This is a genomic window from Streptomyces sp. NPDC056479 (assembly GCF_042795335.1).
Taxonomy (GTDB): Bacteria; Actinomycetota; Actinomycetes; order Streptomycetales; family Streptomycetaceae; genus Streptomyces.
The window spans coordinates 421,867-476,644 of the sequence record NZ_JBHTRZ010000004.1; the positions used below are offsets into that span (position 1 = coordinate 421,867).

At 69.6% G+C, this 54,778-nt stretch carries 57 protein-coding genes (1 of these 57 cut by a window edge); 25 read left to right on the top strand and 32 right to left on the bottom strand.

Annotated elements, in window-relative coordinates; translation table 11 throughout:
* The first annotated feature begins 84 nt into the window (after positions 1-84).
* Both ACFQ6S_RS18440 and ACFQ6S_RS18445 read left to right on the top strand, forming a co-directional pair.
* Complete coding sequence (locus ACFQ6S_RS18440) at positions 85-1,179, top strand: alkaline phosphatase PhoX (protein WP_383410310.1); 1,095 nt, start codon at positions 85-87, stop codon at positions 1,177-1,179.
* 85 nt (positions 1,180-1,264) lie between these two features.
* The gene (locus tag ACFQ6S_RS18445; protein WP_383410313.1) at positions 1,265-1,744 is read left to right on the top strand and encodes an excalibur calcium-binding domain-containing protein; all 480 of its coding nucleotides are present in this window, start codon (positions 1,265-1,267) and stop codon (positions 1,742-1,744) included.
* A 10-nt stretch (positions 1,745-1,754) separates the two neighbouring features.
* Here the strand turns inward: ACFQ6S_RS18445 and ACFQ6S_RS18450 are convergent, their stop codons facing one another.
* The 4 genes from ACFQ6S_RS18450 to ACFQ6S_RS18465 form a co-directional block, all read right to left on the bottom strand.
* Complete coding sequence (locus tag ACFQ6S_RS18450) at positions 1,755-2,003, bottom strand: hypothetical protein (protein ID WP_383410316.1); 249 nt, start codon at positions 2,001-2,003, stop codon at positions 1,755-1,757.
* A complete protein-coding gene (locus ACFQ6S_RS18455; RefSeq protein ID WP_383410319.1) occupies positions 2,000-3,319 on the bottom strand; it encodes a S8 family serine peptidase in 1,320 nt (439 codons plus the stop codon). Before ACFQ6S_RS18455 ends, ACFQ6S_RS18450 begins: the two co-directional genes overlap by 4 nt.
* A 321-nt stretch (positions 3,320-3,640) precedes the next feature.
* Positions 3,641-4,429: a hypothetical protein gene (locus ACFQ6S_RS18460; RefSeq protein ID WP_383410321.1), complete on the bottom strand. Its 789-nt coding sequence runs from the start codon at positions 4,427-4,429 to the stop codon at positions 3,641-3,643.
* Between the two features lie 540 nt (positions 4,430-4,969).
* Positions 4,970-5,251 (bottom strand): transposase, encoded by a 282-nt coding sequence (locus tag ACFQ6S_RS18465; RefSeq protein ID WP_383410323.1) that lies wholly within the window; start codon positions 5,249-5,251, stop codon positions 4,970-4,972.
* Positions 5,252-5,375: 124 nt separating this feature from the next.
* Between ACFQ6S_RS18465 and ACFQ6S_RS18470 the strand changes: the two genes are divergently transcribed.
* On the top strand, positions 5,376-5,756 hold the full coding sequence (locus tag ACFQ6S_RS18470; RefSeq protein ID WP_383410326.1) for a hypothetical protein: 381 nt from the start codon (positions 5,376-5,378) through the stop codon (positions 5,754-5,756).
* A gap of 126 nt (positions 5,757-5,882) precedes the next feature.
* Here the strand turns inward: ACFQ6S_RS18470 and ACFQ6S_RS18475 are convergent, their stop codons facing one another.
* Positions 5,883-7,631: a right-handed parallel beta-helix repeat-containing protein gene (locus tag ACFQ6S_RS18475; RefSeq protein WP_383410328.1), complete on the bottom strand. Its 1,749-nt coding sequence runs from the start codon at positions 7,629-7,631 to the stop codon at positions 5,883-5,885.
* A 277-nt stretch (positions 7,632-7,908) separates the two neighbouring features.
* On the opposite strand from ACFQ6S_RS18475, the gene ACFQ6S_RS18480 reads away from it, so the two are divergent.
* Positions 7,909-8,106: a hypothetical protein gene (locus ACFQ6S_RS18480; protein ID WP_383410331.1), complete on the top strand. Its 198-nt coding sequence runs from the start codon at positions 7,909-7,911 to the stop codon at positions 8,104-8,106.
* A 250-nt stretch (positions 8,107-8,356) separates the two neighbouring features.
* Here the strand turns inward: ACFQ6S_RS18480 and ppdK are convergent, their stop codons facing one another.
* A complete protein-coding gene (ppdK, locus tag ACFQ6S_RS18485) occupies positions 8,357-11,077 on the bottom strand; it encodes a pyruvate, phosphate dikinase (RefSeq protein ID WP_383410334.1) in 2,721 nt (906 codons plus the stop codon).
* Between the two features lie 407 nt (positions 11,078-11,484).
* The gene (locus tag ACFQ6S_RS18490) at positions 11,485-12,681 is read right to left on the bottom strand and encodes an ROK family protein (protein ID WP_383410337.1); all 1,197 of its coding nucleotides are present in this window, start codon (positions 12,679-12,681) and stop codon (positions 11,485-11,487) included.
* A 121-nt stretch (positions 12,682-12,802) separates the two neighbouring features.
* Between ACFQ6S_RS18490 and ACFQ6S_RS18495 the strand changes: the two genes are divergently transcribed.
* From ACFQ6S_RS18495 to ACFQ6S_RS18505, 3 genes are all read left to right on the top strand, one after another.
* Positions 12,803-14,200 carry a trehalase family glycosidase gene (locus tag ACFQ6S_RS18495; RefSeq protein WP_383410340.1) on the top strand — a complete coding sequence of 466 codons (1,398 nt, stop codon included), beginning with the start codon at positions 12,803-12,805 and terminating at the stop codon, positions 14,198-14,200.
* Positions 14,197-16,134, top strand: coding sequence for a glycogen debranching N-terminal domain-containing protein (locus tag ACFQ6S_RS18500; RefSeq protein WP_383410343.1), 1,938 nt, complete (start codon positions 14,197-14,199; stop codon positions 16,132-16,134). The genes ACFQ6S_RS18495 and ACFQ6S_RS18500 overlap by 4 nt, the downstream gene beginning before the upstream one ends.
* Positions 16,135-16,321: 187 nt before the next feature.
* On the top strand, positions 16,322-18,136 hold the full coding sequence (locus tag ACFQ6S_RS18505) for a CDP-alcohol phosphatidyltransferase (RefSeq protein ID WP_383410346.1): 1,815 nt from the start codon (positions 16,322-16,324) through the stop codon (positions 18,134-18,136).
* 3 nt (positions 18,137-18,139) lie between these two features.
* On the opposite strand, the gene dusB is transcribed toward ACFQ6S_RS18505, so the two are convergent.
* Positions 18,140-19,294 carry a tRNA dihydrouridine synthase DusB gene (dusB, locus tag ACFQ6S_RS18510; RefSeq protein WP_383410348.1) on the bottom strand — a complete coding sequence of 385 codons (1,155 nt, stop codon included), beginning with the start codon at positions 19,292-19,294 and terminating at the stop codon, positions 18,140-18,142.
* 64 nt (positions 19,295-19,358) lie between these two features.
* On the opposite strand from dusB, the gene ACFQ6S_RS18515 reads away from it, so the two are divergent.
* On the top strand, positions 19,359-20,804 hold the full coding sequence (locus ACFQ6S_RS18515) for an MFS transporter (protein WP_383410351.1): 1,446 nt from the start codon (positions 19,359-19,361) through the stop codon (positions 20,802-20,804).
* Between the two features lie 57 nt (positions 20,805-20,861).
* On the opposite strand, the gene ACFQ6S_RS18520 is transcribed toward ACFQ6S_RS18515, so the two are convergent.
* On the bottom strand, positions 20,862-21,755 hold the full coding sequence (locus tag ACFQ6S_RS18520) for a helix-turn-helix transcriptional regulator (RefSeq protein ID WP_383410355.1): 894 nt from the start codon (positions 21,753-21,755) through the stop codon (positions 20,862-20,864).
* Between the two features lie 101 nt (positions 21,756-21,856).
* Here ACFQ6S_RS18520 and ACFQ6S_RS18525 point away from each other — a divergent pair, with 101 nt between their 5' ends.
* From ACFQ6S_RS18525 to ACFQ6S_RS18535, 3 genes are all read left to right on the top strand, one after another.
* Positions 21,857-23,284 carry an MFS transporter gene (locus tag ACFQ6S_RS18525; protein WP_383410358.1) on the top strand — a complete coding sequence of 476 codons (1,428 nt, stop codon included), beginning with the start codon at positions 21,857-21,859 and terminating at the stop codon, positions 23,282-23,284.
* 135 nt (positions 23,285-23,419) lie between these two features.
* A complete protein-coding gene (locus ACFQ6S_RS18530) occupies positions 23,420-23,638 on the top strand; it encodes a hypothetical protein (protein ID WP_383411279.1) in 219 nt (72 codons plus the stop codon).
* 10 nt (positions 23,639-23,648) lie between these two features.
* Entirely contained in the window at positions 23,649-24,272 is a 624-nt protein-coding gene (locus tag ACFQ6S_RS18535) for a GNAT family N-acetyltransferase (RefSeq protein WP_383410361.1), read from the top strand.
* Between the two features lie 4 nt (positions 24,273-24,276).
* Here the strand turns inward: ACFQ6S_RS18535 and ACFQ6S_RS18540 are convergent, their stop codons facing one another.
* Both ACFQ6S_RS18540 and ACFQ6S_RS18545 read right to left on the bottom strand, forming a co-directional pair.
* Positions 24,277-24,876, bottom strand: a complete 600-nt coding sequence (locus ACFQ6S_RS18540) for a TetR family transcriptional regulator (protein WP_383410364.1) — start codon at positions 24,874-24,876, stop codon at positions 24,277-24,279.
* Positions 24,877-24,905: 29 nt separating this feature from the next.
* On the bottom strand, positions 24,906-25,913 hold the full coding sequence (locus ACFQ6S_RS18545) for an aldo/keto reductase (protein WP_383410367.1): 1,008 nt from the start codon (positions 25,911-25,913) through the stop codon (positions 24,906-24,908).
* Positions 25,914-26,060: 147 nt separating this feature from the next.
* On the opposite strand from ACFQ6S_RS18545, the gene ACFQ6S_RS18550 reads away from it, so the two are divergent.
* Complete coding sequence (locus tag ACFQ6S_RS18550) at positions 26,061-27,107, top strand: chitinase (protein WP_383410370.1); 1,047 nt, start codon at positions 26,061-26,063, stop codon at positions 27,105-27,107.
* On the opposite strand, the gene ACFQ6S_RS18555 is transcribed toward ACFQ6S_RS18550, so the two are convergent.
* The 3 genes from ACFQ6S_RS18555 to ACFQ6S_RS18565 are packed head-to-tail and all read right to left on the bottom strand — an operon-like array spanning position 27,085 to position 28,985.
* The gene (locus tag ACFQ6S_RS18555; RefSeq protein ID WP_383410373.1) at positions 27,085-27,630 is read right to left on the bottom strand and encodes a GNAT family N-acetyltransferase; all 546 of its coding nucleotides are present in this window, start codon (positions 27,628-27,630) and stop codon (positions 27,085-27,087) included. The two genes, ACFQ6S_RS18550 and ACFQ6S_RS18555, sit on opposite strands and share 23 nt — an antisense overlap.
* A 17-nt stretch (positions 27,631-27,647) precedes the next feature.
* On the bottom strand, positions 27,648-28,313 hold the full coding sequence (locus tag ACFQ6S_RS18560) for a 1,4-alpha-glucan branching protein (RefSeq protein WP_383410376.1): 666 nt from the start codon (positions 28,311-28,313) through the stop codon (positions 27,648-27,650).
* A gap of 60 nt (positions 28,314-28,373) precedes the next feature.
* Positions 28,374-28,985, bottom strand: a complete 612-nt coding sequence (locus ACFQ6S_RS18565) for a LysE family translocator (RefSeq protein ID WP_383410379.1) — start codon at positions 28,983-28,985, stop codon at positions 28,374-28,376.
* 186 nt (positions 28,986-29,171) lie between these two features.
* Between ACFQ6S_RS18565 and ACFQ6S_RS18570 the strand changes: the two genes are divergently transcribed.
* Entirely contained in the window at positions 29,172-30,281 is a 1,110-nt protein-coding gene (locus ACFQ6S_RS18570; protein ID WP_383410382.1) for an endonuclease/exonuclease/phosphatase family protein, read from the top strand.
* Positions 30,282-30,291: 10 nt separating this feature from the next.
* On the opposite strand, the gene ACFQ6S_RS18575 is transcribed toward ACFQ6S_RS18570, so the two are convergent.
* Both ACFQ6S_RS18575 and ACFQ6S_RS18580 read right to left on the bottom strand, forming a co-directional pair.
* Positions 30,292-31,212 carry a DUF4394 domain-containing protein gene (locus ACFQ6S_RS18575; RefSeq protein ID WP_383410385.1) on the bottom strand — a complete coding sequence of 307 codons (921 nt, stop codon included), beginning with the start codon at positions 31,210-31,212 and terminating at the stop codon, positions 30,292-30,294.
* Positions 31,213-31,365: 153 nt separating this feature from the next.
* Positions 31,366-32,748, bottom strand: coding sequence for a glycine--tRNA ligase (locus ACFQ6S_RS18580; protein ID WP_383410388.1), 1,383 nt, complete (start codon positions 32,746-32,748; stop codon positions 31,366-31,368).
* A gap of 162 nt (positions 32,749-32,910) precedes the next feature.
* On the opposite strand from ACFQ6S_RS18580, the gene ACFQ6S_RS18585 reads away from it, so the two are divergent.
* From ACFQ6S_RS18585 to ACFQ6S_RS18605, 5 genes are all read left to right on the top strand, one after another.
* Positions 32,911-33,867 carry a metal ABC transporter substrate-binding protein gene (locus ACFQ6S_RS18585; RefSeq protein WP_383410391.1) on the top strand — a complete coding sequence of 319 codons (957 nt, stop codon included), beginning with the start codon at positions 32,911-32,913 and terminating at the stop codon, positions 33,865-33,867.
* Positions 33,864-34,655, top strand: a complete 792-nt coding sequence (locus tag ACFQ6S_RS18590) for a metal ABC transporter ATP-binding protein (protein WP_383410394.1) — start codon at positions 33,864-33,866, stop codon at positions 34,653-34,655. The genes ACFQ6S_RS18585 and ACFQ6S_RS18590 overlap by 4 nt, the downstream gene beginning before the upstream one ends.
* Positions 34,655-35,557 (top strand): metal ABC transporter permease, encoded by a 903-nt coding sequence (locus tag ACFQ6S_RS18595; protein ID WP_383410398.1) that lies wholly within the window; start codon positions 34,655-34,657, stop codon positions 35,555-35,557. Before ACFQ6S_RS18590 ends, ACFQ6S_RS18595 begins: the two co-directional genes overlap by 1 nt.
* Before the next feature lie 60 nt (positions 35,558-35,617).
* Positions 35,618-36,034: a Fur family transcriptional regulator gene (locus tag ACFQ6S_RS18600; RefSeq protein WP_107906654.1), complete on the top strand. Its 417-nt coding sequence runs from the start codon at positions 35,618-35,620 to the stop codon at positions 36,032-36,034.
* A gap of 135 nt (positions 36,035-36,169) precedes the next feature.
* On the top strand, positions 36,170-36,562 hold the full coding sequence (locus tag ACFQ6S_RS18605) for a hypothetical protein (RefSeq protein WP_383410400.1): 393 nt from the start codon (positions 36,170-36,172) through the stop codon (positions 36,560-36,562).
* 75 nt (positions 36,563-36,637) lie between these two features.
* On the opposite strand, the gene ACFQ6S_RS18610 is transcribed toward ACFQ6S_RS18605, so the two are convergent.
* From ACFQ6S_RS18610 to ACFQ6S_RS18635, 6 genes are read right to left on the bottom strand one after another with little or no spacing between them, the layout of a single operon-like run.
* Complete coding sequence (locus ACFQ6S_RS18610) at positions 36,638-37,477, bottom strand: isoprenyl transferase (RefSeq protein WP_383410403.1); 840 nt, start codon at positions 37,475-37,477, stop codon at positions 36,638-36,640.
* A 16-nt stretch (positions 37,478-37,493) separates the two neighbouring features.
* Positions 37,494-38,240 (bottom strand): DNA repair protein RecO, encoded by a 747-nt coding sequence (gene recO, locus ACFQ6S_RS18615; protein ID WP_383410405.1) that lies wholly within the window; start codon positions 38,238-38,240, stop codon positions 37,494-37,496.
* Positions 38,237-38,368 (bottom strand): hypothetical protein, encoded by a 132-nt coding sequence (locus ACFQ6S_RS18620; protein WP_383410407.1) that lies wholly within the window; start codon positions 38,366-38,368, stop codon positions 38,237-38,239. Before ACFQ6S_RS18620 ends, recO begins: the two co-directional genes overlap by 4 nt.
* Positions 38,365-39,015 carry a DUF1266 domain-containing protein gene (locus tag ACFQ6S_RS18625; RefSeq protein WP_383410410.1) on the bottom strand — a complete coding sequence of 217 codons (651 nt, stop codon included), beginning with the start codon at positions 39,013-39,015 and terminating at the stop codon, positions 38,365-38,367. The genes ACFQ6S_RS18620 and ACFQ6S_RS18625 overlap by 4 nt, the downstream gene beginning before the upstream one ends.
* A 30-nt stretch (positions 39,016-39,045) precedes the next feature.
* Entirely contained in the window at positions 39,046-39,261 is a 216-nt protein-coding gene (locus ACFQ6S_RS18630; protein WP_383410412.1) for a hypothetical protein, read from the bottom strand.
* Positions 39,258-39,491, bottom strand: coding sequence for a hypothetical protein (locus tag ACFQ6S_RS18635; RefSeq protein WP_383410415.1), 234 nt, complete (start codon positions 39,489-39,491; stop codon positions 39,258-39,260). The genes ACFQ6S_RS18630 and ACFQ6S_RS18635 overlap by 4 nt, the downstream gene beginning before the upstream one ends.
* A gap of 86 nt (positions 39,492-39,577) precedes the next feature.
* Here ACFQ6S_RS18635 and ACFQ6S_RS18640 point away from each other — a divergent pair, with 86 nt between their 5' ends.
* Both ACFQ6S_RS18640 and ACFQ6S_RS18645 read left to right on the top strand, forming a co-directional pair.
* Positions 39,578-40,411: a helix-turn-helix domain-containing protein gene (locus ACFQ6S_RS18640; RefSeq protein WP_383410418.1), complete on the top strand. Its 834-nt coding sequence runs from the start codon at positions 39,578-39,580 to the stop codon at positions 40,409-40,411.
* Positions 40,393-40,665 carry a DUF397 domain-containing protein gene (locus ACFQ6S_RS18645; protein ID WP_383410421.1) on the top strand — a complete coding sequence of 91 codons (273 nt, stop codon included), beginning with the start codon at positions 40,393-40,395 and terminating at the stop codon, positions 40,663-40,665. Before ACFQ6S_RS18640 ends, ACFQ6S_RS18645 begins: the two co-directional genes overlap by 19 nt.
* Here the strand turns inward: ACFQ6S_RS18645 and ACFQ6S_RS18650 are convergent.
* The 6 genes from ACFQ6S_RS18650 to ACFQ6S_RS18675 form a co-directional block, all read right to left on the bottom strand.
* Entirely contained in the window at positions 40,649-41,512 is an 864-nt protein-coding gene (locus ACFQ6S_RS18650; RefSeq protein WP_383410424.1) for a DUF6879 family protein, read from the bottom strand. The two genes, ACFQ6S_RS18645 and ACFQ6S_RS18650, sit on opposite strands and share 17 nt — an antisense overlap.
* A gap of 114 nt (positions 41,513-41,626) precedes the next feature.
* Positions 41,627-42,598 (bottom strand): SCO2521 family protein, encoded by a 972-nt coding sequence (locus tag ACFQ6S_RS18655; protein WP_383410427.1) that lies wholly within the window; start codon positions 42,596-42,598, stop codon positions 41,627-41,629.
* Between the two features lies 1 nt (position 42,599).
* The gene (locus tag ACFQ6S_RS18660; protein ID WP_383410430.1) at positions 42,600-43,580 is read right to left on the bottom strand and encodes an SCO2522 family protein; all 981 of its coding nucleotides are present in this window, start codon (positions 43,578-43,580) and stop codon (positions 42,600-42,602) included.
* Positions 43,577-44,494, bottom strand: coding sequence for an SCO2523 family variant P-loop protein (locus tag ACFQ6S_RS18665; RefSeq protein WP_383410433.1), 918 nt, complete (start codon positions 44,492-44,494; stop codon positions 43,577-43,579). The genes ACFQ6S_RS18660 and ACFQ6S_RS18665 overlap by 4 nt, the downstream gene beginning before the upstream one ends.
* Positions 44,495-44,497: 3 nt before the next feature.
* A complete protein-coding gene (locus tag ACFQ6S_RS18670; RefSeq protein ID WP_383410435.1) occupies positions 44,498-46,348 on the bottom strand; it encodes an SCO2524 family protein in 1,851 nt (616 codons plus the stop codon).
* Between the two features lie 86 nt (positions 46,349-46,434).
* The gene (locus ACFQ6S_RS18675; RefSeq protein ID WP_383410438.1) at positions 46,435-47,229 is read right to left on the bottom strand and encodes an SCO2525 family SAM-dependent methyltransferase; all 795 of its coding nucleotides are present in this window, start codon (positions 47,227-47,229) and stop codon (positions 46,435-46,437) included.
* Positions 47,230-47,409: 180 nt separating this feature from the next.
* On the opposite strand from ACFQ6S_RS18675, the gene ACFQ6S_RS18680 reads away from it, so the two are divergent.
* Both ACFQ6S_RS18680 and ACFQ6S_RS18685 read left to right on the top strand, forming a co-directional pair.
* Positions 47,410-47,937 (top strand): GNAT family N-acetyltransferase, encoded by a 528-nt coding sequence (locus tag ACFQ6S_RS18680; RefSeq protein WP_383410441.1) that lies wholly within the window; start codon positions 47,410-47,412, stop codon positions 47,935-47,937.
* A gap of 107 nt (positions 47,938-48,044) precedes the next feature.
* Complete coding sequence (locus tag ACFQ6S_RS18685; protein ID WP_383410445.1) at positions 48,045-49,526, top strand: alpha/beta hydrolase; 1,482 nt, start codon at positions 48,045-48,047, stop codon at positions 49,524-49,526.
* On the opposite strand, the gene ACFQ6S_RS18690 is transcribed toward ACFQ6S_RS18685, so the two are convergent.
* Positions 49,527-49,958 (bottom strand): VOC family protein, encoded by a 432-nt coding sequence (locus tag ACFQ6S_RS18690; protein ID WP_383410448.1) that lies wholly within the window; start codon positions 49,956-49,958, stop codon positions 49,527-49,529. It lies immediately after the preceding gene.
* 12 nt (positions 49,959-49,970) lie between these two features.
* Complete coding sequence (locus ACFQ6S_RS18695; RefSeq protein ID WP_383410451.1) at positions 49,971-51,131, bottom strand: abortive phage infection protein; 1,161 nt, start codon at positions 51,129-51,131, stop codon at positions 49,971-49,973.
* Positions 51,132-51,292: 161 nt separating this feature from the next.
* On the opposite strand from ACFQ6S_RS18695, the gene bla reads away from it, so the two are divergent.
* The 3 genes from bla to ACFQ6S_RS18710 are packed head-to-tail and all read left to right on the top strand — an operon-like array spanning position 51,293 to position 53,686.
* Positions 51,293-52,162 (top strand): class A beta-lactamase, encoded by an 870-nt coding sequence (bla, locus tag ACFQ6S_RS18700; RefSeq protein WP_383411281.1) that lies wholly within the window; start codon positions 51,293-51,295, stop codon positions 52,160-52,162.
* A gap of 58 nt (positions 52,163-52,220) precedes the next feature.
* Positions 52,221-52,745: a SigE family RNA polymerase sigma factor gene (locus ACFQ6S_RS18705; RefSeq protein WP_383410454.1), complete on the top strand. Its 525-nt coding sequence runs from the start codon at positions 52,221-52,223 to the stop codon at positions 52,743-52,745.
* On the top strand, positions 52,742-53,686 hold the full coding sequence (locus ACFQ6S_RS18710) for a hypothetical protein (protein WP_383410457.1): 945 nt from the start codon (positions 52,742-52,744) through the stop codon (positions 53,684-53,686). The genes ACFQ6S_RS18705 and ACFQ6S_RS18710 overlap by 4 nt, the downstream gene beginning before the upstream one ends.
* A 38-nt stretch (positions 53,687-53,724) precedes the next feature.
* Here ACFQ6S_RS18710 and ACFQ6S_RS18715 read toward each other — a convergent pair whose 3' ends face one another.
* Positions 53,725-54,126, bottom strand: a complete 402-nt coding sequence (locus ACFQ6S_RS18715; RefSeq protein WP_383411284.1) for a helix-turn-helix transcriptional regulator — start codon at positions 54,124-54,126, stop codon at positions 53,725-53,727.
* A 123-nt stretch (positions 54,127-54,249) separates the two neighbouring features.
* Positions 54,250-54,778, bottom strand: the 3' portion of a protein-coding gene (locus ACFQ6S_RS18720; RefSeq protein WP_383410460.1) for an ATP-binding cassette domain-containing protein. 1,835 nt of this gene lie beyond the right edge of the window; only the last 529 of its 2,364 coding nucleotides appear in the window; the start codon falls outside the window, past its right edge; it ends in the stop codon at positions 54,250-54,252.

Genomic DNA, 54,778 nt, shown 5'->3' on the forward strand with positions numbered 1-54,778 from the left:
GGGGGGGGGGGGGGAGAGAAGGGGGGCCGCCCTTTTTGTGGTGTTTTCTTCTTGGGTTTCCCTCCCGTTGTTTGGGGGGACTTTGTGTGGGGGGTCCCCCCCCCCCCCCCCCCGGCCCAGCCCGGCACCGGCCCCTACGGGGCGCTGGGCTCGCCCGACGCCAACGGCATCAGACTGCCGAGCGGCTTCACCAGCCGCGTCATCGCCCGCTCCGGCCAGACCGTCTCCGGCACGTCGTACACCTGGCACAACGCCCCCGACGGCGGCGCCTGTTACGCGGACGGCTCGGGCTGGATCTATGTCTCCAACTCCGAGATCAACCCCTCCGGCGGCGCGAGCGCGGTGAAGTTCTCGGCGACGGGCGCGGTCACGGGCGCGTACCGCATCCTCTCGGGCACCCGGCAGAACTGCGCCGGCGGCAGGACGCCGTGGAACACCTGGCTGTCCTGCGAGGAGGTGTCCCTCGGATACGTCTACGAGACCGACCCCTGGGGCACGAACGCGGCGGTACGCCGGGCCGCGATGGGCCGCTTCAAGCACGAGGCGGCCGCCGCCGACCCGGTGCGCAAGGTGGTCTACCTGACCGAGGACGAGACCAACGGCCGCTTCTACCGCTTCGTCCCGACGACGTGGGGCGACCTGTCCGCCGGCACGCTCCAGGTCATGGTCGCGGGCAGCAGCACGTCCGGCTCCTTCACCTGGGCGAACGTCCCCGACCCGGACGGCTCACCGACCGCCACCCGCTCCCAGGTCTCCGGCTCCAAGTCCTTCAACGGCGGCGAGGGTTGCCACTACGCCGACGACACGGTGTGGTTCACGACCAAGGGCGACAACCGCGTCTGGCAGGTCAACCTCACGTCGAACACCTACGAGTTGGCGTACGACGACTCCCTCGTCACCTCCGGCACGGCCCCCCTCACCGGGGTCGACAACATCACCGGCTCCTCGTCGGGCGACCTGTTCGTCGCGGAGGACGGCGGCAACATGGAGATCTGCGTGATCACCCCGAACGACGTCATCGCCCCGTTCCTGCGGATCGACGGCCAGTCGGGCTCGGAGATCACGGGCCCGGCGTTCTCCCCGGACGGAAAGCGCCTCTACTTCTCCAGCCAGCGCGGCACCAGCGGCAGTTCGTCGGGCGGGATCACGTATGAGGTGACGGGACCCTTCCGCACATAGCGATTACGAAACAGACACATCTCCTCCACATTAGGTCACCGGGCATTACGGTCATCCCCTCACGCAGCACCAGTGGGGGGATGACATGACCCATCCGTACACCTCGGCACCCTTGCCGCAACCGGCCTCGCGCCCGGCCCCCAAGTGGGCCCGGAAACGCTATGTGCTCCCCGCGCTGGCCTTCGCCTTCTTCGTGGGCATCGGCGCGGGCGGCGCATCCGGCGACGACTCGAAGAACACCGAGGCCAAGCCCAAGGCGGCTTCACCACAGCCCACGGTCACCGTCACCGCGACCACGACGGCACCGGCCGAGGAACCCGAACCGGCGCCGACGGTGACCGCCACGAAGACGATCAGAGCCACCACGACGGTCACGGCGGCGGCTCCCGCCGCGGACAGCGGCACCGTCGCCGACGACGACAGCGACGGCGGCTCCTCCGGCGGCGATGTCTACTACGGCAACTGCAGCGCCGCCCGGGCCGCCGGGGCCGCGCCGGTGTACGCGGGCGACCCCGGCTACGGCCGTCACCTCGACCGGGACGGGGACGGCGTGGGCTGCGAGTGATGTCTCCCGGTCACTGGGTCGGAGAGTCGGGCGGCGGGAGACGGTAGGTGAGCTCCAGGTCGACGGAATCGACGCCGTCGACCGCCTCCAGAGCGGGTATCCGGTCCTGGGCGACGGTGCCGGAGAGCGTGCCGAGGATCGGCTGCTCGCCCGTGACCGTCAAGCCGGCCTGCCGCAGGGCTTCGACGACTTCCACGAACCGGTCGGGGTCGACCGCGAGGACGACCCCGACCGGCCCGGACCGGGACGACTCGGTCACGGGGCCTGGAGCAGGCCGGCGCCGACGTCCCTGAGAGGCTGCATCAGCGGGAACGCGCCGGACTTCATGGTGGCCATGAGATCGGCCGCGGAGGCGTTGGGGTTCGCCTCGACCAGCAGCGCGAGGACACCCGCGACATGCGGTGTGGCCATGCTCGTGCCGCTCAGGCTCTGGTGGCCGCCGCCGGGGGCGGCCGAGTGCACGTCCCGGCCCGGCGCGGCGATGTTGACCTCGCCGCCCTGGCCGTTGATGCCGCCGTTGGAGAAGAAGGACGGGGTGATGGACTTGTCGAGCGCCGCCACCGCGAGGATGGAGGGGCAGTTGGCGGGTCGGCTGACCGGCTCGATACGCGGGGGCCTGCGGCTGTCGTTGCCCGCGGCGGCGACGATCACCGTCCCGCGTTCGAGTGCGCGCTTGGCCAGGATCTCGTAGGTCTGCGGGAACAGCTCACCCGGCCGGACGAAGGCACCGAGCGACATGGAGATCACCCGCGCACCGCGGGAGACCGCCCAGGCCATGCCGGCGAGGATCTGGCCGTCGGTGCCGCTGCCCGCGTTGCTGAGCACCTTCCCCGCGAGGATCCGCGCGTCGCACGCCACGCCGTAGCGGGGCCCCTGCTGGGGGTGGGCCGGACCGGCGACGGTGCCGATGCAGTGCGTGCCGTGGCCGTTGCCGTCCTCCACGGTCTCGCCGAGCACGAAGGACATCGTCTCCTCGAGACAGCCGACCAGGTCGGGGTGGTCGGTGTCCACGCCGGTGTCGAGGACGGCGACCTTCGCACCGCGTCCGGTCAGATGGGACAGGTTGGACCGGATGGCCTGCAGACCCCACGTCCAGGCCTGCTCGTCCCAGGCGGGGCCCTGTGCGGCGGCCATTTCGGCCCTGGAGTGACGGACCACCACGTCCTCGTCGCTGCGGTACGCCGGGAAGAACTCGGTCGGCGCCTGCGTGGGGGCGGTGATCGGCATGGCGTACACCATGCGCTCCGGCTCCGCCGCGATGATCGTCGGTTCGGCCTCGGCCGTGGTCACCAGCGCGTGGCGCTGCTCGGGCCGCACCTCGACCACGGCGGCGCCGAGTTCCTCGAACTGCACCGAGACATCGGGGTTCTCCAGCAGTGCGGAGACGTTCCCGACTTCGGATCCGCGGACACGTTCGACGTTCGCTATGCCTGCGGAGGAGCGCAGCGCGTTCAGTCCGCTCTCCTGGTTGCTCTGGTCGAGCAGGACCACGTACCGGCCGGTGTACTCCGTGCCCTGGCCGGAAGCGTGGCCGTTGGGCCGGTCGGGCTGTCCGCCGAAGGCGCGCCTGTCCATGGGGCCGTTCGCCATTGAATTTCCCGCTTTCTGTGTGCTCCCCCGTTGTTTGGACGCACGCCGATGCACGGAGCGGCAGGTAGCCGGGAATGGTGGAGTGTGGTTCGGGTTCGGTCCTGATCGACGCGAATCGTGATCGACGCGAAGTGCCGTGGCCCACGAGGACGTCCCTTGCCGGACCCTCGGCACGACCCCCTCGAACACGGTCGCACCGGATACCCCGGCTCGCAACATCACCCCTGGCCGGGGCCGGTCCGCCGGCCCCGATGACCGCCCGCCGCGATGCCGCTTGCGGCGGACGGTCTCTTCACCGGTGCCGGCTCACTTCACATCGACGAAATCGGCCGAGCCGGTCGTGCCCACGGTGAGGCTCGTGCCCGCGAAGTCGTAGCGGTACGTGCCGTCCGCGGTCGCCTTCACGGTGGTCGTGGCCCAGCCGTTGCGGTCGGTCTTGATCTTCTTCAGCGTCACGAAGGCGCCGGTCGTGCCCTTGCGGTACTGGAGCAGCACCTGGTGCCCGATGAGGGGCACGTTCTTGCGCGTCTCCCAACTGGCGACGGTCATCCGGGCCTTGACCGTGAGGTTCTTGCCCTTCGTCACCTGCTGCGGGGTGGCGACGGTCTGGGACATGTAGGTCTGGCGCTTGATGCGTGCGAGGTAGGCGCCGTCCCCGCGGGTGACGTTGCCGGCGCCGTCGGTGGCCACGGGCGTGATGGTCCAGACACCGGCGAGGGCGTTGCTGCGGAGGTTGGTGTTCGGGTCGGCGGTGACGAGGGCCTCGCACACGGAGGTGGTCTCGTTGATCTTCACGCAGTGGCTGGACCCGACCAGGACCCCGTCGGCGTTCGCCCGGTCCGCTCCGTGCCACAGCTCGTACGACACGCTCTGCACGCCGGACGGGTCGCTGACCGTCGCGGAGACCGAGAACACCCTCTTCTTCGCGGCCTCGACGCCGACGGTGTAGTCGCGGTCGTGGTTGACATCGATGTTCCAGAACGTCGTGCCCGAGTCGTCCTGGTCGGCCGCGGCCGGAACGGCGAAAGCGGCCACGGCCAGGACGGCGCTGAAAGCGGCGGCAGTGGCGGTGGTGGCAGTGGCGCGTCTGCGCATGGTGTGGTTTCCCCCCACGTCTGTGAATTGAGTGGTGACTTCACCCGCATCAGACAAGGGGGGTGTCCGGGGGGTTGTGCACCCTGAGCGGCCCGGCCCAGCTCTTAACCCTGCGGTCGCCTCGGGTTGGCGGAATCACGGGTTACCGGCCAACTTTCACCCACGGCTGGTGGCGGTTCAGCGGCAACCAGCGCCGCCAGACGCGGCAGGGGGCGGCATCTCCGCACAGGGTGTATGGCTGGCTTCCTGACCTGGGAAGCCAAGCGCCGCTACGGTTGCGGCATGGGGGATCCGGGCACGAAACGCGGCCGTACAGGTGGTGCGATGCGCCGGTGCAGCAGCCGGCGAGTCGCTGGCGCAGACGGCGGTTTGCAGCAGGTCACACCGCCGCAGCTACCGCGGCTGGAAGGCGGTCATCAAGTTTAGTTCTCCTTGCACTGTTTGCGGCGGACACCCCGACGGTCACGGGCAGCCCCGGTCGACCGGATTCGGCCCCGTCAACGGACCCCCTATTCGCGCGCACTGAGGCGGCATCGACGATCACGGAGCTCCAGTCGAGTCCGCCACGGGCTCGGATTCGTCCAGAACCACGCGGTGCAGCCGACGCCACACACCGGATGCGGTCCAGACGGAGAACCTCCGGTGAGCCGTCGCCGGCGACACTCCGAACGTCGGTGGCAGATACCGCCACGCGCACCCGCTCGTCAGCATGTACACGACGGCCGTGAACACGGCACGTTGGTCGATCGGCGCGGTACCACCGCCCTGCGGGCGCGAGCGGAAGGACGGCAGTACCCGGCTCGACCAGTGCCCATAGATCATCCGGCACGAGCCGCTGCGACAGATCCCCACCCATGACGACCATCATGATGCTGCTGCCGGGTAGCCCCTGGCGGCGGCTATGCAGGCGTTGGGCCGGGTGCCCCCGCGACCTCAGAATGGATACATGGCTCCTCTTCCCATCGACCGGCGCCCACTGAACGCCGACGAGCGCGCAGTACTTGAGCACATCCTGTCGGGGGAGTTCGTCGGCGCCTCGCAACTGCGGAGTCAACTGGACCACACCGAGGTGATCGCCGTCTGGGGGGCCGACTCCGTGAGCGTCGACCTGCAGGTCCGCGAACCTTGCGAGCATGCAGCACTGCCGGAAGCGCTCGTTCCTGTAGACGGGCAAGTCCATGACCCGTCCGGCGCCTACGTCGGCGAGATCCTCGTGTGGACGGACCGGGGAACCACGCTCGCAGCCCTGGAGTTCGCCTGGGTAACCGACGAGATGCCTGCGTCGCTCCCGGCCATTGTGGACGGTCGGCTCAGCTGGCCAGCCTGACAGGCTGTCCCCACCCTGAGCGCCCATGGCCCTACCAAGGACAAGATCGCCACGTGAGACACCGTCTTAGGGGTATTGATCACGATCGTCCTCGAGCGCACGGGTCCACCGGCGTTTGCTGGCCATTCATTCCGTGTTGCGGGCCCGGGTAACGTTCCCCTCGCACTCCTTCGCCATGTCCCATGCGCCTCTGGTGTTGGCCGTCAGGTCGTTGTCCTCGATCACGCCGCCGCCACCCTCGTAGATCCATACCGCCTCATATGCGTTGCGGTTGATGCGGTTGGCGCGCAGGGTGGGGTTGCCGCCCGTCCTGATCTCCACACCCGCCCTGGTGTTGCCGGTGATGTCGTTGTCCTCCAGCGTGCCCATACCGTTTTCATAGACGTTGACGCCGACATACTTGCCATCGTGAATCTGGTTGCGGCGCAGGGTGGGGTTGCCGCCCGTCCTGATCTCCACACCCGCCAGGGTGTTGCCGGTGATGTCGTTGTCCTCCAGCGTGCCCATACCGTTGTCATAGACGTAGACGCCGACCTGCTTGCCATCGTGGATCTGGTTGCGGCGCAGGGTGGGGTTGCCGCCCGTCTTGATCGCCACGCCCGCCAGGGTGTTGCCGGTGATGTCGTTGTCCTCCAGCGTGCCCATACCGTTGTCATAGACGAGGACGCCGGACGACTTGCCATCGTGGATCCGGTTGCGGCGCAGGCGTGGGTCGGCGCCGTTGCGGATGGCGACGGCGGCGAGGCCCTGGCTGCTGATGTCGCAGCCTTCGAGTTCCAGCCGCCCTTGGGTGATGTCCACGCCGTACCAATTACCGCCGGTCTGGCGCAGGGTCAGGTTTGTGACCCTGCCGATGCTGGTCCGGAACATCAGCGCGTCGGCGTCGTGGGCACGGATCTGGATGTCCGCGACGGGGCCGTCGCCGAGGATTTCCAGGGGCTTGTCGACCACCAGGCCCTCTTCGTACAGGCCCGGTCGGACCAGGATCCGGTCACCGGGATTCGCGGCGTTGATCGCCGCGCTGACCGTGGTGAAGTCTCCCCGGTGATAAGGGTCCACCACATGGGTCGGAGGCTCGGCCTTGGCCATGACCGCGGCCTTGGCCATGCCATCCGTCTGCTCCGTGGACCCGGCTGCTGCTCTGGTGGCTTCCGCAGTCCCGGCGGAGCGCGCCCGGGTGGTAGCGGGCGGATGCCAGAACGTATCCCGCATGCGCGACGCCAACTGCGCAAGGGCCTTGCGCACCAGCGGTGAGGTGAATGGCTCGAACCGCAGTTCCCGCCAGTCGGCGTACTGCCGGGAGGCCAGCACCCGGGCCAGCTCGTCGGCCTCTCGCAGAACAGGATCGTCCAGCTCCCGGGCACTGATGTAATACACAGGAAGGATCAGGTCCGAGCGGACCAGCTCCTTCTCCCGCTCCAGGAACCGTGCCACCTCCGCCCGGCAGGCCGGGCTGCGGAACAAGCTCGGCGTCATGATGACAAGTAACAGTGTGACCTCGTCCAGCGCCTCGTCGATGCGCTGCTGCCAGTTCTGCCCCCAGGCGACGTCGTTGCGATCCTGGAAGATAGAGAATTCCTCGCCTGTCTGTGCGCGGACCTCGGTGCCCAGCCGTTCCCGGAGCTGGGTGAGCAAACCGTCATCGTGCTCGTCATTAAAACGGACATAACTCATGAACGCCGCAGGCTTACCGGACATGGCATCCCCCTCCCCGCCACAACCTGTGAATTCTGGCACACCGGGCCAGCCCGTCCTCTGCGAATCCCACAACGGCAGTCGCACATGCGGCACTTGTGCAGCGATGTGCAGCAGCCCTTCGGCGCGGGCGAGCGCGGCATGGACGGCGTCGCGCTGGAGGCGGAGGTAGATCGCCACGGTCTCGTTCTCGGCGATCTCCTTGTCGAGGTGCGCCAGGATCGCGCGAAGGGGCTAGGGATCCGAAGGTGAATCGTTCACGTGTTCGATACTAGCTTGAGGGCCTCTTTACGAGACCGAGGCAAGGCGCCACCGTTGAGGTACGCCTGCACACGGGGGACGCCATGCCCGAACGCCCTGGTCCACCTGATGACTTTGAAGGGTTCTACAGCGCAACCCAGCGCGATCATTCACGACTGCCCTCTACCTGAAGCCGGCGTGGATCGGCGCACTCATCATGCTGCCGACGTCGCTGGCCCTGTTGGGTGTGGGCCTATACCTCGTCACAGAAGACGTCATCGGCAAGACGGGAGACGTCATCGGCCTGATCTGTTCAGCACTCGGCGCCGTCTGCGGCATCGGGCAAATTGTGGTCGCCGTGCTCTCGTACGCCCTTCAGCGACGCGACCAGCGACGCGACGATTCCACAAGCTGACTCCCGTCACCGCCCCCGTCGTTGGATGGAGGAGGGCACAACGAGGGCACAACGACGTCACACGGGCCCAAGGGCAGCCAACGCCATTTTCCCTGGTCAGCGACGTACCTTGGACAATCTCGGCAGCTGACGCACCGAAGGGCGGCACCTCCGCACAAGGTGCCGCCCTCCTTCGTGATCCGGAGCCGCCGCCCATCGGTCTTGAGGGTCGGGGACGGGCGGCGGCTCCGGGGATCGGTGGCCGTCGGGCCTATCGGTGGTCGCTGCCCTCCGACTGGGTCGCCGCGCGGCCCGCCTCGAGCCGCGCGACCGGGATCCGGAACGGCGAGCAGGAGACGTAGTCCAGGCCGACCTCGTGGAAGAAGTGCACCGACTCCGGGTCACCGCCGTGCTCGCCGCAGACGCCGAGCTTGAGGTCGGGGCGGGTCTCCCGGCCGGCCCTCGCGGCGGCGGCGACCAGGGAGCCCACGCCGTCCCGGTCGATCGTCTCGAACGGGGAGACGCCGAAGATGCCCTTCTCCAGGTAGGCCGTGAAGAACGAGGCCTCCACGTCGTCCCGGCTGAAGCCCCACACCGTCTGGGTGAGGTCGTTCGTGCCGAAGGAGAAGAACTCCGCCGCCTCGGCGATCTGACCGGCGGTGAGGGCGGCGCGCGGAAGCTCGATCATCGTGCCGATCGACAGCTTCAGCTTCGTACCCGTCGCCGCCTCGACCTCCGCGATGACCTGGTCGGCCTCCTCGCGGACGATCTCCAGCTCCTGGACGGTGCCGACGAGCGGGATCATGATCTCGGCGCGCGGGTCGCCCTTGGCGTTCTTGCGCTCGGCGGCTGCCTCGGCGATGGCCCGGACCTGCATGGTGAACAGGCCGGGGATGACGAGGCCGAGGCGTACACCGCGCAGACCCAGCATCGGGTTCTGCTCGTGCAGCCGGTGCACCGCCTGGAGCAGGCGCAGCTCGTTCTCGTGCGGCTCCTGGCGGGACTCGGCCAGGGCCACGCGGACCGACAGCTCGGTGATGTCGGGCAGGAACTCGTGCAGCGGCGGGTCCAGCAGACGGACCGTGACCGGCAGGCCGTCCATCGCCGCGAACAGCTCCACGAAGTCCTTCTTCTGGAGCGGGAGCAGCGCCTGCAGGCTCTCCTCGCGCTCGTCCTCCGAGTCCGCCAGGATGAGCCGCTCGACCAGCTCACGGCGGTCGCCGAGGAACATGTGCTCGGTACGGCACAGACCGATGCCCTGGGCGCCGAACCGACGGGCCCGCATCGCGTCCTCGGCGTTGTCCGCGTTGGCGCGCACCCGCAGCCGCCGCTTGCGGTCGGCGAACGCCATGATCCGGTGCACGGCCTCGACCAGCTCGCCGGCGTCCTGGGCACCGGCGTGCATCCGGCCCTCGAAGTACTCCACGACCGGGGAGGGGACCACCGGGACCTCGCCCAGGTAGACCTTGCCGCTCGACCCGTCGATCGAGATGACGTCGCCTTCCTCGACCACGTGCCCGCCGGGGACGGTCATCCGGCGCCGCTTGGTGTCGACCTCCAGCTCCTCCGCGCCGCAGACACAGGTCTTGCCCATGCCGCGGGCGACCACGGCCGCGTGGGAGGTCTTGCCACCGCGGGAGGTCAGGATGCCCTCGGCCGCGATCATGCCGTCGAGGTCGTCGGGGTTGGTCTCCCGGCGGACCAGGATGACCTTCTCGCCCGAACGCGACCACTTCACCGCGGTGTACGAGTCGAAGACCGCCTTGCCGACCGCCGCACCCGGCGACGCCGCGATGCCCCGGCCGACCTGCTCGACCTTCGCCTCGTCGTCGAACTTCGGGAACATCAGCTGGGCGAGCTGGGCGCCGTTGACGCGCTGGAGCGCCTCCGCCTCGTCGATGAGGCCCTGGTCCACGAGCTGGGTCGCGATACGGAAGGCCGCGCCCGCCGTGCGCTTGCCGACGCGGGTCTGGAGCATCCACAGCTGACCGCGCTCGATCGTGAACTCGATGTCGCAGAGGTCCTTGTAGTGGTTCTCCAGCGTCTCCATGATCTGCATCAGCTGGTCGTACGACTTCTTGTCGATCTGCTCCAGCTCCGCGAGCGGCACGGTGTTGCGGATGCCCGCCACCACGTCCTCGCCCTGCGCGTTCTGGAGGTAGTCGCCGTAGACGCCCTGGTGGCCGGAGGCGGGGTCACGGGTGAAGGCGACGCCCGTGCCGGAGTCGGGGCCCAGGTTGCCGAAGACCATGGAACAGACGTTGACGGCCGTGCCGAGGTCGCCGGGGATGCGCTCCTGACGGCGGTACAGCTTGGCGCGGTCGGTGTTCCAGGAGTCGAAGACCGCGTGGATGGCGAGGTCCATCTGCTCGCGCGGGTCCTGCGGGAAGTCCCGGCCGGCCTCCTTCTTGACGATCTTCTTGAAGGAGGTGACCAGCTTCTTGAGGTCGGCGGCCTCCAGGTCGGTGTCGACCGTGACCTTCTTGGCCTCCTTGGCCTTCTCGAGGGCCTCCTCGAAGAGGTCGCCCTCGACGCCGAGGACCGTCTTGCCGAACATCTGGATGAGGCGACGGTAGGAGTCCCAGGCGAACCGCTCGTCGCCCGCCTGCTCGGCGAGGCCCTTCACGGACTTGTCGGAGAGTCCGATGTTGAGGACCGTGTCCATCATTCCGGGCATGGAGAACTTCGCGCCGGAACGGACCGAGACGAGCAGAGGGTTGTCGGCCTGGCCGAGCTTCTTGCCCATGCGGGACTCGAGGGCGTCGAGGTGCGCACTCACCTCGTCACGCAGTGCCGCGGGCTCCTCGCCGCTGTCGAGGTAGACCTTGCAGGCTTCTGTCGTGATCGTGAAGCCGGGGGGAACGGGAAGCCCCAGGTTGGTCATCTCCGCGAGGTTGGCGCCCTTGCCACCCAAGAGGTCCTTGAGGTCTTTGTTTCCCTCGGTGAAGTCGTAAACGAACTTCGCTACGTGGGGTTCTTTGTTTTCCGACACGGTCTCGACTCCCTCGAGGACGTGGTGGCTGCCCTGACGGCGAGGAACATACCCAGATCGAAGGCGCCTGGGTACGTCTACTCATGCGTCATGCGCCTGTAACCACCCGTCCGCCAGAGGATCGAAAGTCAAAGGTTGGCAAGCGCTGACACGCGGATGTTTTCACTTCTTGAACGCAAGAGCGCCCACAGGTGCGGGTTTTCGCTCAGATGAGCAGCCATACCGCACGTCTGATTTCGATCGATGAACGATCAAGGGGTGGCACGGAGTGCCACCCCTTGGAGAAGTGCAGTCGCTCAAGATCCGCTCATCTGAGCGCAACCCTTATCAAGGGTGGCGAGAATCACGCTGCCACAGCGGACGGGATTTCACCATGCGGACGTGCGTCCGGGACGGAAACACCCTCGTCACACGCCCAGCGTGACCAGCCGTTCCTCCACCCGCTCCGGTGCATAGAGATGCTCCACGACCAGCGCCCCGGCCCCGATCAGCCCGGCGCGCTCCCCCAGCCGCGAGGTCACCACGTCCAGATGAGCGGTGGAGCGCGGCAGCGCCCGCTGGTACAGCAGCTCCCGCACCCCGGTGAGGAAGGGCGTTCCGGCCAGATCCCCGGCGATCATCAGCACCCCGGGGTTGAGCAGGGTCACGACGGTCGCCAGCACGTCCCCGACCTGGCGCCCGGCCTCGCGTGCCAGCGCGGCCGCCCCGGGGTGCCCGGCCGCCAGCAGGTCCCGCACATCTGAGCCGGAGGCCGCCGGCACCCCGTCCTCGGCCAGCCGCCGGGCCACGGCGCCGCCACTGGCGACGGCGGCCAGACAGCCGTACGAACCGCACCGGCACCGCACGTCGGCGCCCACCCGGATGTGCCCGATGTCGCCCGCGCCGCCGTCGATGCCCCGGTACACGGAGCCGTCCACCACGACCCCCGCGCCTATTCCGGTCGACACCTTGACCAGCACGAACGCCGAGCACCGCGGATATCCCGTGCGCTGTTCGCCGTACGCCATGAGGTTGGCGTCGTTGTCGACGAGGACCGGCACCGGCGCGGCCCCCGTCCGCTCGCTGAAGGCGCGTGCCAGTCGCCCTCTTATGTCGTAGCCGTCCCAGCCGGGCATGATCGGCGGCTGGACGACCCGGCCGGTCTCGCTGTCCACCGGCCCCGGCACCGCGAGCCCGATGCCGCACACCTCCTCGGCCCGCCGCCCGGCCTTCTCCAGCAGCTCGGCGAACCAGTGCGCCAGCTCGTCCAGCACCGTCTCCGGCCCGTCCTCGACGACCAGCGTGCCGCTGTGCTCGGCGAGGATCTCGCCGGTCAGCGACAGTACGGCGGCACGCGCGTGCCGGGTCTCGAGGTCAGCGGCCAGGACGACGGCGTGGGCGTCGTCGAACTCCAGGGTGATGGAGGGGCGTCCGCCCAGCGGGGAGTCCACCGGACCGCCGGCCCCCTCGCGCAGCCAGCCGGCCCGGAAGAGGCGGTCGAGGCGCTGGCCGACGGTGGCACGGGACAGTCCGGTGGCCTGCTGAAGCGCTCCGCGTGTGACGGCCCGTCCGCTCCGCACCAGTTCGAGCAGTTCCCCGGAACTCGCCTGACCCCGTGCGCTCATGCACACCCCCTTGTGTTTCTCAAGCTTGCATTACATGCTGGGTTTTGCGTGTTAAATAGACGTAACTCTAGTGTGGCACCGACCGAACCGGTCGGCCTGACGTCTTTCGGGGAGCCCCGAAGTGGATCGCACCGCTCAACTCACCGCCCGCCCTGCGGCCCGTGACATCGCATACGATCCGCCCCCGGCGGCCGATCCCCGGCACCTCGGCGCCGCCCGGGTGCTGGAGGCCAACTGGACCGGCACCTCGACGGTGCCCTCGCTCAGTCTGTATCCGCACCAGTGGTCCTGGGACTCGGCGTTCATCGCGATCGGCCTTCGGCACCTCTCGCCGTTACGGGCCCAGACGGAGCTGGAGACGCTGTTCGACGCCCAATGGGGTGACGGGCGCGTCCCGCACATCGTCTTCAACCCCTCCGTGCCGCTCGACGCATACTTCCCGAGCCCCGACTTCTGGCGCTCCTCCACCGCGGGGCGGGCCGCGGGCGCCCCGCGCACCGTACAGACCTCCGGCATCGTGCAGCCACCGGTGCACGCGCTGGCGGCCTGGCTGGTGCACCGCGCCGACCCCGGGCTGTCCCGGGCGCGTGGCTTCCTCGCCCGGATGTATCCCCGCCTCGCCGCCTGGCACCGCTATCTGCTGCACCGGCGCGACCTCGGCGGGGGCGGCCTCGCGTCGGTGGTGCACCCCTGGGAACAGGGCATGGACAACAGCCCCTGCTGGGACGCGCCGCTGAGCCGGGTCACGCCGGCCCCGGCCCGCTCCTTCCGCCGCGCCGACCTCGCCCACGGCGCCCCCGAGGACCGGCCGACGGATGTGGACTACGGACGCTATGTACGGCTGGCGACGGACTACCGGGATGGGCGGTACACAGACGGAACGGGCGACTTCGCCGTCGAGGACCCGGCGTTCAACGCCCTGCTCATCGCCTCCGAGCACGCGCTGGCCCGGATCGCGGGGGAGCTGGGGGCGACGGGCACGGCCCGGCACGCGCGCGCCGAGCGCCTGACGGCCGCGCTGATCGAGCGCATGTGGGACCCGGCGCGGGAGATGTTCCTCTGCCACGACGTGCGGACGGGCGAGCTCATCGCCGAACGCGGCGTCGCGGGCCTGATCCCCCTCCTCCTGCCCACCCTCCCGCGCGACATCGCCACCGCCCTGGTCCGCACCGCCCGCGGCCCGCACTTCGGCCTCGGCGACACGACCCGCCTCGCCCCGTCGTACGACCTTCTCGGCGAGGCCTTCGACCCGCACCGCTACTGGCGCGGCCCGGCCTGGTTCAACACCAACTGGCTGCTGGAGCGCGGCCTGCGCACCCATGGCGAGCGAGAGCGCGCCGACGCCCTGCGCGAGGCGGTGCTGGAGCTCGCGGTCGCCTCCGACTTCGCCGAGTACGTCGACCCGTACACCGGCGAGGCATGCGGGGCCACCGGCTTCGGCTGGACGGCCGCGCTCACGCTCGATCTGCTGCACGACGTCGAGGAGCTCAAGGAACTCAAGGGAGGGAACCGGGGATGACGGACCGTCATCATCTGCTCGTGTACGGGGGGACGTTCGCCGCCGTGGGCGACAGCGGGGACATCAGCGGCGTACGGGCCGCCGGCTCCCCGGAGGGGTTGTTCGTGCGCGACGCACGGCACTTGAGCCGCTGGCAGCTCACCGTGGACGGAGCGGTGCCCGAGGCACTCAGCCCGGTCGCCGACGGGGACACCGCACGCTGTGTGCTCGTCCCGCGCGGCGGCCGCGACGAGCCCCCGGCCTACACGCTCTTCCGTGAACAGGCCGTGGGGGAGGGCTCGTTCATCGAGTCACTGCGGGTGACCAGCAACCGCCCGGTGCCGACCACGATCCGCCTCGCGGTCACCGCCGACGCCGACTTCGCCGACCAGTTCGAGCTGCGCTCGGACCACCGCACCTACACCAAACCCGGCGCCACCCGCTCCCGCCAGGTCCTCGACCACGGCGTGGAGTTCGGGTACCGGCGAGGCGAATGGCGCTCGGTGACGACGGTGACGACGGACCCGTCCCCCGACGCCGTGGAGGAGACGGGGACCGGCGCCCGGCGCATGGTCTGGACCCTGGACCTCGCTCCGCACAGCACGGCGGAGCTGACCCTCCGGGTGATGGCGCGCCCTCACGGCGACAAGCGCGCGCTGCGCGTCCCCCGCTCCCCCGCGGCCCTGTCCGGCCAACTCCTCTCCCTGGAGGGTGAGTTCGTGGAGGGGGTGGCCTTCCCGACGGGCTGGCCCGAGCTGGCCGCCGCCTGCGCGCGGGGCCTGGCCGATCTGGCCGCGCTCCAGGTCCCGGCGACGGGCCCCGACGGCGAGGAACTGCGCGTCCCCGCGGCGGGAGCCCCCTGGTTCCTGACCCTCCTGGGCCGCGACGCCCTGCTCACCTCCCTGTTCGCCCTCCCCTACCGCCCCCGGCTGGCCGCCGCCACACTGCCCGCGCTGGCCGCGACGCAGGCGACGGAGACGGGAGCCGACGCGGTCTCCCAGCCCGGCAAGATCGTGCACGAGGTACGGCAGGGCGAGCTGGCGCACTTCGGGCAGGTGCCGTTCGGCCGCTACTACGGCTCGGTGGACGCGACGCCGCTGTTCCTGATCCTGCTCGGCGCGTACGTGGAACAGACCGCCGACACCGCCCTGGCCCACCGCCTTCAGCCGCACGCCCGCGCGGCGATCGGCTGGATGCTGGACCACGGCGGGCTCACCACCCGCGGCTATCTGGTCTACCGCGCCGACCAGGGCGGCCTGGCCAACCAGAACTGGAAGGACTCCCCCGGCGCCATCTGCGACTCCGACGGCACCCGCCCGTCCGGCCCCGTGATGGCGGCGGGCGCCCAGGGCTACGCCTACGACGCCCTGCGCCGCACGGCATGGCTGGCCCGCACGGTGTGGCAGGACGAGACCTACGCGGCCCTGCTGGAACAGGCGGCGGCCGACCTGCGGGACCGTTTCCAGCGGGACTTCTGGATGCCGGAGCACTCCTTCCCCGCCCTGGCGCTGGACGGCGCGGGCCGTCAGGTGGACGCGCTCGCCTCGGACGCGGGGCATCTGCTCTGGTCCGGCCTGCTGGACAAGGAGTACGGCGAGCTGGTGGGCCACCGGCTGCTGGAAGCGGACTTCTTCTCCGGCTGGGGCGTGCGCACCCTCGCCGCAGGACAGCCGGCCTACCACCCCCTCTCCTACCACCGCGGCTCGGTCTGGCCGCACGACAACGCGCTGATCACCCTGGGCCTGGCCCGCTACGGCCTGCACGACGAGGCCCGCACGGTCGCCCACGCGTTGGTCGACGCGGCGACGACGACCGGCCACCGTCTGCCGGAGGTCCTGGCGGGCTACGGCCGCGACACCCACGCGGAGCCGGTGCCGTACCCCCACGCGTGCGTACGTGAATCCCGCTCGGCGGCGGCACCGTTGGCGCTGCTCACGGCGGTGGGCGGGGCATAGACCGTGTCCGCACACGGACGGCGGCGGGCCGGTTGGCCCGCCGTTTGCCGTGTGTTTGCCCAGCGCTGGGGCACGGTGGCTGAACATGGGCGCAGGCCGGGCCGTACGAGGGGATGGCGGGCCCCAGCCTCCCCAGCGCGGCCCGCCACACCACTGCAGCAGGGGCCTCGCACGGAAGGACCTTCGGGTGCCTGTCTTCACGCGCTTTCGTCAATCGACCGGTACGAGCGATGACTTGACCGACGAGACGCCCGTCAGCGAGGAAAAGCCGGAGGAACCACAGCCCACGGGCCCCGCGGCCGCCGACGGCGAGGAGACTCCGCAGGAGGCACCCGCACCTGGCGACGACAGCCCCGTTGCCGCCTGGCTCCGTGATCGCAGGAAGTACCTCGGCTGGACCCTGACCCTCCTGGCCGCCGCCCTGATCCACGTCTGCCTCCAGATGCCGAACACCCTGGGCAACCTCAGGCTCAGAGAGTTCGTACGCCTCCCCGCGGAGGCCGTCATCGGAGCCGCCGTGCTCCTCAGCCTCCCCCGTCGCCCCCGGCTGATCACCGCGGCCGTCACCGGCGCCGCCCTGGGCGTGCTGACCATCCTGAACTTCCTGGACATCGGCTTCAGCGAATACCTGGGCCGGCACTTCAACATCGTCCTGGACTGGGAACTCCTGGACGACGCGCAGTCGTACACGAAGGACTCCATGGGCGGCACGACCACGGTCCTGCTCACCATCGGCCTCATCCTCCTCGCCGTACTCCTGATAGCCCTCGTCGCCCTGGCCACCGTGCGAGTGGCCAACGTCCTGGCCCGGCACAAGACGGAGGCCTCCAAGGGCGCCCTGATCGCCGGCACCGTCTGGATCACCTGCACGGCGTTCGGCGTGCAGATCGCCGGTGTGCCGATCGCGGCGGACCACACCGCCGGTGTCGTGAAGGTGCACGCCCGCCGGGCGATGGACACCCTGCGCGACGAGGCGCAGTTCGCGAAGGACGCGAAGGCCGACACGTTCGGCAACACACCGCCCGCCCAACTCGTCCCCGACCTGCGCGGCAAGGACGTCGTCTTCGCGTTCATCGAGAGCTACGGCCGCAGCGCCCTGGAGGACCCGGAGATAGCCCCCGGCGTCACCGGCACGCTCGACACCGGCACCGAGGCCCTGGCCAAGGCCGGCTTCCACGCGAAGAGCGGCTGGCTGACGTCGGCGACCTTCGGCGGCAACAGCTGGCTGGGCCACTCCACCACGCTGTCCGGCCTGTGGATCGACAACCAGCAGCGCTACCGCACCGTCATGGCCAGCGACCACCTCAGCCTCACCAGCGTCTTCAAGAAGACCGGCGAATGGGACACCGTCGGCGTGATGCCCGGTGTGCAGAAGGCCTGGCCGGAGCAGAAGTACTACGGTCTGGACAAGGTCTACAACGCCTTCCAGCTCGGCTACCGGGGACCGAAGTTCAGCTGGTCGACGATGCCCGACCAGTACGCCCTGGAGGCGTTCCAGCGCCAGGTCCACGGCAAGGAGCGCGACAAGCCCCTGATGTCGGAGATCATCCTGACCTCCAGCCACCAGCCCTGGGCGCCCATCCCGAAGCTGGTCGACTGGGACGACCTGGGCGACGGCGCGGTCTTCAAGCCCATCCAGAAGGCGGGCACCAAGCCGGCGGACATCATCTCCGACTCCACCCGCTCCAAGCAGGAGTACGGCAAGTCGATCTCGTACTCCGTCACCAGCCTCACCCAGTGGCTGGAGCGCTACGGCAGCGAAGACACCGTCATGGTGTTCCTCGGCGACCACCAGCCGATGTCCCGCGTCAGCGGCACCAAGGCCAGCCGTGACGTCCCGATCTCGATCGTCGCCAAGGATCCCGAGGTCCTGGACAAGATCGGCTCGTGGAACTGGGCGGACGGCCTCCAGCCCACCTCCAAGACCCCGGTCTGGAAGATGAGCTCCTTCCGCGACCGCTTCCTGAAGGCGTACGGCTCGACCCCGAGCCCGTCGAAGTAGCCCTCAGCCGCCGGAGGTGTCCAGCTCCGCTTCCTCGCTCACACCGGCACAGTCATACGGATCCTTCAGCCACCCGTCCGGCAGCACCACCCGGTTGTTGCCGGACGTACGGCCGCGGGGTCCGTCGGCGCCCAGCGGCCAGCCCTGGTCGAGGTCCAACTCCTCCAGCCCGCCCCGCAGTTCCTGGAGCGACGAAGTGATCGCCAGCCGCTTGCGCATCTCCGAGCCGACCGCGAAGCCCTTCAGGTACCAGGCGACATGCTTGCGGAAGTCGATGACGCCCCGCGCCTCGTCCCCGATCCACTCCCCGAGCAGCGTGGCGTGCCGGACCATGACCTCGGCGACCTCGCGCAGGGTCGGCCGCGCGATGTCCGCCGTACGCCCTTCGAAGGCCGCGACCAGATCCGAGAACAGCCAGGGCCGCCCCAGGCAGCCGCGCCCCACCACGACCCCGTCGCACCCGGTCTCACGCACCATGCGCACCGCGTCCTCGGCCGACCAGATGTCGCCGTTCCCGAGCACGGGAATCTCCGGCACATGCTCCTTCAGCCGCGCGATGGCGTCCCAGTCGGCCGTGCCGCCGTAGTGCTGGGCGGCCGTACGGCCGTGCAGCGCGATGGCCGTCACGCCCTCCTCGACCGCGATCCGTCCGGCGTCGAGGTAGGTGATGTGGTCGTCGTCGATGCCCTTGCGCATCTTCATCGTGACCGGCAGATCGCCCGCCCCGCTGACCGCCTCCCGCAGGATCGCACGCAGCAGGTTCCGCTTGAACGGCAGCGCGGACCCGCCGCCCTTCCGGGTCACCTTCGGGACGGGGCAGCCGAAGTTCAGGTCGATGTGATCGGCCAGCCCCTCCTCCGCGATCATGCGGACGGCCTTGCCGACGGTGGCCGGGTCGACGCCGTAGAGCTGGATCGACCGAGGCTTCTCGCTCTCGTCGAAGTGGATCAGCTGCATGGTCTTCTCGTTGCGCTCGACCAGCGCCCGAGTGGTGATCATCTCGCTGACGAACAGCCCCTTGCCCCCGGTGAACTCACGGCACAACGTGCGAAAGGGCGCGTTGGTGATACCGGCCATCGGCGCCAGGACGACGGGCGGCTGGACGGTGTGGGGGCCGATCCGCAGGGGAGCGGCGGCGGGCGGGGCGGTCATGGGCATCCACCCATTCTCACGTACCGAAGGGGGTGCGGCGAAATTCATTAGTTAGGCGTACTATTCAAGGATGCCGGAGCTCAGTCCCCGCCGCCGGATGCTGGTCCTCGCGATCTGCTGCATGAGCCTGCTGATCGTGAGCCTCGACACCACGGCCCTCAACGTCTCCCTGCCCTCGATGCAACGCGATCTCGGCGCGAGCACCTCGGGCCTGCAGTGGACGATCGACGCCTACACACTCGTCCTGGCCTCCCTGCTGATGCTGGCCGGCTCCACGGCGGACCGGATCGGCCGCAAACGGGTCTTCATGACCGGCCTGGTCCTGTTCACCATCGGCTCGGCGCTGTGCTCCGTCGCCCCGACCCTGGACTCGCTGATCATCTTCCGGATGATCCAGGCGGTGGGCGGTTCGATGCTCAACCCGGTCGCGATGTCGATCATCACCAACACCTTCACGGACCCGCGCGAGCGGGCCCGGGCGATCGGCGTCTGGGGCGGGGTCGTCGGTATCTCGATGGCCGCCGGACCGCTGGTCGGGGGCCTGCTCGTGGACGGGGTGGACTGGCGCGCGATCTTCTGGGTCAACCTGCCGGTGGGCCTGGCCGCCCTGCTGCTCACCCTCCGCTTCGTTCCCGAGTCCCGTGCCCCCAAGGCCCGCCGTCTCGACCCGGTCGGCCAGCTCCTGGTGATCGCGCTGTTCGGCTCACTGACGTACGCGATCATCGAGGCGCCGAACGCCGGGTTCCCGTCGATCCTGCCGTTCGCGGCGCTCGCCCTCGCCGCTCTGCTGGGCCTGCTCCGGTACGAGCCGCGGCGCGCCGAGCCCCTCATCGATCTGCGGTTCTTCCGGTCGGCGCCGTTCAGCGGGGCGACGGTGATCGCGATCGGCGCGTTCGCGGCGCTGGGCGGGTTCCTGTTCCTGTCGACGCTGTACCTGCAGAACGTACGCGGACTGGACGCCCTGCACGCGGGCCTGTGGATGCTGCCGATGGCGATGCCGATGTTCCTGTGCGCGCCGTTGTCCGGGCGGCTGGTCGGCAGTCGGGGGCCGCGGCTGTCGCTGGTGGTCGCCGGTGTGGCGATGACGTCCAGCGCCGCGTTGTTCGCCCTCTTCGACGCCGAGACGTCCAATGTCACGCTGATCCTCGGGTACGCCCTGTTCGGCATCGGGTTCGGGTTCGTGAACGCGCCGATCACGAATACGGCGGTGTCCGGGATGCCGCGTGCGCAGGCCGGGGTCGCGGCCGCCGTGGCCTCCACGAGCCGTCAGATGGGTCAGACGCTCGGGGTGGCGGTGGTCGGGGCGGTGCTGGCCTCCGGGGTGGGGGCGTCGTCGTACAGGGAGACGTTCGTGTCGGCCGCGGTGCCGGGGTGGTGGATCATCACGGGGTGTGGGCTGGTGGTTCTTGCGGTGGGAGCGGTGACGAGTGGGCCGTGGGCACGTCGGACTGCTGAACGTACGGCTGAGACGCTGGAGTCTGCTGAGATTCGCGGTGCGTCTCGGGTTGTTGCGTAGTTCGGCGGCCAACGGTTCGTAGGGGCTGGTCCCACGCGGCGGAGCCGCATATCCAGATCAGTCCCGCGCCTCTTCAAGGGCGATTTCGTGCAGCTTCTCGAGGCGTGCTCTCGATTCCTCGTCCGCCGGCACATAGGTGACCATCCTCGGCCCCACCTCCGGGCTCAGCCACAGGTCGGTGTGGTCGACCACGACCCGGCCCACATGGCGGTTGAGGAACTCCTTGCGCTTGCCGCGATGGGACACCACCTCATGCCGTTCCCACACCTCGCGGAACTCGGGTGATTCCGTGCTCAGTCGCTTCAGGAGCATCTTCCAGGCGGGCTCGGCGAGGTGGCCGGCCATCGCGGCGCGGAAGCGGGCGGCCATCAGGCGTTGGACCTCCTCCAGGTGCACGATCGAGGACTGCCACTCCTGGTGCGTGTACGACAGGATCAGGCAGTTGCGGTCCTCGGGCGGCACCGCCTCCAGGTCGCACAGCAGCAGACCGTAGGTGCGGTTGTGGGCGAGGATGTCGTACCGGCTGTTCTGGAGGCAGGCCGGATAGGGCTCCAGCTGCTCCAGTACGGCCCGCATGGCGGGGGTCACCGACGGGCAGGTCGTCGCGGGGGTCGGGTCCACCGCCCCGGCCAGCTGGAAGATGTGGGAGCGCTCGCTGGGGTCGAGCATCAGGGTGCGGGCGAGGGCGTCGAGGACCTGGACCGAGACCTGGATGTCCCTGGCCTGTTCGAGCCACGTGTACCAGGTGATGCCGACGGCCGAGAGCTGGGCGACCTCTTCGCGGCGCAGTCCTGGTGTGCGGCGTCGGCGGCCGCGGGGCAGGCCGACCTGCTCGGGGCTGATGTGCTCGCGACGGTGGCGCAGGAACTCGGCGAGTTCGTGGCGCCGCACCGCCGAGGCGGCTTGCGCCCGCGGGGGCGGGGTGACCGTCTCCTGTGCCATGGTCGTCATGCCTCCAGCCTGCCGCCGTCCGGACCCTGTTGCCAGGTGGTTCTTCTACCAGGATAAGGACACTCTGGTACCACTCTCAGAACCGCCGCAGTCTCGTAACCGTGACCGAAACCATCACTGCCCACAAGGCCCGGACGACCGCGGCGCCACCCTCGCTCGGCGGCCTCGGCCTCTTCACGGTGCTGCTCGCGGCGGCACTTCCCCTCATCGACTTCTTCATCGTCAACGTCGCCCTGCCCACCATCGGCCACGACCTCGCGGCGAGCGAGGCCGTGCTCGAACTGGTCGTGGCGGGCTACGGGTTGGCGTACGCCGTGCTGCTCGTCCTCGGCGGGCGGCTCGGTGACCTGTTCGGCAGGCGGCGCCTCTTCCTCGGCGGCATGGCGGCCTTCGGACTGACCTCGCTGGCATGCGGGCTCGCACCCAGTGCGTGGACGCTCGTCGCCGCTCGGGTGGCGCAGGGCGCGGCGTCGGCGGCGATGCTGCCGCAGGTGCTGGCCACCATTCAGGCGGCCACCAGCGGTCAGCGCCGCGCGAAGGCCATGAGCCTGTACGGCGCGACGGCCGGCCTGTCGATGGTGGCCGGGCAGATCCTCGGCGGCGTCCTGGTCGCGGCGGACATCGCGGGCACCGGCTGGCGCTCGGTGTTCCTGGTGAACGTACCCGTCGTGCTCGTCGGCCTCTTCCTGGCCGCCCGTGCGGTCCCGGAGACCCGCTCCCAGCACCCGGAACCGGTCGACGGGCCCGGCACGGTGCTGCTCGCCGCCGCCCTGCTCGCGTTGCTGGCCCCGCTCACCGAGGGCCGGGCGGCGGGCTGGCCGCTGTGGACGTGGCTGTCGCTGGCGGCGTTCCCGTTGGTGGCGGCGGCGTTCTACGCGGTGGAGCGCAGGGCGGACCGCGCGGGCCGTACGCCGCTGGTGCCGCCGAGCCTGTTCGCGCTGCTGTCCCTGCGGCGCGGTCTGGTGATGATCGTGCCGTTCTCGATCGGCTTCAGCGGCTTCATGTTCGTGATCGCGGTGGCGCTGCAGCAGGGGGCGGGGCACGGCCCGGTCCAGGCGGGGCTGGCCCTGGTCCCGATGGCGGTGGCGTTCTTCTTCGTCTCCCTGGCCGGCCCGCGGCTGGTGGCCCGCTACGGCACCCGCGTCGTGACCGCCGGTGCGGCGATCCAGGGGGTGGGCGTGGCGCTGATCGCCCTGGCGGCCTGGCGTTCCTGGCCGCATCTCGGCCTCCCCGAACTGCTGCCGGGTGCCGCGATCGCCGGTGCGGGCCAGGCCCTTCAACTCCCCGTCGTCTTCCGGATCGTCCTGTCCGAGGTGCCGCCGGCGCGGGCCGGGGTGGGCGGCGGGGTGATGATCACGACCCAGCAGTCGTCGTTGGCGCTGGGTGTGGCGACCCTGGGCACGCTGTTCCTCTCCCTGGTCCCGGGGGCGGGCATGCGGGACGCCCTGATCACAACTCTGCTGGTCCAACTGGCCGGAGTGGTGCTGACGGGCCTGCTCAGCCTGCGTCTGCCGCGCACCGTCGGCTGAATGAGTTGTGAGGGTGTGGCCACAGGTTGGTCAACGCGCCGGGGAAGAGTCCCTGTTGATGTTGGTCTTGCTGCACACTCCTTGCTGCGCGAGGGCGCGCACGAAGACTCGATGTCCTGGGACGCTGGAGGCGTCATGCTGGAGATCAACACGAGCAAGGTGAGCCGCTGGGACCACCACGGGCGCGAGCACGTCGTACGAGTACAGCGCAAAGGCGCGCAGCGCTCGATCAGATGCGACACCTGCGGCTGGCGCAAGAGCGCGCAGTTCCTGCCGTGGCTGAAGGCGGAGGAGCACCTGGCGGAGGCCCACCAGGCCACGGTTGACCCGACGGAGGCCCAGTCCGACCGATGACCCACGCCCGATGAGCGGCATCCGCCGGTACCGCCCCGAGGACCGGGCGGCCGTCGAGGACATCTGCGTCCGCACGGCCCACGAGGGCGGCGACAGCCGACCGCACTACCGGGATCCCGGCATCTTCCCGGCGGCCTTCGCGCTCCCCTACGTCGTGCTGGAACCGGATCTCGCGTCCGTCCTGGACGACGGGGCGGGCCGGGCGGTCGGCTACATCCTGGGCGCCGCGGACACCCCGCGCTTCGTGACGGCATTCCGCACCGAGTGGCTGCCCGTGGCGGCCGTGCGCCACCCAGAGCCGTCCGGCCCCCCGACCACCCCGGACGAGCGGATGATCGGCCTTCTGCACCACCCGGAGCGCATGCTCGTCCCGGAGGTCGCGGGCTACCCGGCCCACCTCCACATCGACCTGCTTCCGGCGTGGCAGGGCCAGGGCCACGGCCGTGCGCTGATGCGCACCCTGCTGCGGGCCCTCCACGACAGGGAGGTCCCGGCCGTCCATCTCTCCATGGTCACGGCCAACACCCCGGCCAGGGCCTTCTACGACCGCCTCGGCTTCCACGAGATCGACGTCCCGGACCCGGGCCCGGTCACCTACCTCGGACGCACGACGGGCGATTCGGACCGCCTGTGACAGCTCAGCCCCGAGCCCGCAACCCGCGCATCAGCAGATCCACGAGTGCCTCGAACTCCCCCTCCACGCCCGGCTGTTCCCACTCGCCGGCGTAGTGCGGGTCGTGGAAGCGGTCCGTCGCGCGGAAGAGGGCTCCGGCCGTGGTGGCCGGGTCGTCGCTGGTGAAGGCGCCCGAGCCGGCGCCCATGCGGACCATCTCGGTGAGCTGGCCGGTGAGTTCGGCGAGGTGCTCGCCGACGACCGTCTCGGCGGTCTCCATCGTCAGCACCGAGTACGTGGCGAAGAGTTCCGGGTCGTCGAACGCCTTGCGGCGCTTGGCGGCGAAGAGTGCCGCGAGCCACTCGCGCACCCGGGTCTCCGGGTCCAGGTCCGGGGCCGCGACGATCGCCGCCAGCACTCCCGTCGTCCGGTCCAGCCACCTCTTCGTCACCGCCTCCCGCAGCGCCGCCTTGGTGCGGAAGTGCCGGTAGACGCTGCCATGGCTGACGCCGAGCGCGCGGGCCACGTCGACCACGGTGGCCTTGGCCGGGCCGTGGCGGCGCAGCACCTCCTCGGTGGCTTCGAGGATGCGCTCGGCGGTCAGGGTCTGGGGCGTCGGTGACATGGGCTAGACCGTACCCGGCACGACGGCCGTCACCTGCTGCCCAGGTGGGCCATCTGCGCGGCCGGGTAACGGTCCCCCGCCGCCGCGTCCGCCGGCACCGCCCGCTCGATCTCCGTCAGGTCGGCCTCCTCCAGCGTGACGTCCAGCGCGCCCAGCGACTCGGTGAGCCGCTCGCGGGTGCGGGCACCGACGAGCGGCACGATGTCGTCGCCTCGGGAGAGCACCCAGGCGATGGCGATCTGGGCGACGGAGACGCCCTTGCGCTCGGCGATCTTCCGCAGTGCCTCGACCAGGTCCAGGTTGTGCCGGAGATTCTCGCCCTGGAAGCGGGGCGACATCGACCGGAAGTCGTTCGCGGCGAGCCGCCGGTCGCGGGCGAAGTGGCCGGAGATCAGACCGCGGGACAGCACGCCGTACGCCGTGATGGAGATCCCGAGCTCACGGGTGGTCGGCAGGACCGACTCCTCGATGCCGCGGGAGATCAGGGAGTACTCGATCTGCAGATCGGAGACCGGCGCGGTGGCGGCGGCCCGGCGGATCGTCTCGGCGCCGACCTCACTGAGGCCCACATGCCGGACGTACCCCTTCTCGATCAGCTCCGAGATCGCGCCGACCGTCTCCTCGATCGGTACGTCGGGGTCGAGCCGGGCAATCCTGTAGACGTCGATGTGGTCGACGCCGAGGCGCTGGAGGGAGTAGGCGGCGAAGTTCTTCACGGCGGCCGGGCGGCCGTCGTATCCGGACCAGCCGCCGGCCGGGTCGCGCAGCGCGCCGAACTTCACGCTGACCAGGGCCTGTTCACGCAGGGCCGCGGGCGCCGTGCGCAGGGCCTCGCCGATCAGCATCTCGTTGTGGCCCATGGCGTAGAAGTCGCCGGTGTCGAGCAGCGTCACGCCCGCTTCCAGGGCGGCGTGGACGGTGGCGATCGACTCGGTCCGGTCCGCGTCGCCGTACAGCGCGGACATGCCCATGCAGCCGAGGCCGAGGGCGGAGACCTGGGGGCCGGTGGTTCCGAGGGTGCGGGTTTGCATCGTCATGCCTCCACCATGCCCTAACAGCTGACAGATTTCAATATCTGTCATTCCATATCTGTTCAACATGGTCCAGACCTATTGACGAGAGGTCTGGACCACGAGCACTGTCATGCCTACGACACCTCACCGCACCCCCACCGGGAGGCCCGTATGCTCCGCCGCGCCCTGCGCCTGCTCGCCGCCGCACTGGCGACCGCCTGTCTCACCCAGCTCCCCGTCGCGACCACCGCCTCCGCCGCCGACACCTGCGCCGTGAAGTCGAAGCCGTCCGGCAAGGTCCTGCAGGGCTACTGGGAGAACTGGGACGGCGCGGCCAACGGCGTCCACCCGCCCTTCGGCTGGACCCCGATCACCGACTCCCGTATCCCCGCGCACGGCTACAACGTGATCAACGCGGCGTTCCCGGTCATCCGCTCCGACGGGACGGCGCTGTGGGAGGACGGCATGGACAGCGGGGTGAAGGTGGCCACCCCCGCCGAGATGTGCGCGGCGAAGGCCTCCGGCCAGACGATCCTGCTCTCGATCGGCGGCGCGACGGCCGGCATCGACCTCAACTCGACCGCCGTTGCGGACAGGTTCGTCGCGACGATCGTCCCGATCCTGAAGAAGTACAACTTCGACGGCATCGACATAGACATCGAGACGGGCCTGGTGGGCAGCGGGAACATCGGCCAGCTCTCCACGTCCCAGGCCAACCTGATCCGCATCATCGACGGGGTGCTGGCCCAGATGCCGTCGAACTTCGGCCTGACCATGGCCCCGGAGACGGCCTATGTCACCGGCGGCAGCGTGGTCTACGGCTCGATCTGGGGCGCGTACCTGCCGATCATCAAGAAGTACGCGGACAACGGCCGGCTGTGGTGGCTGAACATGCAGTACTACAACGGCAGCATGTACGGCTGCTCCGGCGACTCCTACTCCGCCGGCACCGTCGAGGGCTTCACCGCCCAGACCGACTGCCTCAACAAGGGCCTGGTCGTGCAGGGTACGACCATCAAGGTGCCGTACGACAAGCAGGTGCCGGGCCTGCCCGCGCAGTCGGGCGCGGGCGGCGGCTACATGTCACCGTCCCTCGTCTCCCAGGCCTGGCGGCACTACGGCAGCTCGCTCAAGGGCCTGATGACCTGGTCGATCAACTGGGACGGCTCGAAGAACTGGACCTTCGGCGACAACGTCAGGTCGTTGCAGGGCCGTTGATCCCAGGGGCCCGCAGGTCCCGGACATACCGGTCGAACAGCGTGCCGTCCTCCGTGAACCTCTGCCCGCCGGGCGCGAACCCCGCCCGGCGGGCGACGCCGACGGACGCCGCGTTCTCCGGCTCCACCTGGATCACGGCCTGCTTCCCGCCCGCCCCCGCCGCGTACCGGCAGACCAGGAGGACGGCGCGGGTGGCCAGGCCGCGTCCCCGCCACGCCGGGTAGAGGCCGTAGGCGACGTTGACCTGGCCGCGGGTGAGGCCCTCCGCCGCGAAGCGCAGGTCGATGGTGCCCGCGAGCGTCCCGTCGGCGCACGCGCGGATGCCGAACGCGCGCAGCGGGCCGGCCGCTGCCCACTGCTCCTCGCAGTGCCGGAGGTAGGCGTCGACGCCCTCGCGCGTGCCGGGGCCGCCGCTGAGCCAGCGGACCAACTGCTGGTCCTCGCCCGCGAGATGGGCCTCGGCGTCGGCCGGGCGCAGCGGGGACAGGGCGATCACCCCGTCGGACAGTTCCACGTCAGGCATCCTCGGGGCGCCGGCCCTCAGCCCCGCCCGTCGGCGTGCAGGGCGGCGAACAGGCCCTGCGCACGGGTGCCGTCGGGCAGTTGCCAGGCGCCGCCGACATGGCCGGTGGACCCCTCGGGCAGCAGCGGGGCGCCCTGCGGGGCGGGCCGCAGGACACGGTGCAGCCGGAGGGCCGTGCCGTCCGGCGCGGCCAGCAGGGTCCCGCTCGCCGTGTCCTCGACGACGGGGGCGGTGATCTGCTCCACCGGCAGCCCCGGACCGGCGTAGGAGCGGGTGACCTCCTGGTCGAGGGTGCCGGTCACGCTCTGCGCCTGGGCCGGGGCCCGGCCCTCGATCAGGGCCCACAACTCGGCGACCAGCACCGGGTCATGGCAGCCGTCGTAGGCCCAGCGCCGGCCCAGCACCCCGTGCTCCGTGGTCCCGACGAGGGCGTGCTCCGCGCCGGCGAGAGGGGCGCCGCGATAGGTCAGTGGCGTGAGGTAGCTCACCGCCTCCGGACCCGCCTCATCGGTGACCACCATGAACTCGATCCCGACCTCGCCCGCCGGGTCGTCCAGCCGGAAGCCGCCGGCCTTGGCCAGTCGGGGTTCACCGGCACCGCCGTACCAAGGGCGGGAGGGCAGCCAGGTGGTGAGCAGTTCCAGCTTGGTCGGCTTGAGGGTGGTGCGGTGAATGATGGCCATGCCGAAGGCTCTCATGGGGACCCGAGGCCCCGACAGACCTTTTCGATCAAGTGCCAGCCCTCAGCGGGCGGTGACCGCCAGCTTCGCGCCCAGTGCCACGAACGATCCCGCGAAGGTCCGCCGCAGCCACGTCATCACCCGGGGCCGGGAGGTGACGTGGCTGCGCACGGAGGCCGCGAGGACGCCGTACGCCGCGAAGACCACGAACGTCGCCAGCATGAACACGCCGCTCAGCGCCAGCATGCGCGGCAGGGCGTCGGACGCGGTCGGGTCCACGAACTGCGGCAGGAAGGCGAAGAAGAACATCGTCAGCTTCGGGTTGAGGATGTTGATCAGCACGCCCCGCACGATCACCCGCCCCGGGGAGACGGGCGCGGCCCCCTCGTCCACGGCGATGGCCTCCTTGTCCTTGAGCGTCGCCCAGGCCATGTAGAGGAGGTAGGCGACACCGGCGTACTTGAGGATCTGGAAGGCGGTCGCGCTCGCGTGCAGCAGTGCGGCCACCCCGGTGACGGTGGCCACCATGTGCGGCACGATCCCGACCGTGCACCCGAAGGCGGCGACGACACTCGCCCGCCGCCCCTGGGACAGCGCGGCGGCGAGCGTGTAGACGACCCCGGTGCCGGGGGTGGCGACCACGACGAGGGTGGTGAGGAGGAAGGCGAGGCTCATGGGGCCACCCTGTTCCCGCCCCGAGTCGAGGGAACAGGGCCAATCGCCCGCCGGGCAACGGGACCAATCACCGCTCCGTTCGACACGGTTCGGCAGCGGCCGGAAAATTGAAGTGCCGGCGAGCAGCCCCCGGTGGCGCCTGCCCCGGCCGCGCGGACGCCCCTGCGCCACCGCAGAGGAGGCGCCATGACCATCCGTATCGCCACCTACAACGCCGAGAACCTCTTCCGCCGTCCCATGGCCCTCGGCCTCGAGGACGTCGAGCGACGGCGCCGTATCCTGGCCGACTTCGCCGAGCTGGTGTCCCTGCTCGACCTGTCGAAGTACGAGCGGGACGAGAAGCTGCGGATCGCCGAGATCATCAGGAAGCACCGGGCCTATGAAACGGACCCGAAGGACCCGCCGCCGATCTTCGTCAACCAGACCCGCATAGGCGGTGCCAAGCTCTTCCAGACCTTCGGCCGGCCGGACAGCGCCGACTTCGAGGTACGGGTCCTCGCCACCGGCCGCAGGAACTGGACCGGTTGGGCGGAACTCGTGCGGGAGGACCTCAGCGGGGAGGCCGTGAAGAACACCGGCCGGGTGATCGCCGAGGTCAACGCCGACATCCTGCTGATGGTCGAGGTCGAGGACCGGCTCACCCTGCAGCGCTTCAACGAGCAGGTCCTGGGTGGAGCCTGGAAGATGAAGCCGTACCCGTACAGCATGCTGATCGACGGCAACGACATCCGTGGCATCGACATCGGCGTGCTGAGCCGCCACCCGATCACCTCCGTACGGCCGCACCTCTTCGAACGCCGCAAGGACAAGCCGTTGTTCAGCCGGGACTGCCCCGAGTTCGAGATCGACCTCGACGGGAAGGAGCCCCTCTGGCTCCTCGGCAACCACCTCAAGAGCAAGAGCAACGACGACCCGGCACTGCGACTGGACCAGGCCAAGCGGGTCGCGGAGATCTACAAGGCGGCCCTGGAACGCTCCCCGAAGGTGCTGGTCGCCGGAGACCTCAACGACTTCCCCGACAGCGACCCCGTCGGCGCCGTCCTGGCCACGGGTCTGCGGGACGCGATGAGTCACCCGAGTTACCGGGGGCTGCCCGGCACTTTCGGTGACTGCGACTCACCGCGCCGCAAGATCGACTATCTCCTTCTGTCACCGCAGCTGTGGGAGGGCGTCCAGCACGTCGCCCTGGAGACCCGCGGAATCCACGCCGAGGGCATCAAGTCCTTCGACTCGGTGAAGTCGAGTGCCGACGCGGCCTCCGACCACGCCGCCCTCTACGCCGACCTGGACCTGTGAGCGCCGGTTCTCAGCCCTGCCGCAGGGGTATCGCCAGATCCAGCACCTGCCGCCCCTTCGGGAATCCGCCGGTCACCGTCGCCTTCCCGGTCAGCAGGTCGACCCTGAGGACACGTGAACCGGTAACCGCATAGCCGGAGTTGGTGCCGCTGTTCGCCGAACTGTAGATGTCGAAGCCCGAGTCGAGCGCCACGTCCACCCCCGCCTTCCCGGTCGGTGCCAGGTTGCCCGCGTTGGCCGGGGACTGGATCGAGGTCTGGTCCTGGACGGTGTCGAGGTCGAACAGGGTCGTGGCGGTCGACGCGTCGAGGTCGTTGTTCGTGTACGCCGCCCCGGTCACGCCACTCGCCGTCGCACCCGTTGTCGCGGGCGGCACCGGCGGGTTGGTGAGGGTGCCGTCGACGGCCGTCGTGCCCGCGGCCGGCGCGCCCGCCGGGTCGTCGAGGTTGTGGCGGAGGTTCTGGCCGGTGTCGCTGATGACGCGCAGCCGGTTGGCGGCCGGGTTGAAGTCGACGCCGAAGCTCCTGCCCTGCGGAGCCACGCTCAGCTGGGAGACCTTGGTGGCCTTGGCGCCGAGCTCACGGATCGTGTAGACGCCGCCCTCGTCGCCGACGCCGTACAGCTTGTTGTTCTGCACCCGGTAGTCGATGCCGACGAGCCTGCCGTCGCCCTTGAGGCCGCTCACCTTGCCGAGCGGGAGGACGACGCCGGGCCGGTCGACGCGGAAGCGGACCAGACGCTGGTCGCCGGTCAGCCCGACGGCGACCAGCCGGTCACCGGACGCCTGCGGCAGGCCCGCGCCGACGCCGCCCTTCGCCTCGATGCCGACGGCGGAGCCCCCGCCCTGGCCCCCGTCGCTCGCCGCCACCCAGCCGACCGTCCCGACCCCCAGCGCCAGTACGGCCGCCCCGACCACTGCTTGCTTGCGCATGATGCCCCCGTGAGAGATACCTCGCCGCGCCCCGCCCGCTGCGGGCCGCGCATGACCTCTCCTTCGGAGCGGACCGCCCCCCGGACGGCAAAAACCCCGATTCCGTTACGTCTGTTACGTCCGTAACGGAATCGGGGTTTTTCAGCGGATCCCTCAGGCGCCGACGAGGCGGCTCGCCAGGTAGCCCTCGATCTGGTCGAGGGAGATACGCTCCTGCTTCATCGAGTCGCGCTCACGCACCGTCACAGCGTTGTCCTCGAGCGTGTCGAAGTCGACCGTCACGCAGTACGGCGTGCCGATCTCGTCCTGGCGGCGGTAGCGGCGGCCGATGGCGCCGGCGTCGTCGAACTCGATGTTCCAGTGCTGGCGAAGCGCCTGGGCGAGGCCCTTGGCCTTCGGGGAGAGCTCGGGGTTACGGGAGAGCGGGAGCACCGCGACCTTCACGGGCGCCAGACGGTGGTCCAGGCGCAGCACCGTGCGCTTCTCCATCTTGCCCTTGGCGTTGGGCGCCTCGTCCTCGACGTAGGCGTCGAGCAGGAACGCCAGCATCGCGCGGCCGACACCGGCGGCCGGCTCGATGACGTACGGCGTCCAGCGCTCGCCGGCCTCCTGGTCGTAGTAGGCGAGGTCCTGGCCGGAGGCCTTGGAGTGGGCGTTCAGGTCGTAGTCGGTGCGGTTGGCGACACCCTCCAGCTCGCCCCACTCGTTGCCGCCGAACCGGAAGCGGTACTCGATGTCCGCCGTGCGCTTCGAGTAGTGGGAGAGCTTCTCCTTGGGGTGCTCGTACCAGCGCATGTTCTCCTCACGGAGACCCAGGCCCGTGTACCAGTTCCAGCGCTGCTCCATCCAGTACTCCTGCCACTTCTCGTCCTCACCCGGCTTGACGAAGAACTCCATCTCCATCTGCTCGAACTCACGGGTGCGGAAGATGAAGTTGCCCGGCGTGATCTCGTTGCGGAACGACTTGCCCATCTGGGCGATGCCGAACGGCGGCTTGCGGCGCGAGGTCGTCTGCACCAGGCCGAAGTTGGTGAAGATGCCCTGGGCGGTCTCGGGGCGGAGGTAGGCGATGGAGCCGCTGTCCTGGGTCGGGCCGAGGTGGGTGGAGAGGAGACCCGAGAACTGCTTCGGCTCGGTGAACTGGCCCTTGTTGCCGCAGTTCGGGCAGTTCACGTCCGCAAGGCCGTTCTCCGGCATACGGCCATGCTTGGCCTCGTACGCCTCCTCCAGGTGGTCCGCGCGGAACCGCTTGTGGCAGGAGGTGCACTCGGTCAGCGGGTCCGTGAAAGTGGCGACGTGACCGGAGGCGACCCAGACCTCGGGGGCAAGGATCACGGACGAGTCGATACCGACGACGTCCTCGCGCGACGTCACCATGTAGCGCCACCACTGGCGCTTGAGGTTCTCCTTGAGCTCGACACCCAGCGGCCCGTAGTCCCAGGCGGCGCGCTGGCCGCCGTAGATCTCACTGCAGGGGAATACGAAGCCACGGCGCTTGCTCAGGCTGACGATGGTGTCGATCTTGTCGGCGGCCACGGTGCTCTCTTCATTACGACGACGGGCGACGAAGCGAGGCGCTTCACAGCGAATGCTTCAGGGTACCGGCGGGCACTCCCCCTCAATCAAATCGGTAGCCCTCTGTGGACGGCCGCTCACGCTTGTTGACAACCGTTTCCAACTTCGCTGAAAATGACTGTCATGAACGTACGACGACCTCACATATCCGGGATCGCCCTCGCGGCCGTCACCGCACTCGGTATCGGCACGCTCTCCGCCTGCTCCTCGGACAGCGCGGCCGCGGGCAACACGGACAAGTTCGACGTCGTCGCGTCGTTCTACCCGATGCAGTTCCTCGCCGAGCAGATCGGCGGGGACCATGTGCACGTCACCACGCTGACCGAGCCCGGCCAGGAGCCGCACGACCTGGAGATCAGCGCCAAGCAGACCGCGCAGCTCGAGGAGTCCGACGCGGCGCTCTACCTCAAGGGTCTCCAGCCGTCCGTCGACGAGGCCATCGGGCAGGCCGGCCTCGACACGAAGATCGACGCCGCCGACCTCACCAAGCTGGAGGACCACGGCGACGTCGAGCACGAGCACGAGGGCGAGGAGGCCCACTCCGACGAGGAGTCGCACGGCCTCGACCCGCACGTCTGGCTCGACCCGGTGAAGTACGCCGAGATCGCCAAGGGCGTCGGCGCCGCCTTCGAGAAGGCCGACCCGGACCACGCTGCCGACTACAAGAAGAACACCGACGCGCTGGTCACGAAGCTCGACGGCCTGAACACACAGTTCACCGACGGGCTGAAGGACACCCGCACCAAGGTCTTCTTCACCAACCACGCCGCCTTCACCTACCTCGCCGAGCGCTACGGCCTGACCCAGGAGGCCATCACCGGCGTCGACCCGGACAGCGAGCCGAGCCCGGCCCGGATGAAGGAGCTCCAGCAGGAGGCCAAGGCCGACGGCGTGACCACCGTGTTCTACGAGACCCTCGTGTCCGACAAGACCGCGAAAACCCTCGCCGACGACGCCGGCCTGAAGACGGACGTCCTCGACCCGCTCGAGGGCATCACCGACAAGTCCAAGGGCGACGACTACTTCGCGGTCATGGAGGCCAACCTCACGGCCCTGAAGTCGGCCCTGGGAGCCAAATGACCAACGCTACGGAGGACGGCATGACCGAGTCCGTCATATCGCTGCGCGACGTCCGCGCCGAGCTGGGCTCGCGCCCCGTCCTGCGCGGCATCGACCTCACCGTGCGCCGCGGTGAGGTCGTCGCGCTGCTCGGCGCCAACGGCTCGGGCAAGTCGACGGCCGTGCGCAGCGTCATCGGCCAGGTGCCCCTCAGCGCCGGCGAGATCGAGCTGTTCGGCACCCCGCGGGCCCGGTTCCGCGACTGGGCGCGGGTGGGCTACGTCCCGCAGCGCACGACGGCCGCCGGCGGTGTGCCCGCCACGGTCGGCGAGGTCGTCTCCTCGGGCCGCCTGTCCCGCACCCGCTTCGGCGTCTTCCGCAAGGCCGACCACGCCGCCGTACGCCGCGCCCTGGAGCTGGTCGGCATGGCGGACCGGGTGAAGGACTCCGTGAACGCCCTCTCCGGCGGCCAGCACCAGCGGGTGCTCATCGCGCGCGCCCTGGCCTCCGAGCCCGAACTGCTGATCATGGACGAGCCGATGGCGGGCGTGGACCTGGCCAGCCAGGAAGTGCTCGCGCGCACACTCAGGGAGCAGGTCGCGGGCGGTGCGACGGTGCTGCTCGTGCTGCACGAGCTGGGCCCCCTGGAGCCCCTGATCGACCGGGCGGTCGTCCTGCGCGACGGCTGTGTGCTGCACGACGGCCCGCCCCCGAAGGCCGTCGGCCAGCACGCGCTGCCCGGCCACGACCATGTACACCCGCACGCGGCTCACGACGCCGAACCGATCCGGACGGGCCTGCTGAGCTGATGGACTTCCTGAACTACGCATTCATGCAGCGGGCGCTGCTCGCCGCCGTCCTGGTCGGCATCACCGCCCCCGCCGTCGGCATCTACCTCGTCCAGCGCCGCCAGGCCCTGATGGGCGACGGAATCGGCCATGTCGCGATGACCGGCGTGGGCCTGGGCTTCCTGCTGTCCTGGTCGCCGGTGTGGATGGCGACGCTGGTGTCGGTGCTCGGCGCGGTGCTGATGGAGCTGATCCGCTGGTACGGCCGTACCCGCGGCGACATCGCCCTCGCGATGCTCTTCTACGGCGGCATGGCCGGCGGTGTGATGTTGATCAACCTCGCGCCGAACGGCTCGAACGCGAACCTGACGTCGTACCTCTTCGGCTCGCTGTCCACGGTGAGCGAGTCGGACGTGACGGCGATCATCCTGCTCGCCGCCTTCGTGGTGCTGGTCACCCTCGGCCTGCGCCGCCAGCTGTTCGCGGTGAGCCAGGACGAGGAGTTCGCGAGGGTCACCGGTCTCCCGGTGCGCGCCCTGAACCTGCTGACGGCGATCACCGCCGCGGTGACGGTGACGGTCGCGATGCGGGTGGTCGGCCTGCTGCTGGTGAGCGCGCTGATGGTGGTGCCGGTGGCTGCGGCCCAGCAGCTGACCCGCAGCTTCGCCGCGACGTTCGCCATCGCCGTCGCGATCGGCATCACGGTGACGATCGGCGGCACGGTCACCTCGTACTACCAGGACGTGCCGCCCGGCGCGACGATCGTGCTGCTCACCATCGGGGCGTTCATCGCGCTGACCGCGCTGGCGACCCCGCTGGCCCGGCGCAGGGCCCGCGCCATGGCGGCCGCGCAACCCTCCGGCGACCCGGCGGAGTGCGCGATTCCGGCCAGCAGGGAGAGCGACGGAAAGGTGAGCGTCTGACCGCTCCCGGTCCGGGCTGGCACAATGGCCCGGCAAGGCGCAGACGTGAGGAGGCAACCGGTGACGACGGCAGGACCGCCCGTGAAGGGCCGAGCCACCCGGCAGCGTGCAGCCGTGGCGGCCGCCCTTGACGAGGTCGACGAGTTCCGCAGTGCGCAGGAGCTCCACGACATGCTCAAGCACAAGGGCGACTCGGTCGGGCTCACCACGGTCTACCGCACGCTCCAGTCCCTCGCCGACGCCGGCGAGGTCGATGTCCTGCGCACCTCCGACGGGGAGTCGGTGTACCGCCGCTGCTCGACCGGCGAGCACCACCACCACCTGGTCTGCCGCGTCTGCGGCAAGGCCGTCGAGGTCGAGGGCCCGGCGGTGGAGAAGTGGGCGGACGCCATCGCGGCGGAGCACGGCTATGTGAACGTGGCGCACACGGTGGAGATCTTCGGCACATGCGCGGAGTGCGCGGCGGCCAACGGCTGAGCAAATCCGGCCAGTTGGCGAAAACATGAACCCCTGGTGATCCGTTCGTGATCATACGTTTGTATGATCATTACGGCTTCTGCGACCACAGGAGCCACAGAGAACACAGGGGAGAACAACTTGAAACTGGGACGTATGGCAGGTGTGGCCGCTGCGAGCGCCGCGCTCGTGATGGGCGTCGCGAACTCCGCCGTGGCCGCCGACCACACCATGCACACGGGGGACGCCTGGGGGAACGTGCCCGGCGTCGACTGGAGCGGCACCGGCTTCTTCAACGAGTACGGTGACGTTGTCACGATCAAGGACAACGACGCCGACGGCCGTGGTGTCACGATGAACGTGTACATCGGCAGCCCGAGCGGCAACCCGCGCTACTCCTTCACCGTCGGCGGCGAGGGCAACACCGCCACCAAGAAGGCCAGCATGGGCGGCAAGTTCGACCTGCCGGAGAACACCCGCATCGGCTTCAAGTTCTGCCGCGCGCCTGACGGCGAGTGCAAGGACTACACGTTCCTCAACGACAACTGATGTCGCTCTGAGCAGAACCGCGAACGGCCCCGCTCCACTTCGGTGGAGCGGGGCCGTTCCCGTGCGTCCAGGGGGTCAGCCCTCCTCGGGGCGGCCTTCCATGGCGAGCAGTTCCTCGTTCGGGATCGCGCCACCGAACCGCCGGTCGCGCGAGGCGAACTCCACGCACGCGCGCCACAGGTCACGCCGGTCGAAGTCCGGCCACAGCACGTCCTGGAAGACCATCTCGGCGTAGGCGCTCTGCCAGAGAAGGTAGTTGGAGGTGCGCTGCTCGCCGCTCGGGCGCAGGAACAGGTCCACGTCCGGCATGTCCGGGTAGTAGAGGTACTTCGCGAAGGTCTTCTCGGTGACCTTCGACGGGTCCAGCCGACCGGCCCGTACGTCCTCGGCGAGAGCCTGCGCGGCATCCGCGATCTCGGCCCGCCCGCCGTAGTTCATGCAGAAGTACAGGGTCAGCTTGTCGTTGTCCTTGGTCTGCTCCTGGGAGATCTCCAGCTCCTTGGCGACCGACTTCCACAGTTTGGGCATCCGCCCGACCCAACGCACCCGGATCCCGAGCTCGTCGAGCTGGTCGCGGGTCTTGCGGATGAAGTCGCGGTTGAAGTTCATCAGGAAGCGCACCTCGTCCGGCGAGCGCTTCCAGTTCTCGGTGGAGAAGGCGTACAGCGAGATCGCCCCCACACCCATCTCGACCGCACCCTGGAGGACGTCCAGCACCCGCTCGGCACCGACCTTGTGGCCCTCGGTGCGCGGCAGCCCGCGCTGCTTCGCCCAGCGGCCGTTCCCGTCCATGACGATCGCCACATGCTTCGGGATCAGCTCGCCCGGGAGCTTCGGCGCGCGGGCGCCGGACGGGTGCGGCTCCGGCGCCTTGTACTCGCGTCGCCGACGCCCCAGGAACCCACTCACGGCCATGTGCTTGTCGTCTCCCTTACTTTTCCACGTACCGAAGCGAGCGCAGCCCGCGCTCCAGGTGCCAGTGCAGATAGGCGGACACCAGCCCGCTGCCCTCCCGGACGTGCCGCGGCTCGCAGGCGTCCGCCGTCTCCCAGTCTCCCGTAAGCAGCGCACCGAGCAGTTCCAGTGTCTGCGGGGACGGTACGACGCTACCCGGCACCCGGCAGTCGACACAGACCGAGCCTCCGGAGGCGACCGAGAAGAAGCGGTTCGGTCCGGGCATACCGCACTTTGCGCAGTCGCTGAAGGTCGGGGCGTAGCCGTTGACGGCGAGGGAGCGGAGCAGGAACGCGTCGAGAACGAGGTGCGGGGCGTGCTCGCCGCGGGCGAGTGTCCGCAGGGCGCCGACGAGCAGCAGGTACTGCTGCACGGCCGGCTCGCCCTCGTGGTCGGTGAACCGCTCGGCGGTCTCCAGCATGGCCGTCCCGGCGGTGTAGCGGGCGTAGTCGCTGACGATCCCGCCGCCGTAGGGAGCGATGGTCTCGCTCTGTGTGCACAGCGGCAGACCTCGCCCGATCAGCTCGCTCCCCCGCGCGAAGAACTGCACGTCGACATGGGAGAACGGTTCGAGCCGAGCACCGAACTTGGACTTGGTCCGCCGCACACCCCGGGCCACGGCCCGCACCCGCCCGTGCCCACGGGTGAGCAGCGTGATGATCCGGTCCGCTTCTCCGAGTTTCTGGGTCCTCAGGACGATGCCGTCGTCCCGGAAGAGACTCATCGCGCACCCCCGGGGGTGTCCGGCCGGGGGTCCGGGGGGTGGCCCCCGGGTAGGCACAGCATGATCCGGTCCGCCTCACCGAGTTTCTGGGTGCGCAGCACGATGCCGTCGTCGCGGAACAGGCTCATGGGTTCATTCTCGCGTACGGCAGGGGGCAGCGGGTGCGGTCGGGGTGGCTTATGGCATCCCAGGGGGCCATGTTCCAAGGGCTGGAACGATTCGCCGGGTCCAGCAGGGAGCGCAGATGCTCGTCGGCGACCTCCTGCGACGCCGGGGGCCGGGGGTCCTCCGTGCCGCGCAGCCCGTCCCGCCAGACCTGCCGCCCGAGCAGATAGTGGGCGGCGTACTCGTGCCAGGAGCCGTACGTGCCCACCACCGCCGGCACGATGTTCTTCAGCGCGGTCCACGCGTCGTCCTCGCCGATCAGTCCGCAGCCGAAGCCCCGGCGGGCGATGTCGACGTACAGCGCGGCGTCCCATGCGAGCGGCGCGACACCGGTGAGCCGGTACGCCCTGGCCCGGTAGCCGGTACGGGACAGCTCGTCGAGCCGGCCGACCAGCTGCTCCCGCGAGGTGATCTCCCACTGGTCGGCCAGCCAGCGCCGGGCGCTGTCGTCGTCGATCCGCGCATACGGGTACAGCGTGGTCCGCGAGGCGCCCCGGTCCCGGCTCACCGGCGCGCTCAGCGCGACCATCCACAGCTGATGCACGGTGAGCGGCACGGGGTAGCGGCGGGCCGCCTTCACACCGCGCCTTCTCCATCTCCACAAAGCCATGTCGCCGCACCCTATGCGCACGTCGCTACGTCAAGGAACCTCGCCCCTGCTCCGTGCGTTCGCGTACGCCGTCGCGGCGCGCAGTCGCTCGGCGGGCGTGGCGTTCCTCACCGCCGTCGGCTCGGCGTCCCACTCCTTGCCGCCGCCGTACGGCCTCAGCTGTACATACGGCCCCTCGTGTCCCATCACCACGCCGATCCGACCCGAACGAGTGTCGACGACATAGGCCCCGATCGGTGGCTTCACCGCATCACCGCCGCGAGGCGCTGCGCGGTCTCGACGGAACAACGGCCCAATTCGACGAGCGGGCAAGGGGCTTCACGCGCAAGACTCGCCGGATCGATCCGGAGTGTCGGCAGCGTAATTCCTGCCTTCTGCAGCACCGCCCGCAATTCCTTCACTGCTTCCTCCGCTTCTTCGACGCAGCGCGCCGAGTGTCGTGCCGTCACCTTGCTCCCCTCGTATTTGGGTTTCACGCATTCCATCTCCATGGTGACCTGCGACGCCTACACTCGGCAGGAGTCTGTGCCCTACAAGTGCGGGGCAGCGCAAGGGGGTTGCCATGGCCAACGGTTCGCGTCAGGCCGCCTGGGAGTTCTTCGGGGCAGAACTGAAGCGGCGAAGGGAGAACGTCGGAATCACTCAGGTGGAGTTGGGTTCCCGGGTATTTGTTTCCGGTGGTTACATCGGCCAGTTCGAACAGGCAATTCGAAAGCCGCAATTGGACGTAGCTCAGCGGATTGACGAGGCCCTGCAAACCGACGGTATTTTCGAGCGCTTGTGGAAGCGGCTCATCAACGACCGGCGGTACGCGGAATACTTCGCGAAGGCGGCAGAGCTGGAGCGGCTGGCGACGAAGATCTGCGAGTTCGCGCCCGCGCTGGTGCCGGGCCTGTTGCAGACGGCGGGGTACGCGCGGGCGGTGACGCTGGCGATGAACGCGTTCGCGGGGGACGAGTACGTCGACGACAAGGTATCCGGCCGCCTGGATCGCCAGTACATCCTCAAGGACGCTACAAGGCCCGTGTATTGGGTGGTGCTGCACGAGAACGTGCTGCGCGTCCCGGTCGGCGGCCCGGCGGTCATGGCGGACCAGCTGGAGCGCGTCGTGGCGATGGCACGGGAGCGCAAGGTGCTGGTCCAGGTGCTGCCGTATACGGCTGGGGCCTACGCCCTCATGACCGGTTCGCTGAAGCTCATGGAGTTCGAGGACGCACCGCCAACGGCCTATACAGAAGCCGTGTATTCGGGGAATCTGCTGGACGATCCGGCTGTGGTGAAGCACGCGTACGCGGCATACGATCTGATCAGGGCCGCCGCGCTGCCGCCGGAGGCGTCCCTGGCCCTGGTCGAGTCGGCGGCGGAGGACTACAGACGATGCGCGAGTACGACCTGAGCAACGCGAGCTGGCGCAGGAGCACCTACAGCGACGGCAATGGCGGCGACTGCATCGAGGTCGCGTACGACTTCCCGGGCGCCGCGTGGCGCAAGAGCACCTACAGCGGCGGCAGCGGCGGGGAAGACTGCGTCGAGATAGCCGACGGAGTCCCCGGCGTCATCCCTGTCCGAGACTCCAAGCTCGCCTCGGACAGCCCCGTAATCCTCGTCACCGCCCGCGCCTGGGGCGGTTTCCTCACGTGTCTGAGGTGACCGGCTGAGCCGTCTGCTGACGCTCCGCCTCTGCCCACAGCTCGGTGAACTGGGCGATGTGGTCCTCGATATGGTCCGGCTCCGAACTCAGCAACGTGCTGTCCGGGTTGTTCTCCTGGTCCGGCTTGGTCTCGTGGCAGAGTTCACCGTCGAAGACGATGAAGTCGCTCACCCTGGGACTGGACTGCATCAGTGACCGCACCGCGATACGCGCGTCGATGCCGCGCCGGCGATGGCTCTCGCACAGCCCCCTGAGTTCGGACGTGACCTCGTCGGGGTCCCGCACGATGAACAGGCGCCGGATCTCCACGCCCCGCCGCTTGATCGCCTTCTCCTGCGCGGCGAGGTACCGCTCGGCCGGCCCGCTGGTCCAGAACTCCCGGTCCACCGACGTGCTCGTGGCGTCGAGGGTCATCTTCACGCAGTCGGTGATGTCGATCAGCCACTCGTGGTTCTCGCCGGGGCAGTCCGCGGTGCCGCTGCCGAGCCCCTCCATCATCTTGGCGAGCCGGCCGAGCTCCTTCTCGGCGAAGGCCTGCACGATGTCGCCGCCCTGCTCACGGACCTTGGTGTAGCCGAGGACCAGCCGGGTCACCTCATCGGAGCGCAGCAGGGACCCGTCGACCTGGCTGAAAAGCTCGGTCGCCGCGAGGATCTCGTTGAAGCGCCGGTCGACCTTCTCGAACCGCTCCCCGAAGTCGACCAGGTACTGCACGATCAGCGCCGCGCTGCCGATGACGATGGAGGCCACCCACTGCCAGATGTTCCCGTCGTCCTCGTTGAGAATGCTGGTCAGCAGGAAGGTGCCACCGGCCGCCCCGGCCGTGATCAGTATCCGCCAGAACATCTTCGGTGTGCGCTGATCCTGGCGCGGTGCGACTTGCCCGTTACTCCCTGCTCCTAACGATGACGCTCCGTTCATGTCTCATCCCCCGTCGGGTTGGTGGTTCGGTTGCGCCCCTCAGCGTCTGCTCAGCGCCTGTTGCGATGTCGCTACGGCCTGGAGGGCCAGTCGGTCGCGGATGCGCCGGCTCAGGTTCTCCCACTGCCGGGAGAACCCCGGCTTGTCTTCCAGCACGTCCCAAAGGTGCCCCAGCGCGGGGTCGACGTGCGCGCGCGGCATCCACAGATGCAGCAGATGTACGACGACGGGATGCAGTATCTCGACCACGGAAGGCCCGTCCGTCGCACCGAGCCTGCTGTTGTCAAGCATGTGCTGAACAGTCGTCAAAAGCCAGTCGTGCAGGGCGAGATCTTCGCAAATGCCCGCCGCGGATGCCGCCGGGATGTGCTCCGGCAGCCGTATCTCCACGGTCCGCAGCCCGCCCTCGGCCACGGTGAAGTTCACCAGCGACGCCCGCTCACCGTCGGCCTCGCGGCGGGCGACCCAACGCAGCCTGGTGGGGCTGGACTTGAAGGGCACCCTGCGGTCCAGCAGGGCATGGCGCCGGAGCCCGGCCAGCAGACCCTCGGCGATCATCCCGAGATCCAGCTCACCGCGCCGGGCGCCGCGCAACACGCCTTCCGCCGTGGCCTGTTGGGGCAGCTTGCCGAAGGGCTCGACCAGACCGGGCCGTACGAGGTACTGCCCCCAGGGGCGGCGTACGTCGGGCCCGGCGGCCGGGAGGCTGAAGTACGCCGTCGACTGCAGCAGCCTGCCCTCGGTCAGCGCCGCGCGGGCGGCCACCGTACCGACGCCCCGGACCTTGGAGCCGTTGGAGGCGGGCAGCCGGCAGTCCACGCCGGTCAGGATCTCGGGGGAACGGGCGTACATGCTGGGCCGTTCGGAGACCCGGACGGGTTCGTCGGCGCGCAGCCGCAGCAGCTGGGCGGCGGCGCGGGCGTCCAGCGGCTGGTGGGACGGCAGCAGACAGGTACGCACCTCGCCGCAGGCGAGGACCGAACGCGCGGGGTGTCCCGGGGCCGCCGTCATCTCAGCTCTCCTCGGCCTCGGAGGAGTCGCCCGGCTCCTCGTAGAAGACGTAGGTGGCACGCTGGGCGACGGCCGCCGGTACCGGCACGCCCTCGCCGGCCGACCGCTCGGCGACCTGCCGGAGCGCCCCCGCGTCGACGTCTATCTGATCCAGGATGAGCCGTACGGCGTCCTCGACGGCGAGAAAGCGGTTCGGCATCAGGGTGCAGGTGCGGTACGCGCTGAACGCTGCCTTGGTGTCGGTGAGTTTGACCAGCGGCGGCAGCCGGTCCCAGTCGTGCGGGAAGTCCTCGCCCTGCCAGTCCTTGGGCATCAGCACGGGCTCGCCCAGGTGCCGTAACAGGCCGAGCCGGGCCAGTTGCCATACGGCGGCCAGGAACGGGCAGGACCACAGCCGCCGTCCGTCCTTCTCGGACCACAGCTCGACGTCCATGAAGATGGAGTGGTTGCGGGCCGCCGTCTCCTGGGGCGATTCCCAGCCCTTGACCTCGCCCAGGGCGCTGCGGGAGGTCGTCGGGGTGCGCTGGCCGTTGGCGAGCCAGCCGGTCTGGCTGACGGACGGGCGGGAGCCGTAGCTGCCGGGCGGCGGGGACTCGACGAGGCGGTGCATGACCGATTCCGCGAGTTCGATGCGGTCGGCGACCGCGCAGGCCGACTCACGGGCCAGGTAGTCGATGACGAGGCCCGCCTTCTCGGCCTCCTTGAGCACCATGGGGATGAGTTCGGCCGGGGTGGAGAAGCGGGTGAAGTAGTCGTCGATGAGGAAACAGGTGCTGATGCGCGGGCGCTTGCTGCGACGGGCCGCCGAGGCGTGCACGGCGTCCGCCCAGATCCGCACCTCGGCGAAGTGCTCGCCGAGCCGCTTGGCGCCCGCCTCGAAGTCCTCCATGTAGAGGTGGCCCAGCTCCAGCGAGAGATGGGCCAGCGGCACGGACTGGGTACGCAGCTCCGCGGTGGTCTCCTGGAACACGGCTTCGCTCACGCCTGCTCCCAGTACTTGTCGTCGGTCAGGCGTCCGGCGAGCTGGCTCAGCGCGGTCCAGGTCTCCTGGTTGGCGATCTGGCTGTCGAGCACGTCCTCGTCGGTGATGAGCTGCTCACGCCATTGCAGGACCGGTTCGAGCGGTACGGAGCCGAGGACCTGGCTGTAGCCGATGCCGTGCGTGGAGGCGAGCTGCTTGAGGTCGCCGTCGGTCTTGCGCATCCACGCCGACTGGGTGGGCGAGACCTGCGACCACAGCGGCGACTCCGGGTCGGGTACGGCCGCCCGTACGAACCGGATGGCGTTGCGCAGCGCCTCCTCGCCATGGCCGCGCTCGATGCCGCCGGCGACGATGCCGCGCTTGCCGAAGACCAGGCTCGCGGCGGCGGCCACATGCTGGCGGGTCCAGCGGTGGAACACCAGCCAGCGCGCCGTGACCTCACGCATCTCGGGCTGTGCGGTGGCCTCCAGGACCATGTCGACGGCGTAGGAACGGCCGGCGCTGAGATCGACGACGACCAGGTCGAACTCGTAGTACAGCGTCATCAGCAGGTCGACGCAGCGGCGCAGATTGTCGTCGCTGGTGGCGAACTCACCGCCGCTGATGTCGCCGGGCATCAGCACCAGGCGGCCGCAGCCGGGCGGCGGAAAGCGCAGTACCTGGTGCTCGGTCTCGGACCAGACGTCGATCCGGGCCGGTTCGCTGACCTCCCCTATGAGGTAGGCGTGCAGGCCGCGGTCCTCGGTCTCCTGGCGGGCGTCGGCCACGTCGAAGACGGCCGCCGCGGTGGGCGAGCCAAAGTCGAAGTCCAGGTAGCAGACGTCGTCCCCGGCCAGCGCGCGGTGGTAGGCGAGGTTGGCGCTCGTGACGGAGCGGCCCGTGCCTCCCTTGTCGGAGGCGGCGAAGATCAGCACGGTTCACACTCCCCGGTCCGCGGCTTCGCGGGCACGGGAGAGCGAGTCGAGCTGTCCCAGCACGTCGAGCGTCAACGCGTAGGCCGTACCCGGCTGTTCGTCCACGAGGCTGCGGGCGCGGCGCAACTTGACCTCGATGTTCCTGAGCTGCATTCCGTGCCGCCCGTCTCCGGCGGGCGCGGGTTCCATCTGTTCGTTGCCCAGGAGGTGGGCGGACTCGCTGAGCAACGCCCGGGCGAGCTCGGTGAGTTCGAGGCTGCGGATCGGTGGCTGGCGGTACATGGCGTGGGCCTGGACCATCACCTCGGTGACCCGCTCGGTGATGCTCCACGAGACCGGGACGCGCCGCTTCTGGATCTCCGCCTCGGGGTACGCGGCGTGGACGTTGTCCCACAGGCCGGCGCCCTCGCCGTCCCGGATGCGGCGGCGCCACATGTGGTCGAAGACGTCCTCGGCGAGTCTGAGCAGCCGGTCGTGCGAGGCGAGGTTGCGCGACAGGGTGCACAGCTGGACGGTCCGCTTCAGCAGCTGTGCCGAGAAGTCGGTCATGGCCCAGGTCATGGGCGGCCCGATCCGCTCACTGCCCTGCAACGGCAGGGCGACGCCCATGTTGTGCAGCTCGTGCACCACGGGGTCGTCGCGGGTCATCCGGCTGGTGATACGGCCGCGCTCGGCAAGGCGCTCCATGATGCCGACGGTGCGGCTCAGGTCGTCGTCGGTGGCCCGGCGGCGCATCAGGTCGTGCACGAGGATGGCGGCGACGGAGAGGGAGAAGTACTCGGACTCCAGCTTCTGTCCCGTCGTACGCCAGGGGATGTCCTCCAGGGGCCAGCGGTCGTCGTCGAAGCGGGCGATGCGGGACCAGTACTGCTGGGTCAGCTCCCACCGCAGCCGGAGCGCCTCGGCGAGCCGCTGCTGTTCGGTGTTGAGCAGGCCGAGGGTGAGGGTGCGGTCGGAGAACAGGTCCTGGATACCGTCGAGGGCGACCACGGTGAAGTACAGATACGGCACCGGGTTGGCGACGCCCTCGGGCTGCGGCCCGACGGGTTCGCTGGTCTCGACCTCGGGCGAGTCCTTGACCATGCTCCACGCCCAGCCGCACTCGAAGAGCTGGTTCTCGTCCTTGAGGCCTTCCTGGACGTCGATACCGAGGTAGACGCTCTCGACGATCGCGGCCCGCAGCGCGCGGAAGCGGTTCTGGAACTTGTTCAGCACCTGTCGCTGCGACAGCCGTTGCTGGCCGAGGAGTTCGCTGAGCGTACGGCCCTGGGAGGAGTCGGTGTCGAAGACGTTGACGACGAAGGAGCGCAGCAGGCTGACCATGGCGGCGGTGAGCCGGTTGCTGGTCGCCAGGCGCAGCTCGGCGATGGTCTCCTTGATGTCGCTGCGCCGGGTCCTGGTCTCGTAGATCTTGAGGAAGCCGAGGGTGGCCAGGCACAGGGTGATCGACATGGAGAAGGAGTCGACCACGCCGACCTGGCGTTGTTCCTCGGTGACTTCCCTGGTCTTGTCCGCGGAGCCGAAGTAGTAGCCGCCGGCGAAGGTCGGCCGTTTGTCGTCGCCGGTGTGGGCGCGCATGAAGTCGGCCGCGGCCGTGACGAGGTTGGCCGGGATGTCCAGCCGGCCGCCCGCCTTCTTCAGGACCTGCTGGACGTCCTCCTCCGTGGTGTCCGGGTCGTCCAGCCGGAACGCGGGGATCTCGGTTGCCGGGTACAGCAGGCAGAGCAGCCGCTCGGCGTCGGCCACACTGCTCTCTCCGCCCCAGTCGCCCCACTCCCACTCTCCCCCGTCGAAAGAGTGGCGGGCGATTGCCTGCCAGATGTCCAGCAGATGCTGGCGTGGCTTGATCTGCATCCCTATGCCCCTCACACAGGCAGCACTGCCATCACTTGAGGAATATCGCTCTTCTGTTGTGAAGATTCACCGTGAAGACACACCGGTCAGTCGATCGGAATGACCGAATCCGAATTGCTGCGCCAGCCGTAGGCGACGATCATTCCGGAATATCCGTCGCGTACCTCGGCCTCGGATTCGAGCCGTTGCACCTTGACGTCGGTCACGAATGCCTCGAGGCTCTCGCGCACCTCGGATTCTCCCACGTCACAGGCCGGGAAGAAATGCTCGCCCGCGTGATAGCCCTTCGAATGTTCCATGAAGGCGGCCGCGAAGGGGGCACCCGGGGCGAGGGCGAGCATGAAGCGCTCGACGCCCAGCCTGAACTCCCGGTAGGAGGTGGTCATCGACTCGGCGACGAAGAACATGGTCCCCATGGACCACCGGCGCTCGTACCGCGCGAGATCGAAGAGGTCGCCCTGCTCGACCGAGACGACCTTCCGGAACCTCTCCCGCGGGTCCATACCAAGGGAGTTGTACGCCTCGTGCCCGCGCAGCGCGTCCCAGAACTGGTCCCAGTTGCCGTCGTAGCAGTCGACCTGGCTCCTGAGGTAGGAGACGTTCGCGGACGAGTGCTCGAACAGGGTGATCTCCTCGCACCACGGCATCATGGCGAGTGCGGGATAGAGATTGGCGCCGGCGCCCACGTCGATACCGGAAACGGGGCCGCCGCCCTGCTTCTGGAAATGATCGCCAAAATGATCCCGTACCATGTGCAGGATCTCCGCGTCCTCTGCCTGTAAGTCGCGGTAGTTGTGATCAACGTAGGCGATCGGGTCGAATGCCGCCCAGCGCACCTCAGCGTTCTTCAACTGGACGCCCCCCGACGATCTCTGGGTCATTCTGTCACGGTACCAAAGGAAGGCGCACTGGGAGCGCGTCGAGGCATAAGCATCTCGCACTCTTGAACCACCCGATTGCGCTGCTCAAGATGGGCTGATCTCGAACCGAGCGCCTGAAAGGGCTGGCAACAGGTGCTCACCCGCACGAGTGACTCCAATCCATCACATAGGGGGCAGTTGATGGCCGTGCCGGAGGAACGTTTCCCTGTTCTGGGTCGCCACACTGACCAGGCGTTCCTCGCCGACATCAGCAATCGGCCGCTGACCATGAGGGGCGTCACCGACGCGGATCTGCCCGAGCTGCTGCGCGTCGACCGGGAGGTCTTCCCGGAGGATCCGTACCCCTACTTCGTCCTGCGCCAGCACCTCGATGTGCACGGCGACCGCGTCCTCGTCCTCGACGACGGGAACTGCCTGCACGGCTACGTACTCTTCGTCACCACCTCGGACGGCTATGTGTGCTGGGTCCTCAGCCTCGCCGTCAGCGCCGACCGGCGCGGGCGCGGGCTGGGAAAACGGCTGATGCTGGAGGTGCTGCGCCAGCTGCGCCGAGAGCGGGTCCACGAGGTGCGGCTGACCGTGGAGCCGACGAACGCGGCGGCGATCATGCTGTACCGGTCCCTGGGGTTTGCCGCCGAGGGGGGCGTGCACCGGGACTATCTGGGGCCCGGCGAGGACCGGCTCATCATGGTGCTGGGGCTGACGTAGGGGCCGTATGGGGGAATCCCCAGGAGAGACACCGGAGGTAATCCCCAGGGAAGATACGGGAGTTGCCCGGATGTGACGCTCCGTCATGGTCCGTCAGGCTGCTGCGCATGAAGCAGATCACGAAGAGTGCCGCCCTGATCGCCGCCGCTTCCGGAGTCGTCTTCGGACTCGTCACCCCGCTCACCGCGTCCGCCTCCGGCACGCCCGCGCCGCTGAAGTGGACCGACTGCGAGGGTGACGGGCTCGATCAGCGCCAGCAGTGCGCGACCCTGTCCGTACCGATGGACTACGCCGACCCCGGTGGCCCGAAGATCGACATCGCCGTCTCCCGTATCCCCAGCGAGAAGCCCTCCGCCCGTCGGGGCGCACTGCTGATGATCCCCGGCGGGCCGGGCGGGGACAGCCTCGCCCACCCTTCGGACAAGGGAAAGCTGATGCCGCAGGAGGTGCGGGACGCCTATGACCTGATCGGCTTCGCGCCGCGCGGCAACGCGCCTTCCACGCCGGTCAGTTGCGACGTCGACTCCGACGACCTGTCCGTGACGAGCCGGCTGCCCTGGCCCGCCCCCGACGGCTCCGTCACCGAGAACATGGCGTTGGGCCGGCGCATGGGGGAGGCCTGCGCCCGCAACGGCGGCGAGCTGATCAAGCACATCAGCACGCTCAACAACGCCCGGGACATCGACCGCATCCGGGCCGCCCTCGGCGAGCGCAAGCTGTCCGCCTGGGGCGTCTCCTACGGCACCTATATCGGCGCCGCCTACACCGAGCTGTTCCCGCAGCGCACCGACCGGATCGTGCTGGACAGCAGCGACAACCCCGACCCCGTGGAGGCGGAGCGCGCGTGGCTCCGGGCGTTCGAGGTGGGCGTCGAGGACAACTTCCCCGAGTTCGCCAAGTGGGCCTCCAGGCCCGGCAACCCGGACCGCGTCGCCGGCACCCCTGCCGAGGTGCGCTCCCGCTTCCTCGCTCTCGCCGCCCGTCTGGACCGCGAGCCGATCCCCTGGCCCGGCGCCAACCCGGCGGAGCTGAACGGCAATGTGCTGCGCGCGACCATGCTGAACAGCCTCTACGACCCCGACGACTACCCGGTCCTGGCGAAGTTGATGCCGGCCGCCGAGAAGGGCACGCTGCCGCCTGCGCCGCCGAGCCCGCCGGAGTCGGCGCTGCAGAACTACCTCGCGGTCGGCGCCGGGACGATCTGCAACGACGCGGCCTGGCCCAGGTCGGCGGCCGTGTACGAGAAGGGCGTCGCCGAGAGCCGGGCGAAGTACCCGCTCACCGCGGGCATGCCGCGCAACGCCCTGCCGTGCAGCGCGTGGCCGTGGCGGCCGAAGGAGGCGCCGCTGCGGGTGACGGACCGCGGACCGTCCAACGTCCTGATGATCCAGAACGAACGGGACGTGGCCACGCCGCTCAGCGGCGCCCTGAAGCTGCGGGAGGCCTACGGCCGGCGGGCCGTCATGGTGACCATGAACTCCACGGGCCATGACGCCTACCTCAACAACGGCAACGCGTGCGGCGACGCCACCGTCTCCCACTACCTGGCGACGGGCGAGCGTCCGGCCCGGGACAAGTACTGCAAGTAGTCAGCGTTCGGCGAGGGGTGCCGGGGCCTCCTGGACCGCCCAGCCGTTGCCGTCGGGGTCCTGGAAGAAGAGGAACGAGGTCCACGTCTCCCCCCGGCCCTCCGTCCATCCGGACGCGCCCACATGCATGACCGGGGTCACGTCGATCCCGTGTCCCACCAGCTCCGCCCTGGCCGCCTCGATGTCCGTGACGCAGAGCTGGAGGCCCTGGAGCGAGCCGGGCGCCGTCCTGGACTGGCCAGGCGCGTCCGGCATGCCCGACTCCAGCACGATGGAGCAGCGGGAGCCGGGCGGGGTGAGCTGGACGAAGCGTGCGCCGTCGAAGAACGGCGCGTCGATGTCGACGCGGAATCCGCACTGCTCCTTGTAGAACTGCTTGGCCCGGTCCACGTCCGTGACCGGTACACCGATCAGCTCAAGGGTCCAATCCATACACGCACCTCCTCAGCCATGGTGACCCCGCGGGGCGGTCCGCGCCCGTCGGCCGTACTGGCGGGCCACCGCGTGGAAGGCCTCCTTCGGCTCCCAGTGCCAGCCCGAAGCCGGGTCGTCGGGGTCGTCCTTGACCGGCTTGGTGATGGCGTAGCTGGCCAGGTCCAGGTCGTAGCGGGGGTTGTCGGGGCGGTGCGGGGCGTCCGGGGTGACGAACTCGAAGACCATCGCCGCGTACAGGTTCATCGACTCGAAGACCTGCAGCAGATCGACCAGGTAGGCGGCCTGGGTGCGTTCGCTGCGCACCGGGTCGCCCTTGATCTCATTGGGCTCCTTCGTGTAATCGACGATGTTCCAGCCCATGCCGCCCGCCTCGGGAGCGCCGGCATACGCACACGTGCCGAACTCGGTGATGGCCAGGGGCTTGCCCCAGCGCTGGTAGCGGCGCAACTCGCGTACGTGGTCGGCGGGTTGGCGGAAGCAGGAGTAGTAGTCGATGCCGACGACGTCGAAGCGGTTCCAGTCGACCGGTTCGAACTCCTCGTCCTGGGCGGCGGCGTAGCTGAGGCGGCCGTGGAAGACGGAGCGGCCCACCGCCGCGGCCTTCGCGGTGAAGCGGGCCAGACGGCGCTGCATCCTCGCCATGTCGACGTTGCCCTTCTGGAGGTTGTCGACGCGGTCCAGGACCGTCTCGCCCGGGACGATCCCCGGCACGAACAGCCAGAACTCGCAGCCCACGCTGAAGTCGACGCTCGCGCCCTGCCGGCGCAGCCGCTCGGCGAACCGGCCGCACTCGGCGATCGAGTCCAGGATCTCCCGCTCCGGCACGTCCCCGAGCGTCGGCTGGAGCCAGACGTGCAGCCCGCGTTCGGCGGCCTCGGCGGCGGTGGCGGTGAGGCGGTCGACGCCGTCGCCGGTGACGTCGACCGTGTCGGCGTGCAGCTCGTCGCGGATGACGCGGATGTCCCGGCACATCCGGGCGGCGCTCCACGCGGTGCCGGGCGTCTCCCCCGCGCCGACGGTGTAGACGACGCCGCGGTGCTTCAGTCCCCTGTGCCGCGATTCTCCCGTGGTCGCCGCGGCCCGGCTCGCGGGCAGCACCGCCCCCGCCAGTCCGACGGCGGCCGCCCCCGCGATAAATCGTGCCCGGCTGATCCCCTTGGTGTTCTCCATACGGCCACTGTGACGAGCGCGCGTGCCTTCGGCTGTCGGCCGATGGTCTACGGCACGGCAACCAAGGATTGACGTACGGCGTCGATCACTGCAGAGATCGTCACCACCGTCAGACGGAAACGTCACCATCCGTCAGAGGAAATCGAGCGAAGGAGACCGAGATCCTAGGCCGACGCACCCTGCTCACCGCAGGCACCGCCACCGCCGCCGCGCTCCTCACCGGCGCGCCCGCCCAAGCCGCCACCACCGACCGCCTGCGCGAACTGGAACGACAGCACGGCGCCCGTCTGGGCGTGTTCGCGCACAACGTCCGTACGCGGAAGACCGTCACCCATCGCGCCGACGAGCTCTTCCCGATGTGCTCCGTCTTCAAGTCGCTCGCCGCCGCGGCCGTCCTGCGGGACCTCGACCGCGACGGCGAATTCCTCGAACGCCGGATCCACTACACGGAGGCGGACCTGCCGGAGTCCGGCTCCGACAAGACCAGGGAGCACCTGGCCGAGGGGATGACGGTCGCCGAGCTGTGCGAGGTCGCCATCACCTACAGCGACAACGGCGCGGGCAACCTCCTGCTGCGCGAGCTCGGCGGCCCCACCGCCATCACCCGCTTCGCCCGCTCCCTCGGCGACCCGGTGACCCGCCTGGACCGCTGGGAGACGGAACTCAACTCGGCGGAGCCGTGGCGCGTCACGGACACCACGAGCCCCCGTGCGATCGGCCGCACCTACGGCCGGCTGGTCCTCGGCGACGACGCCCTGAACCGCCCGGACCGGGCCCTGCTCACCCACTGGCTGCTGAGCAACACCACCAGCGGCAAACGCTTCCGCGCCGGTCTGCCCAAGACCTGGGCCATCGCCGACAAGACGGGCTCGGGTTCCTACGGCACCACCAACAACGTGGGCGTCGCCTGGACCCCCGACGGCGCCCCGGTCGTCCTCGCCGTGCTGTCCACCAAGCCCGCTCAGGACGCGGTCTGGGACGACGCCCTGGTGGCGGAGACCGCCAGGTTCCTCTCAGAAATTCTCGTCTGACGCACCGGGCAACCCATTTCTACTCTTCGGTGGTCTGGAGGGCGAGGGAGGGTGCTTGATGAAGGCCGAACAAGAGGCCCAGTTCCAGGAGTTCGTCAGGGCGCGGTGGTCCCACCTGGTGCGGACCGCGTATCTCCTCACCGGCGACGCGCACCACGCCGAGGACCTGACGCAGACGGCGCTGGCGAAGGCCTACCGCTCGTGGCGGCGGGTGGCGCGGGCCGACAATCCTGAGGCGTACGTCCGGCGGATGCTGGTCAGCTGCAACAGCGACCGGTTCCGCAAGCGGCGGGTCGCCGAGGCTTTGACGGCCGCGCCGCCCGAGGTGGCGGGGCGCGACGAGGGCTACGCGGGCGTGGACGAGCGCGGTGCGCTGCTCGGCGCTCTGGCCCAACTGCCGCCCAGGCAGCGGGCGGTGGTCGTCATGCGTTATTGGGAGGACCTGTCGGAGACGGAGGTCGCCGACGTCCTCGGCTGCTCCGTCGGCACGGTCAAGAGCCAGGCGTCCAAGGGGCTGGCGAAGTTGCGTACGTACCCGGGGCTCTCCCGGATGACACCGTCCGGGCAGGGAGGCAGCAGGTGAACGACGACGAGCGGCGGCAGGAAGCCGACGGCGAGCGGGACTTCGAGGAGCGGCTGCGGGAGTTGCTCGCCGAGGACGCCTACACGATCCGGCCGTCGCCGGCGCCGTATCCGGCGATCCGGCGCCGGGGTGCGGTCGAGCGCAGGCGCCGGGTGGCCGCGGCGGGGGCGGCGCTGGTGACGCTGGCGGCGATGCCGGTGGGGGCGTACGCGATCGGCGGCGGGGGGCCGGACGGCGGGAGCGCGGCGACGTCACCGACGCCGTCGGCCAGTGTCTCGCGGGGCCCTTCGCCGACGCCGTCCCCGACTCCGAGCCGGCCCGCGCGGCCGGCCACGGCGGGGCAACTGCTGGACGGGATCACCTTCGAGCAGGCGACGCAGGGGCTGGAGAGCTGCCTGGACTACAACCGGTCCGGGCCCTCGCACCCGGGCGACACCGGCCTGGGCACGGCCGACGGCTACCGGATCATCCTCGCGATGAACTCGACCGGCGACTCCAACGCGCCCGGCGACGGCATGTTCGTCGTCGCGGTGAAGGACAAGCCTCAGCCGACCCGGCTGATCTGCCGCGTCAAGGACGGCGAGACACAGGGCCTGAACACCAGCGTCGGCAATGACGCCGATGTCATCCCGGACGAGGGCCCGGTGTTCGTCGACCCCAACGGCGGCAAGCTCTACCAGCAGTCATTCCTGGACCGGGGCAACTGGAAGCTGCCCTTCCGCTGGGGTGTGGTCGGCACGGTCAAGCCGTCGGTGGCCAAGGTGACGGTGTCCTACGGCGACGCCGGCACCGAGGCCGCCCTCGACCACGGCTGGTTCGTGGCGTCCGGGGTGCTGAACGAGCAGGTCACCCTGGCGCCGCACATCAAGGGCTACGACGCCGGCGGCAAGCTGGTCTACGACTCCGACGAGGACAAGTACTACGAACGAACGTTGCCGTAGCGCCCCGATAGGGGCGCGGGGCTGTATCAACATGCGGCTCAGCGCCGCGGCCTCGTCACCTGCTTCGACAGACACGACGGAATCCCCTCCGTCGCATCCGCCGCTTCCCGCCGATACGCACTGGGCGACATCCCGACCAGCTCCGCGAACCGCGTACTGAAGGTGCCCAACGACGAACAACCGACTTCGAAGCACACCTCGGTGACACTGAGGTCGCCCCGGCGCAGCAACGCCATCGCGCGCTCGATGCGCCGGGTCATCAGGTAGCTGTACGGCGACTCACCGTACGCGGCGCGGAACTCACGGCTGAGATGTCCGGCCGACATGTGCACGCCCCGCGCGAGCGCCTCGACGTCCAGTGGCTGCGCGTACTCCCGGTCCATCCGGTCGCGGACGCGACGCAGCGCGGCGAGGTTGCGCAGGCGCTGGTCCTCGGGCATCGAGTGGCTGGGGCTCACACCCGCATCTTCCCGGGCCGCCTCCCACCTCGTCCACTCCCGCGTCTGGCGGGAGCGGGACGAGAGGAGGGCCAGCACGGGTGCCGCAGCGAGACACATAGCCGCTCAGCCGCCGACGTAGGCCGCGAGGTGCTCACCGGTGAGGGTGGAGCGCTCGGCGACGAGGTCGGCGGGGGTGCCCTCGAACACGATCCGGCCACCGTCGTGACCGGCGCCGGGCCCGAGGTCGATGATCCAGTCGGCGTGCGCCATGACGGCCTGGTGGTGCTCGATGACGATGACCGACTTGCCGGAGTCGACCAGCCGGTCGAGCAGGCCGAGCAGTTGTTCGACGTCGGCGAGGTGCAGACCGGTCGTCGGCTCGTCCAGGACGTACACCCCGCCCTTGCCGGCCATGTGCACGGCCAGCTTCAGCCGCTGCCGCTCACCGCCGGACAGCGTGGTCAGCGGCTGGCCGAGGGTGAGGTAGCCGAGTCCGACGTCCGCCATCCGCTCGACGATCTTGTGCGCGGCCGGAATCCGCGCCTCGCCGGCCCGGAAGAACTCCTCCGCCTCGGTCACCGACATCGCGAGCACCTCGCTGATGTCCCGGCCGCCGAAGTGATACTCCAGCACCGACGCGTCGAACCGCTTG

Coding starts and splice junctions, on each gene's coding strand:
- ACFQ6S_RS18500 (WP_383410343.1), top strand. CDS start 14,197: ATGACGGACCGTCATCATCTGCTCGTGTACGGGGGGACGTTCGCCGCC.
- ACFQ6S_RS18570 (WP_383410382.1), top strand. CDS start 29,172: ATGACCATCCGTATCGCCACCTACAACGCCGAGAACCTCTTCCGCCGT.
- ACFQ6S_RS18715 (WP_383411284.1), bottom strand. CDS start 54,126: ATGCCCGAGGACCAGCGCCTGCGCAACCTCGCCGCGCTGCGTCGCGTC.
- ACFQ6S_RS18645 (WP_383410421.1), top strand. CDS start 40,393: ATGCGCGAGTACGACCTGAGCAACGCGAGCTGGCGCAGGAGCACCTAC.
- ACFQ6S_RS18575 (WP_383410385.1), bottom strand. CDS start 31,212: ATGCGCAAGCAAGCAGTGGTCGGGGCGGCCGTACTGGCGCTGGGGGTC.
- ACFQ6S_RS18675 (WP_383410438.1), bottom strand. CDS start 47,229: ATGACCCAGAGATCGTCGGGGGGCGTCCAGTTGAAGAACGCTGAGGTG.
- ACFQ6S_RS18605 (WP_383410400.1), top strand. CDS start 36,170: ATGGCAGGTGTGGCCGCTGCGAGCGCCGCGCTCGTGATGGGCGTCGCG.
- ACFQ6S_RS18690 (WP_383410448.1), bottom strand. CDS start 49,958: ATGGATTGGACCCTTGAGCTGATCGGTGTACCGGTCACGGACGTGGAC.
- ACFQ6S_RS18535 (WP_383410361.1), top strand. CDS start 23,649: ATGAGCGGCATCCGCCGGTACCGCCCCGAGGACCGGGCGGCCGTCGAG.
- ACFQ6S_RS18560 (WP_383410376.1), bottom strand. CDS start 28,313: ATGGCCATCATTCACCGCACCACCCTCAAGCCGACCAAGCTGGAACTG.
- ACFQ6S_RS18680 (WP_383410441.1), top strand. CDS start 47,410: ATGGCCGTGCCGGAGGAACGTTTCCCTGTTCTGGGTCGCCACACTGAC.
- ACFQ6S_RS18655 (WP_383410427.1), bottom strand. CDS start 42,598: ATGACGGCGGCCCCGGGACACCCCGCGCGTTCGGTCCTCGCCTGCGGC.
- ACFQ6S_RS18685 (WP_383410445.1), top strand. CDS start 48,045: ATGAAGCAGATCACGAAGAGTGCCGCCCTGATCGCCGCCGCTTCCGGA.
- ACFQ6S_RS18530 (WP_383411279.1), top strand. CDS start 23,420: ATGCTGGAGATCAACACGAGCAAGGTGAGCCGCTGGGACCACCACGGG.
- ACFQ6S_RS18590 (WP_383410394.1), top strand. CDS start 33,864: ATGACCAACGCTACGGAGGACGGCATGACCGAGTCCGTCATATCGCTG.
- ACFQ6S_RS18625 (WP_383410410.1), bottom strand. CDS start 39,015: ATGGCTTTGTGGAGATGGAGAAGGCGCGGTGTGAAGGCGGCCCGCCGC.
- ACFQ6S_RS18550 (WP_383410370.1), top strand. CDS start 26,061: ATGCTCCGCCGCGCCCTGCGCCTGCTCGCCGCCGCACTGGCGACCGCC.
- recO (WP_383410405.1), bottom strand. CDS start 38,240: ATGAGTCTCTTCCGGGACGACGGCATCGTCCTGAGGACCCAGAAACTC.
- ACFQ6S_RS18540 (WP_383410364.1), bottom strand. CDS start 24,876: ATGTCACCGACGCCCCAGACCCTGACCGCCGAGCGCATCCTCGAAGCC.
- ACFQ6S_RS18465 (WP_383410323.1), bottom strand. CDS start 5,251: ATGATCTATGGGCACTGGTCGAGCCGGGTACTGCCGTCCTTCCGCTCG.
- ACFQ6S_RS18445 (WP_383410313.1), top strand. CDS start 1,265: ATGACCCATCCGTACACCTCGGCACCCTTGCCGCAACCGGCCTCGCGC.
- ACFQ6S_RS18470 (WP_383410326.1), top strand. CDS start 5,376: ATGGCTCCTCTTCCCATCGACCGGCGCCCACTGAACGCCGACGAGCGC.
- ACFQ6S_RS18670 (WP_383410435.1), bottom strand. CDS start 46,348: ATGCAGATCAAGCCACGCCAGCATCTGCTGGACATCTGGCAGGCAATC.
- ACFQ6S_RS18520 (WP_383410355.1), bottom strand. CDS start 21,755: ATGACGACCATGGCACAGGAGACGGTCACCCCGCCCCCGCGGGCGCAA.
- ACFQ6S_RS18460 (WP_383410321.1), bottom strand. CDS start 4,429: ATGCGCAGACGCGCCACTGCCACCACCGCCACTGCCGCCGCTTTCAGC.
- ACFQ6S_RS18620 (WP_383410407.1), bottom strand. CDS start 38,368: ATGAGCCTGTTCCGCGACGACGGCATCGTGCTGCGCACCCAGAAACTC.
- dusB (WP_383410348.1), bottom strand. CDS start 19,294: ATGCCCATGACCGCCCCGCCCGCCGCCGCTCCCCTGCGGATCGGCCCC.
- ACFQ6S_RS18480 (WP_383410331.1), top strand. CDS start 7,909: ATGCTGCCGACGTCGCTGGCCCTGTTGGGTGTGGGCCTATACCTCGTC.
- ACFQ6S_RS18455 (WP_383410319.1), bottom strand. CDS start 3,319: ATGGACAGGCGCGCCTTCGGCGGACAGCCCGACCGGCCCAACGGCCAC.
- ACFQ6S_RS18695 (WP_383410451.1), bottom strand. CDS start 51,131: ATGGAGAACACCAAGGGGATCAGCCGGGCACGATTTATCGCGGGGGCG.
- ACFQ6S_RS18555 (WP_383410373.1), bottom strand. CDS start 27,630: ATGCCTGACGTGGAACTGTCCGACGGGGTGATCGCCCTGTCCCCGCTG.
- ACFQ6S_RS18610 (WP_383410403.1), bottom strand. CDS start 37,477: ATGGCCGTGAGTGGGTTCCTGGGGCGTCGGCGACGCGAGTACAAGGCG.
- ACFQ6S_RS18640 (WP_383410418.1), top strand. CDS start 39,578: ATGGCCAACGGTTCGCGTCAGGCCGCCTGGGAGTTCTTCGGGGCAGAA.
- ACFQ6S_RS18595 (WP_383410398.1), top strand. CDS start 34,655: ATGGACTTCCTGAACTACGCATTCATGCAGCGGGCGCTGCTCGCCGCC.
- ACFQ6S_RS18565 (WP_383410379.1), bottom strand. CDS start 28,985: ATGAGCCTCGCCTTCCTCCTCACCACCCTCGTCGTGGTCGCCACCCCC.
- ACFQ6S_RS18490 (WP_383410337.1), bottom strand. CDS start 12,681: ATGAGCGCACGGGGTCAGGCGAGTTCCGGGGAACTGCTCGAACTGGTG.
- ACFQ6S_RS18515 (WP_383410351.1), top strand. CDS start 19,359: ATGCCGGAGCTCAGTCCCCGCCGCCGGATGCTGGTCCTCGCGATCTGC.
- ACFQ6S_RS18705 (WP_383410454.1), top strand. CDS start 52,221: ATGAAGGCCGAACAAGAGGCCCAGTTCCAGGAGTTCGTCAGGGCGCGG.
- ACFQ6S_RS18545 (WP_383410367.1), bottom strand. CDS start 25,913: ATGACGATGCAAACCCGCACCCTCGGAACCACCGGCCCCCAGGTCTCC.
- ACFQ6S_RS18650 (WP_383410424.1), bottom strand. CDS start 41,512: ATGTTCTGGCGGATACTGATCACGGCCGGGGCGGCCGGTGGCACCTTC.
- ACFQ6S_RS18585 (WP_383410391.1), top strand. CDS start 32,911: ATGAACGTACGACGACCTCACATATCCGGGATCGCCCTCGCGGCCGTC.